This is a genomic window from Serratia sp. CY29653, from assembly GCF_052169255.1.
Taxonomy (GTDB): Bacteria; Pseudomonadota; Gammaproteobacteria; order Enterobacterales; family Enterobacteriaceae; genus Serratia; species Serratia sarumanii.
The window spans coordinates 56014-112092 of the sequence record NZ_JBJNLC010000005.1; the positions used below are offsets into that span (position 1 = coordinate 56014).

52 protein-coding genes, 4 tRNA genes and 1 other RNA gene (2 of these 57 cut by a window edge) are annotated in these 56079 nt (G+C 60.1%); 17 read left to right on the plus strand and 40 right to left on the minus strand.

The window, feature by feature from the left end:
* A protein-coding gene (locus ACJ8HN_RS20025) for a zinc/cadmium/mercury/lead-transporting ATPase (protein ID WP_048321227.1) crosses the window boundary here: on the plus strand, positions 1–650 show its 3' portion. The gene continues 1669 nt to the left of window position 1, outside the view; the window shows 650 of its 2319 coding nt (coding positions 1670–2319); its start codon lies beyond the left edge, outside the window; it ends in the stop codon at positions 648–650.
* A 59-nt stretch (positions 651–709) separates the two neighbouring features.
* Here ACJ8HN_RS20025 and ACJ8HN_RS20030 read toward each other — a convergent pair whose 3' ends face one another.
* The 3 genes from ACJ8HN_RS20030 to tusA all read right to left on the minus strand — a co-directional run bounded on the left by ACJ8HN_RS20030 (position 710) and on the right by tusA (position 1489).
* Complete coding sequence (locus ACJ8HN_RS20030; RefSeq protein WP_033649650.1) at positions 710–985, minus strand: type II toxin-antitoxin system RelE/ParE family toxin; 276 nt, start codon at positions 983–985, stop codon at positions 710–712.
* Positions 985–1182 carry a type II toxin-antitoxin system RelB family antitoxin gene (gene relB, locus ACJ8HN_RS20035; RefSeq protein WP_033649649.1) on the minus strand — a complete coding sequence of 66 codons (198 nt, stop codon included), beginning with the start codon at positions 1180–1182 and terminating at the stop codon, positions 985–987. Before relB ends, ACJ8HN_RS20030 begins: the two co-directional genes overlap by 1 nt.
* Before the next feature lie 61 nt (positions 1183–1243).
* Positions 1244–1489: a sulfurtransferase TusA gene (tusA, locus tag ACJ8HN_RS20040; RefSeq protein ID WP_025304890.1), complete on the minus strand. Its 246-nt coding sequence runs from the start codon at positions 1487–1489 to the stop codon at positions 1244–1246.
* Between the two features lie 220 nt (positions 1490–1709).
* Between tusA and ACJ8HN_RS20045 the strand changes: the two genes are divergently transcribed.
* From ACJ8HN_RS20045 to ACJ8HN_RS20055, 3 genes are all read left to right on the plus strand, one after another.
* On the plus strand, positions 1710–2369 hold the full coding sequence (locus ACJ8HN_RS20045; RefSeq protein ID WP_033636672.1) for a 7-cyano-7-deazaguanine/7-aminomethyl-7-deazaguanine transporter: 660 nt from the start codon (positions 1710–1712) through the stop codon (positions 2367–2369).
* Between the two features lie 41 nt (positions 2370–2410).
* Positions 2411–2845: a GNAT family N-acetyltransferase gene (locus tag ACJ8HN_RS20050; protein ID WP_033649647.1), complete on the plus strand. Its 435-nt coding sequence runs from the start codon at positions 2411–2413 to the stop codon at positions 2843–2845.
* An 80-nt stretch (positions 2846–2925) separates the two neighbouring features.
* On the plus strand, positions 2926–3489 hold the full coding sequence (locus tag ACJ8HN_RS20055; RefSeq protein WP_033636670.1) for a DcrB family lipoprotein: 564 nt from the start codon (positions 2926–2928) through the stop codon (positions 3487–3489).
* 35 nt (positions 3490–3524) lie between these two features.
* On the opposite strand, the gene glpC is transcribed toward ACJ8HN_RS20055, so the two are convergent.
* The 3 genes from glpC to glpA are packed head-to-tail and all read right to left on the minus strand — an operon-like array spanning position 3525 to position 7628.
* Complete coding sequence (gene glpC / locus ACJ8HN_RS20060) at positions 3525–4724, minus strand: anaerobic glycerol-3-phosphate dehydrogenase subunit GlpC (RefSeq protein WP_033636667.1); 1200 nt, start codon at positions 4722–4724, stop codon at positions 3525–3527.
* The gene (gene glpB / locus ACJ8HN_RS20065; protein ID WP_060438276.1) at positions 4721–5989 is read right to left on the minus strand and encodes a glycerol-3-phosphate dehydrogenase subunit GlpB; all 1269 of its coding nucleotides are present in this window, start codon (positions 5987–5989) and stop codon (positions 4721–4723) included. The genes glpC and glpB overlap by 4 nt, the downstream gene beginning before the upstream one ends.
* On the minus strand, positions 5979–7628 hold the full coding sequence (glpA, locus tag ACJ8HN_RS20070; protein WP_060423410.1) for an anaerobic glycerol-3-phosphate dehydrogenase subunit A: 1650 nt from the start codon (positions 7626–7628) through the stop codon (positions 5979–5981). The genes glpB and glpA overlap by 11 nt, the downstream gene beginning before the upstream one ends.
* A 364-nt stretch (positions 7629–7992) precedes the next feature.
* On the opposite strand from glpA, the gene glpT reads away from it, so the two are divergent.
* Both glpT and glpQ read left to right on the plus strand, forming a co-directional pair.
* A complete protein-coding gene (glpT, locus tag ACJ8HN_RS20075; protein WP_033636663.1) occupies positions 7993–9348 on the plus strand; it encodes a glycerol-3-phosphate transporter in 1356 nt (451 codons plus the stop codon).
* Between the two features lie 82 nt (positions 9349–9430).
* Entirely contained in the window at positions 9431–10510 is a 1080-nt protein-coding gene (glpQ, locus tag ACJ8HN_RS20080) for a glycerophosphodiester phosphodiesterase (RefSeq protein WP_019452531.1), read from the plus strand.
* 54 nt (positions 10511–10564) lie between these two features.
* On the opposite strand, the gene yigL is transcribed toward glpQ, so the two are convergent.
* Together yigL and pldB are read right to left on the minus strand one after the other, a co-directional pair.
* A complete protein-coding gene (gene yigL, locus ACJ8HN_RS20085; RefSeq protein ID WP_033636660.1) occupies positions 10565–11362 on the minus strand; it encodes a sugar/pyridoxal phosphate phosphatase YigL in 798 nt (265 codons plus the stop codon).
* Positions 11363–11366: 4 nt separating this feature from the next.
* The gene (gene pldB, locus ACJ8HN_RS20090) at positions 11367–12410 is read right to left on the minus strand and encodes a lysophospholipase L2 (protein WP_103774318.1); all 1044 of its coding nucleotides are present in this window, start codon (positions 12408–12410) and stop codon (positions 11367–11369) included.
* A gap of 147 nt (positions 12411–12557) precedes the next feature.
* Between pldB and rhtB the strand changes: the two genes are divergently transcribed.
* On the plus strand, positions 12558–13178 hold the full coding sequence (gene rhtB / locus ACJ8HN_RS20095; protein ID WP_025304879.1) for a homoserine/homoserine lactone efflux protein: 621 nt from the start codon (positions 12558–12560) through the stop codon (positions 13176–13178).
* Between the two features lie 47 nt (positions 13179–13225).
* Here rhtB and rhtC read toward each other — a convergent pair whose 3' ends face one another.
* From rhtC to pldA, 3 genes are read right to left on the minus strand one after another with little or no spacing between them, the layout of a single operon-like run.
* Positions 13226–13846 (minus strand): threonine export protein RhtC, encoded by a 621-nt coding sequence (gene rhtC, locus ACJ8HN_RS20100; protein ID WP_016929486.1) that lies wholly within the window; start codon positions 13844–13846, stop codon positions 13226–13228.
* 12 nt (positions 13847–13858) lie between these two features.
* The gene (gene recQ, locus ACJ8HN_RS20105) at positions 13859–15691 is read right to left on the minus strand and encodes an ATP-dependent DNA helicase RecQ (protein ID WP_442523857.1); all 1833 of its coding nucleotides are present in this window, start codon (positions 15689–15691) and stop codon (positions 13859–13861) included.
* Positions 15692–15734: 43 nt separating this feature from the next.
* Complete coding sequence (gene pldA, locus ACJ8HN_RS20110) at positions 15735–16613, minus strand: phospholipase A (protein ID WP_039568129.1); 879 nt, start codon at positions 16611–16613, stop codon at positions 15735–15737.
* Positions 16614–16816: 203 nt separating this feature from the next.
* On the opposite strand from pldA, the gene ACJ8HN_RS20115 reads away from it, so the two are divergent.
* Positions 16817–17287, plus strand: coding sequence for a thioesterase family protein (locus ACJ8HN_RS20115; RefSeq protein ID WP_033636656.1), 471 nt, complete (start codon positions 16817–16819; stop codon positions 17285–17287).
* A gap of 65 nt (positions 17288–17352) precedes the next feature.
* Positions 17353–18240 (plus strand): EamA family transporter RarD, encoded by an 888-nt coding sequence (gene rarD / locus ACJ8HN_RS20120; protein WP_033636655.1) that lies wholly within the window; start codon positions 17353–17355, stop codon positions 18238–18240.
* A gap of 16 nt (positions 18241–18256) precedes the next feature.
* Here rarD and corA read toward each other — a convergent pair whose 3' ends face one another.
* Positions 18257–19207, minus strand: a complete 951-nt coding sequence (gene corA / locus ACJ8HN_RS20125) for a magnesium/cobalt transporter CorA (RefSeq protein ID WP_004934262.1) — start codon at positions 19205–19207, stop codon at positions 18257–18259.
* Positions 19208–19652: 445 nt separating this feature from the next.
* Between corA and ACJ8HN_RS20130 the strand changes: the two genes are divergently transcribed.
* Positions 19653–20126 (plus strand): WbuC family cupin fold metalloprotein, encoded by a 474-nt coding sequence (locus ACJ8HN_RS20130; protein WP_033636654.1) that lies wholly within the window; start codon positions 19653–19655, stop codon positions 20124–20126.
* Positions 20127–20172: 46 nt separating this feature from the next.
* Here ACJ8HN_RS20130 and uvrD read toward each other — a convergent pair whose 3' ends face one another.
* The 6 genes from uvrD to lptM form a co-directional block, all read right to left on the minus strand.
* Positions 20173–22335 (minus strand): DNA helicase II, encoded by a 2163-nt coding sequence (uvrD, locus tag ACJ8HN_RS20135; RefSeq protein WP_033649640.1) that lies wholly within the window; start codon positions 22333–22335, stop codon positions 20173–20175.
* A gap of 78 nt (positions 22336–22413) precedes the next feature.
* Positions 22414–23130 carry a 5-amino-6-(5-phospho-D-ribitylamino)uracil phosphatase YigB gene (gene yigB / locus ACJ8HN_RS20140; protein WP_033649639.1) on the minus strand — a complete coding sequence of 239 codons (717 nt, stop codon included), beginning with the start codon at positions 23128–23130 and terminating at the stop codon, positions 22414–22416.
* Positions 23130–24041, minus strand: a complete 912-nt coding sequence (xerC, locus tag ACJ8HN_RS20145; protein ID WP_442523858.1) for a tyrosine recombinase XerC — start codon at positions 24039–24041, stop codon at positions 23130–23132. The genes yigB and xerC overlap by 1 nt, the downstream gene beginning before the upstream one ends.
* Positions 24038–24751, minus strand: a complete 714-nt coding sequence (locus tag ACJ8HN_RS20150; RefSeq protein ID WP_033636652.1) for a DUF484 domain-containing protein — start codon at positions 24749–24751, stop codon at positions 24038–24040. Before ACJ8HN_RS20150 ends, xerC begins: the two co-directional genes overlap by 4 nt.
* Positions 24748–25572 (minus strand): diaminopimelate epimerase, encoded by an 825-nt coding sequence (dapF, locus tag ACJ8HN_RS20155; RefSeq protein ID WP_004934244.1) that lies wholly within the window; start codon positions 25570–25572, stop codon positions 24748–24750. The genes ACJ8HN_RS20150 and dapF overlap by 4 nt, the downstream gene beginning before the upstream one ends.
* A gap of 71 nt (positions 25573–25643) precedes the next feature.
* On the minus strand, positions 25644–25850 hold the full coding sequence (gene lptM / locus ACJ8HN_RS20160) for an LPS translocon maturation chaperone LptM (RefSeq protein ID WP_004934241.1): 207 nt from the start codon (positions 25848–25850) through the stop codon (positions 25644–25646).
* A gap of 78 nt (positions 25851–25928) precedes the next feature.
* Between lptM and cyaY the strand changes: the two genes are divergently transcribed.
* Positions 25929–26249 carry an iron donor protein CyaY gene (cyaY, locus tag ACJ8HN_RS20165; protein ID WP_015376263.1) on the plus strand — a complete coding sequence of 107 codons (321 nt, stop codon included), beginning with the start codon at positions 25929–25931 and terminating at the stop codon, positions 26247–26249.
* Between the two features lie 36 nt (positions 26250–26285).
* On the opposite strand, the gene ACJ8HN_RS20170 is transcribed toward cyaY, so the two are convergent.
* On the minus strand, positions 26286–28838 hold the full coding sequence (locus tag ACJ8HN_RS20170; RefSeq protein ID WP_019452546.1) for a class I adenylate cyclase: 2553 nt from the start codon (positions 28836–28838) through the stop codon (positions 26286–26288).
* Positions 28839–29154: 316 nt separating this feature from the next.
* Between ACJ8HN_RS20170 and hemC the strand changes: the two genes are divergently transcribed.
* From hemC to hemY, 4 genes are read left to right on the plus strand one after another with little or no spacing between them, the layout of a single operon-like run.
* Positions 29155–30096, plus strand: a complete 942-nt coding sequence (hemC, locus tag ACJ8HN_RS20175) for a hydroxymethylbilane synthase (protein WP_004934233.1) — start codon at positions 29155–29157, stop codon at positions 30094–30096.
* Positions 30093–30833 (plus strand): uroporphyrinogen-III synthase, encoded by a 741-nt coding sequence (gene hemD / locus ACJ8HN_RS20180; RefSeq protein WP_060388291.1) that lies wholly within the window; start codon positions 30093–30095, stop codon positions 30831–30833. The genes hemC and hemD overlap by 4 nt, the downstream gene beginning before the upstream one ends.
* Positions 30834–30855: 22 nt before the next feature.
* The gene (gene hemX, locus ACJ8HN_RS20185; RefSeq protein WP_033636648.1) at positions 30856–31980 is read left to right on the plus strand and encodes a uroporphyrinogen-III C-methyltransferase; all 1125 of its coding nucleotides are present in this window, start codon (positions 30856–30858) and stop codon (positions 31978–31980) included.
* Between the two features lie 3 nt (positions 31981–31983).
* A complete protein-coding gene (gene hemY / locus ACJ8HN_RS20190; RefSeq protein WP_033649634.1) occupies positions 31984–33180 on the plus strand; it encodes a protoheme IX biogenesis protein HemY in 1197 nt (398 codons plus the stop codon).
* A gap of 725 nt (positions 33181–33905) precedes the next feature.
* Here hemY and ACJ8HN_RS20195 read toward each other — a convergent pair.
* From ACJ8HN_RS20195 to trxA, 20 genes are all read right to left on the minus strand, one after another.
* Positions 33906–34034: non-coding RNA, RtT sRNA (locus tag ACJ8HN_RS20195), on the minus strand.
* Between the two features lie 32 nt (positions 34035–34066).
* Positions 34067–34143, minus strand: a tRNA-Pro gene (locus ACJ8HN_RS20200).
* A 74-nt stretch (positions 34144–34217) separates the two neighbouring features.
* Positions 34218–34304, minus strand: a tRNA-Leu gene (locus ACJ8HN_RS20205).
* Between the two features lie 41 nt (positions 34305–34345).
* Positions 34346–34421, minus strand: a tRNA-His gene (locus ACJ8HN_RS20210).
* A 59-nt stretch (positions 34422–34480) separates the two neighbouring features.
* Positions 34481–34557, minus strand: a tRNA-Arg gene (locus ACJ8HN_RS20215).
* A gap of 135 nt (positions 34558–34692) precedes the next feature.
* Positions 34693–36096, minus strand: coding sequence for a bifunctional threonine/serine APC transporter ThrP (gene thrP, locus ACJ8HN_RS20220; protein ID WP_060423426.1), 1404 nt, complete (start codon positions 36094–36096; stop codon positions 34693–34695).
* Positions 36097–36461: 365 nt separating this feature from the next.
* The gene (wecG, locus tag ACJ8HN_RS20225; protein WP_049233763.1) at positions 36462–37202 is read right to left on the minus strand and encodes a lipopolysaccharide N-acetylmannosaminouronosyltransferase; all 741 of its coding nucleotides are present in this window, start codon (positions 37200–37202) and stop codon (positions 36462–36464) included.
* A 14-nt stretch (positions 37203–37216) separates the two neighbouring features.
* Positions 37217–38584, minus strand: coding sequence for an ECA oligosaccharide polymerase (gene wzyE / locus ACJ8HN_RS20230; protein WP_442523859.1), 1368 nt, complete (start codon positions 38582–38584; stop codon positions 37217–37219).
* A complete protein-coding gene (locus tag ACJ8HN_RS20235) occupies positions 38581–39666 on the minus strand; it encodes a TDP-N-acetylfucosamine:lipid II N-acetylfucosaminyltransferase (RefSeq protein WP_033649866.1) in 1086 nt (361 codons plus the stop codon). The genes wzyE and ACJ8HN_RS20235 overlap by 4 nt, the downstream gene beginning before the upstream one ends.
* A complete protein-coding gene (gene wzxE / locus ACJ8HN_RS20240) occupies positions 39663–40913 on the minus strand; it encodes a lipid III flippase WzxE (protein WP_033649867.1) in 1251 nt (416 codons plus the stop codon). Before wzxE ends, ACJ8HN_RS20235 begins: the two co-directional genes overlap by 4 nt.
* 1 nt (position 40914) lies before the next feature.
* Positions 40915–42045 (minus strand): dTDP-4-amino-4,6-dideoxygalactose transaminase, encoded by a 1131-nt coding sequence (gene rffA / locus ACJ8HN_RS20245; RefSeq protein WP_033636640.1) that lies wholly within the window; start codon positions 42043–42045, stop codon positions 40915–40917.
* Positions 42032–42763, minus strand: a complete 732-nt coding sequence (rffC, locus tag ACJ8HN_RS20250; protein ID WP_033654007.1) for a dTDP-4-amino-4,6-dideoxy-D-galactose acyltransferase — start codon at positions 42761–42763, stop codon at positions 42032–42034. The genes rffA and rffC overlap by 14 nt, the downstream gene beginning before the upstream one ends.
* Complete coding sequence (gene rfbA, locus ACJ8HN_RS20255; RefSeq protein ID WP_033654006.1) at positions 42741–43622, minus strand: glucose-1-phosphate thymidylyltransferase RfbA; 882 nt, start codon at positions 43620–43622, stop codon at positions 42741–42743. The genes rffC and rfbA overlap by 23 nt, the downstream gene beginning before the upstream one ends.
* A 49-nt stretch (positions 43623–43671) precedes the next feature.
* Positions 43672–44739: a dTDP-glucose 4,6-dehydratase gene (gene rffG / locus ACJ8HN_RS20260; protein WP_060423432.1), complete on the minus strand. Its 1068-nt coding sequence runs from the start codon at positions 44737–44739 to the stop codon at positions 43672–43674.
* Positions 44736–45998 carry a UDP-N-acetyl-D-mannosamine dehydrogenase gene (wecC, locus tag ACJ8HN_RS20265; RefSeq protein WP_033654004.1) on the minus strand — a complete coding sequence of 421 codons (1263 nt, stop codon included), beginning with the start codon at positions 45996–45998 and terminating at the stop codon, positions 44736–44738. The genes rffG and wecC overlap by 4 nt, the downstream gene beginning before the upstream one ends.
* Positions 45995–47125 (minus strand): non-hydrolyzing UDP-N-acetylglucosamine 2-epimerase, encoded by a 1131-nt coding sequence (gene wecB, locus ACJ8HN_RS20270; protein WP_060424185.1) that lies wholly within the window; start codon positions 47123–47125, stop codon positions 45995–45997. The genes wecC and wecB overlap by 4 nt, the downstream gene beginning before the upstream one ends.
* A gap of 84 nt (positions 47126–47209) precedes the next feature.
* The gene (wzzE, locus tag ACJ8HN_RS20275; RefSeq protein WP_033654002.1) at positions 47210–48262 is read right to left on the minus strand and encodes an ECA polysaccharide chain length modulation protein; all 1053 of its coding nucleotides are present in this window, start codon (positions 48260–48262) and stop codon (positions 47210–47212) included.
* Positions 48263–48282: 20 nt separating this feature from the next.
* Positions 48283–49380, minus strand: a complete 1098-nt coding sequence (gene wecA, locus ACJ8HN_RS20280; RefSeq protein WP_154618228.1) for a UDP-N-acetylglucosamine--undecaprenyl-phosphate N-acetylglucosaminephosphotransferase — start codon at positions 49378–49380, stop codon at positions 48283–48285.
* A gap of 296 nt (positions 49381–49676) precedes the next feature.
* Positions 49677–50936: a transcription termination factor Rho gene (gene rho / locus ACJ8HN_RS20285; protein ID WP_004934188.1), complete on the minus strand. Its 1260-nt coding sequence runs from the start codon at positions 50934–50936 to the stop codon at positions 49677–49679.
* Between the two features lie 400 nt (positions 50937–51336).
* Positions 51337–51663 carry a thioredoxin TrxA gene (trxA, locus tag ACJ8HN_RS20290; protein WP_033636629.1) on the minus strand — a complete coding sequence of 109 codons (327 nt, stop codon included), beginning with the start codon at positions 51661–51663 and terminating at the stop codon, positions 51337–51339.
* A 131-nt stretch (positions 51664–51794) separates the two neighbouring features.
* Here trxA and rhlB point away from each other — a divergent pair, with 131 nt between their 5' ends.
* Together rhlB and ppx are read left to right on the plus strand one after the other, a co-directional pair.
* The gene (gene rhlB / locus ACJ8HN_RS20295; protein WP_004934183.1) at positions 51795–53081 is read left to right on the plus strand and encodes an ATP-dependent RNA helicase RhlB; all 1287 of its coding nucleotides are present in this window, start codon (positions 51795–51797) and stop codon (positions 53079–53081) included.
* Positions 53082–53086: 5 nt separating this feature from the next.
* Positions 53087–54583 carry an exopolyphosphatase gene (gene ppx, locus ACJ8HN_RS20300; protein WP_442523860.1) on the plus strand — a complete coding sequence of 499 codons (1497 nt, stop codon included), beginning with the start codon at positions 53087–53089 and terminating at the stop codon, positions 54581–54583.
* 177 nt (positions 54584–54760) lie between these two features.
* Here the strand turns inward: ppx and rep are convergent, their stop codons facing one another.
* Positions 54761–56079, minus strand: partial view of a DNA helicase Rep gene (gene rep / locus ACJ8HN_RS20305; RefSeq protein WP_033654001.1) — the 3' portion only. 706 nt of this gene lie beyond the right edge of the window; the window shows 1319 of its 2025 coding nt (coding positions 707–2025); the start codon falls outside the window, past its right edge — the gene reads right to left on this strand; it ends in the stop codon at positions 54761–54763.

Sequence of the window (56079 nt, forward strand, 5' to 3'; positions counted from 1 at the left end):
AGCTGGCGCCGGGCCTGCTCGCCGTTCAATGGCAGAGCAAGGTAGACAAGCTGGAAAACGCCGGTAAAACGGCGGTGGTGGTGCTGGAAGACGGCGCGCCCATCGGCTTGCTGGCGCTGCGCGACACGCTGCGCAGCGACGCCAAACAGGCGATAGCCGAACTGAACGCGCTGGGTATTCGCGGCGTGATGCTGACCGGCGACAACCCGCGCGCCGCCGCGGCGATCGCCGGCGAGCTGGGCCTCGACTATCGCGCTAGTCTGTTGCCGGAAGATAAGGTCAACGCGGTCACCGAGCTGAGCGAACTGCGTCCGACGGCGATGATCGGCGACGGCATCAACGACGCCCCGGCGATGAAAGCCTCCAGCATCGGCATAGCCATGGGCAGCGGCACCGACGTGGCATTGGAAACCGCCGACGCCGCCCTGACCCACAACCGGCTGCTGGGCGTCGCGGAGATGATCCGCATCTCGCGCGCCACCCACGCCAATATCCGGCAAAACATCACCATCGCGCTGGGATTGAAAGGGGTCTTCCTGATCACCAGCCTGCTGGGGCTGACCGGTTTGTGGCTGGCGGTGCTGGCCGACTCCGGCGCCACCGCGCTGGTCACCGCCAACGCGCTGCGGCTGTTGAAAAAGCGCCAATAACGCGGCGCCAGGCCGGGTTCCTCAATGGGAACCCGGCATTATCGATTGCAGCGGCAATATTAAGGATATTGTCGGCGCGTATGTAAAACCCGCAACGCCCGGATGTGAGTTTCCAGCACCTGGTAAACCAGGAGATAATGGGGATGTAGGGGGATTTCATGCGTGCCGTCCACTCTGCCGCGCCGGAAAATTCGAGGATGTCTGCCGGCGGGAATGACGGCCTCCATGATGAGAACCTTCATTTTTCTGGCCGCCAGAGGGTTATCATTGGCGATGAATCCCACAATCTCCGCCAGATCCTGACGTGCGGCTCGAGTCCATTCGATGTTGAGCATTATGCCTGCTTCGCTTTGATCCTGGCTTCTGCAGCAGCGATAACAGCATCCATTTCAGCCATCACGTCATCATGAGGAATGCCGGGCCGCGGCTCATCCATGGCTTCCTGAACTCTTTCAAGAAACCAGCGCTCATAGCCCTGTGTACGTTCCTCATTTTCCATCTTGGCAACCGTAGGCAGTAGTAAAATACTCATCGTTTGTCCCCTTCGAACGCTCCCCGATCGCAGGGAGCTTATCTCACGAGGCGATTAAAAACTATACACCTTTACGTAACAGATAACGGTATGGCGCCTGCTCGGTCTCCTGCGCCACCAGCGTATGCTCCATAAAGCGGCAGAACCCCGGAATATCGCGGGTGGTGGCCGGATCGTCGGCGATAATCAGCAGCGTTTCGCCGTTGTCCATATGGCGCACGGTTTTGCGCACCATCATCACCGGTTCCGGGCAACGCAGGCCCAGCGCGTCGAGCGTCTGGTCTGCCTGGGCAAATAAGTCAGTCATGCAATTTTTCTCGTTCAAAAACGATCGGCGAACGCTCGCCGCATCTCATTAGCGCCTAGTTTACGCCGGTAGTTTTTCTGCGCAAGATGCGTTAACGTTTGCGTTAAATTTAACCATTGCATTGGTTGCGCAAACGCGTATCATGCCGCCGCGCAGCGTTTTTTGCTGTTTTGACAAGACACACTGGGTTCCCTCACCCCACTGCTAAAAAGGCTACAATATGTATTCGTTTACCGCACAGCAGCGCTTCACGGCGTTGGTCTGGCTTTCGCTGTTTCATATCGCCATCATTACCTCCAGCAACTATCTGGTGCAGCTGCCGATCACCGTTTTCGGCTTCCATACCACCTGGGGCGCCTTTACCTTCCCGTTTATCTTCCTCGCGACCGATCTGACCGTGCGCATCTTCGGCGCGCCGCTGGCGCGGCGGATTATCCTGGCGGTGATGGTGCCGGCGCTGTTCATCTCCTACGTGATCTCCACCGTCACCTATCAGGGAGAATGGCAGGGCTTCGCGGCGCTGGGCAGTTTTAACCTGTTCGTGGCGCGTATCGCCGTCGCCAGCTTTATGGCCTACGTGCTCGGCCAGATCCTCGACGTTCACGTCTTCAATCGCCTGCGCCAACGCAGCGCCTGGTGGGTGGCGCCGGCGGCGGCGATGTTCTTCGGCAATATCAGCGATACGCTGGCGTTCTTCTTCATCGCCTTCTACAAGAGCAGCGATCCCTTCATGGCCAACAACTGGGTGGAGATCGCGCTGGTGGATTACAGCTTCAAGGTGATGATCTGCCTGCTGTTCTTCCTGCCGATGTACGGCGTGTTGCTGAACATGCTGCTCAAACGCATCGCGGCGCGCAGCGGCAGCCTGCAGCCGGGCTGAGCCGTGTTATTCTGGGCGGCCCTATCCTTTGGAGGCCGCCCATGACCCCAATCGTCCGCACCGCCACGCTCGAAGAAATCCACCGCCTTTACCAACGCATCCCCGAATTCGGCGGCCTGCATAGCCTGGCCGATCTGCAGCGGCGCATCGGCGGTGCCTCCGCCAGCCTGTTGATCGCCGAAATCGACGGCCAGCCGGCCGGTTTCAAACTCGGTTATCAACAGCGGGAAACGGTGTTTTACAGCTGGCTGGGCGGCGTGCTGCCGGCATTTCGTCGCCACGGCGTGGCGCAGGCCTTGTTGGCCGAACAGGAGCGCTGGGCGCGGGCGCAGGGCTATCGCCGGCTGACGGTCAAAACCCGTAACCGGTTCCGCGCCATGCTGACGATGCTGCTCGCCCACCACTATCAGATTGTTCAGCTGGAAAAGAAAGGCGAAGTGGCTGATTATCGGCTATTACTGGAGAAAAACTTGTGACAACATCTGCCTTGCATTTCAGCCTGGAATAGGTTGCGATACGACAGTGAATCCCTACCGGAAAGGAAGAAGGAAGCCCGATGCGTAAAGTAGCGAAATTGATGGGTATCAGCCTGCTGGCGCTTGGCCTCGCGGCCTGCGACGGCGACACCAAAGACACCAAGGCAGCGTCTGACGGCGCGGCGGCCAGCGCGCCGGCCGGGCAGCAGGTCAGCCTGCTGGACGGTAAACTGGCGTTCACCCTGCCGGTCGGCATGGCGGATCAGAGCGGCAAGCTGGGCAACCAGGCCAACAACATGCATGTTTACGCAGACAGCACCGGCCAGCGCGCGGTGATCGTGATCCTGGGCGACAAGACCGCCGACAGCCTGGAGACCCTGGCCAAGCGCCTGGAGAATACCCAGCGCGCGCGTGACGCCAACCTGCAGGTGATCACCAACAAAGCGCTCGACGTCAACGGCGTGCCGCTGCGTCAGCTGGACAGCATCATCACCAGCGGCGGCGAAAAAGCCTATTCCTCCGTCCTGATCGGCTCGCTGAACAACAACATGCTGACCATTCAGGTGACGCTGCCGGCGGACAATCAGCAGCAGGCGCAGGCCGAAGCCGAAGGCATCATCTCCACCCTGAAGCTGAAGCAGTAATCCCACAGAGGGCCGGCTTGCCGGCCCTTTCGTTTTTATGCCAGCGCCTGCGCCAGCAGGGTGATCGGATGCTCACAGTGCTTGCTGGTGGACATTTCTATCTGCCATTTGCAGGTCTCGCAGTCGGTCACCACCAGATCCACTCCGCTCTCTTCGATCTGCCGGAACAGCGGCGCGCCGATGCCTTGCGAAGTGGCGTAGTTCTCCGATTTGAACCCGTAGGTGCCGGCGATGCCGCAGCACTGCGAATCCAGCACCACCAGCTCCAGCCCCGGTATCTGCCGCAGCAGCTCCAGCGTGTAGGCGGTCCAGCCCATCTTCTCCATATGGCAAGGCGTGTGATAAGCCACCCGCAGCGGCGTGCGCTTCAGCGGCAGGCTGCGCCCCTGATTGATCAGGCGATAGAGATAGCGCGTCGCCAGCTCCACCCGATCGCGCACCGGAGTGGTGTCCACGTCCAGCAGATGAGGATATTCGTCGCGCAGGGTGAAGGTGCAGCTCGATGAGGTCGCCACCACCGGGATGCCGCGCTCCAGCACCGCTTCATGCAGCGACTCGGCGTTAACCCTGGCCTGCTTTTTGGCCTGCTCGATAAACCCGTTGGCGATCAGCGGCACGCCGCAGCATTTCTCGCGCTTCAGCAGCTGCACGCCGATATCCAGCGCGTTGAATACCCGGATCAAATCCTTGCCCAGCTGCGGATGGTTATAGTTGACGAAGCAGCCGTGGAAAAACGCCACCTGCTCGGCATAGCGCCGCTGAGCCTGCGCCTGTTGCCGGTACCAGCGGCGGAAGGTGCCGAACGAGTATTTCGGCAGTTCGCGACGGTGATCGATCTTCAGCGCCTTGTCCAACAGCTTGCGCACCGGTTTCAGCCCGGTGGCGGCGTTGACGATCGGCGCGAACGGCGTCGACAGCGAGCCCATGATGTCGGTGTGGCTGAGGATGGCGTCGCGCAGCGTCGGCTTGCTCTGGGCGAAGTCGGCACGGGCGCGCTGAATGATATCGCCGATTTTGACGTCGGACGGGCAGGCCACTTCACAACGTTTGCAGTTGGTGCAGTATTTCAGCGCTTCGTCGTACAGCGCCGGATCTTTCAGCCGCAGCCGCTCGCCGTCCGGCCCCGCCTGTTTTGGCCCCGGATAGAGCGGGTTCACTTTGGCGACCGGGCAATAGGTGGTGCAGACGGTGCATTTGATGCAGCTTTCAAAGCTGTGGTCCTGATGCAGGCTCATGCGTTTTCCTCCGCGGCGATCTGCTGCGCGACGTGCAGCGCACCGATCAATGACACGCCTGCGCCGCAGCCTTGCTGCAGCGGATCGTAGCCGCCGGCGACCGCGCCGATGGCGTACAGATTGTCGAACGGCATGCCCTGCTTCATCGCCCGCAGCCTGCCGTCGGTGCGCACGCCAAATTGCAGATAAGGCTGCGGCGCGAACAGCTCGCGCCGGCTCCAGTCGGCGCGATCCGCGCGGCTGTGTACGTCCAGCCCGAAGATCGGCTCGCGCACCCCGTCGAAATCCGCCACCAGCCCGTTGCTGAAGAAGCTGCCGCTGGCCAACACCACCTGCTGCGCCCGCAGCGGAATATCACCGTGGTTGCGGGTATACAGGCCCGTGACGCGGCCGGCTTCGCACTCGGCGCGCAGCACGCTGTCGCCGGGCATGAAAACGCCGCCCAGCTGTTGAAAACGCCGCCGCAGCGCCTGATGCAAGCGCATGCCGGGCACCGAAGGCGGCAGCGTCGGCAGCAGCCGGATCGGCTTGCCGACCGCATCCTGCAGCACCGCCAGCGACGCGTCGTCCTCCAATCCCAAACAGGCCGGCAGGAAGAGCGCGTCGGCTGCCCCCGCCAACCGCCGCAGTTCCTCGGCCAGCGGCGGCAGGCTTTCCATCAAATCCAGCACCCGGGCGATGTTTACCGCGCGGAACTCGCTGGGGTTATTGCGCAATCTGTCCAGCGCCGGCATGTGCAGATAGGCCACCTCCGTCTCTACGCCGAGCTCCCGGCTCAGAGAGTCGGCGGCCATCTGCGGCTGGAAATCGAGGAAGCCTTCGATGCCGATCACCGCAATGCGCCGCCACGGCAGTTGGCCGGTCAGCGGCAGCGTCGGGATCGCCTGCGGGCTGAGCCAGGTGGCGCGACGCGTGCCAAGCGGCGTAATGCGCAGATGGTTGTTGGCGCCCTCGCCCTGCAGGTTCAGCCCGCAGCGCTCCAGCAGCCGCTGCGCGGCGGCGGACAGCGCCGCCACCCGGCCGGGCCCGATCAGGGCATACGGATGCTGCGGCGCCTGCTGCGCCAGCTGCGGTAGCGCCGCCAGCGGCATTTCGACCGGCGTGCCGTCCGGCAATCTCGCCAGCAGGTCGAGCGAGCCGGAGGAGAAGTAGAGCGCGCTCTGGCCGGAACTGACCACCGCACAGCGCTTGCCCTGTTCGGCCACGGCAATGGCGCAGCTCAGGCCCGCCAGGCCGCCGCCAATCACCACTACGTCAAATCGCATCATCCGCCTCCTGCTCCTTGTCGGCCTGGGCTTCAAGCCCGCATAGCCCCTGGTAAACCCAGCTGGTAAATTCACTCTCGCGCAGCGCGTCGCCCCAGGCGATCGGCCGTACGCCTTTCCACCGTTCGTTGAGGAACTGCGACAGCTGCGCGATGGACTGCTGCGGCGTGCTGACGTTAAAGCGCGTCAACAGCCCGGCGGCGCGGCAGGCACAGAGTTCGCCCTGGCAGGTGCCCATGCCGACGCGGGTGCGGCGGCGCAGATCCACCAGGTTATTGACGGTCAGCGAGTTGACCGCATAACGCACTTCCCCGGCGGTCACTGCCTCGCATTCGCACACCAGGCTGGTGTCGAGCCGATCGGCCGCCGGCACCTGGCTGGCGCGATCGCCGTGGCGGTAAATTGCCGAGCCGCGAATGCTGGCGGGCAGAGAAACCACGCTGCGCACCGTCTCCTCCGCCGACTGGCGGGAGCCGGGCAACGCATCCTGCGCGGTGGTGCACGGGCGGTTTACGCCAAGCTTTTCGCACACCTTGTCGGTGGCCCACTCCGCCATCAGGCGGTAGGTCATCAGCTTGCCGCCGGTGATGGTGATAAACCCTTCCAGCCCGTCGCGGGCGGCGTGATCGAGCAGCACGATGCCGCGGCTGACGTTGCGCCCGCTGGGGTCGTCGTCGCTGGCCACCAGCGGCCGTACCCCGGCGTAGGCGCGCAGAATGCGGGTCTGCGCCAGGGTGGGCGCCAACAGCGCCCCCTCGCGGATCAGAATATCCACTTCCTGCGGAGTCACCAGCATGTTGTCAATTTGGTCGTAGTCGATATGGGTCGAGGTAGTACCGATCAGCGAGATGGTGTCGCCCGGCACCAGGATGTCGGCGTCTGCCGGTTTGCGGCAGCGGTTGATCACCATGTTGTTGATGCGGTGGCCGAGGATCAACAGCGCCCCCTTGGCCGGGAACATGCGGATGCGCAAATCGGCGTATTCGGCGATCTGCTGGCCCCAGATGCCGGCGGCGTTGACCACCACCGGCGCATGCAGCGCATAGCGCCGCTGATTCTGATGGTCGTAAACGCGCACGCCCGTCACCCGATCGCCGCTGCGCAACAATCCCACCACCTGGTGGTAGGTCAGGATCTGCGCGCCGTGCTCGCGCGCGTCCAACATGTTGGCGGCGGTCAGCCGGAAGGGATCGACGGTGCCGTCCGGCACGCGCACCGCGCCGATCAGCGCCGGGTTAGCCGCCGGTTCCAGCCGCAGCGCCAGCTGCGGGTCGATCGCTTCGGCGTTGATGTCGGCCTGGCGACAGGCGGCGATAAACTGTTGCTGATAGTCCAGCGAGTCCTGCGGCAGGGTGATGAACAGCCCATCGGTGCGCTCGATGCAGTGGTGGGCGATGCGTTTCAGGATGCGGTTTTCTTCGATGCACTCGCGCGCCGACTCGCCGTCGGTCACCGCATAGCGCGCGCCGCTGTGCAGCAAACCGTGGTTGCGGCCGGTGGCGCCGGTAGCGATGTCGTGGCGCTCCAGCAAAATGCAGCGCAAGCCGCGCCGCGCGCAGTCGCGGGCGATGCCTGCGCCGGTGGCGCCGCCGCCGATGATGATCACATCCGTTTCGCCGCCGTCAAAATAGCTGCTCATGTCGCTCCCTCAGGATCGGTAGTTATGAGCCTATTGAGCCACGGTTATAAGGGTCTTTGTTTGATAAGGAACAAGAACGAACATCAAACGAAATAAAAATGTCCACAAAAAACCATCAATGTGATCATAATCACGATTTTTGGACGTTTTTCTATTTCATAACGTTAACGAATCGCTCAAAATCCGCCGTGGTTTCATAAAAGTGTAACAATTGCGCCATTCGTCACAGCGACACCAGGCGTATTTGACGACAATGGCGCTCGTTATGGAACACAAAAACACCACATTCGATATCCGCTCAATCATCAAATGAACGTAAAAGGTCATATTGATGTGATAACAGATAAAGCCATCGGAGGCGCTCATGTTGAGTATTTTTAAGCCGGCCGCACACATCGCCCGTGTGCCGAGCGATAAGGTAGACCCGCTCTACCGTAAGCTGCGCTGGCAAATTTTCCTGGGGATCTTCTTCGGTTACGCCGCTTACTATCTGGTGCGTAAGAACTTCACCCTGGCCATGCCTTACCTGATCGAACAAGGCTTCAGCCGCGGTGACCTCGGCTTCGCGCTGTCGGGCATTTCCATCGCCTACGGCTTCTCCAAATTCATCATGGGTTCGGTCTCCGACCGTTCCAACCCGCGAGTGTTCCTGCCTGCCGGCCTGATCCTGGCGGCGGCGGTGATGTTGTTCATGGGCTTCGTGCCGTGGGCCACCTCCAGCATCGCCATCATGTTCGTCCTGCTGTTCCTGTGCGGCTGGTTCCAGGGCATGGGTTGGCCGCCGTGCGGCCGCACCATGGTGCACTGGTGGTCGCAGAAAGAACGCGGCGGCATCGTCTCCATCTGGAACTGCGCCCACAACGTGGGTGGCGGCCTGCCGCCGCTGCTGTTCCTGCTGGGCATGGCCTGGTTCAACGACTGGCACGCTGCGCTTTACATGCCGGCCTTCGGCGCCATCCTGGTGGCCCTGATCGCCTTCGGCCTGATGCGCGACACCCCGCAATCCTGCGGCCTGCCGCCGATTGAAGAGTACAAAAACGACTATCCGGACGACTACAGCGAAAAAGACGAAGAAGAGCTGACCGCCAAACAGATCTTCATGCAGTACATCCTGCCGAACAAGCTGCTGTGGTACATCGCGGTCGCCAACGTGTTCGTCTATCTGCTGCGTTACGGCATTCTGGACTGGTCGCCGACCTACCTGAAAGAAGTGAAGCACTTCGCGCTGGACAAGTCTTCCTGGGCTTACTTCCTGTATGAATACGCCGGTATCCCGGGCACCCTGCTGTGCGGCTGGATGTCGGACAAAGTGTTCAAAGGCAACCGCGGCGCCACCGGCGTGTTCTTCATGACGCTGGTGACCATCGCCACCGTGGTGTTCTGGATGAACCCGCCGGGCAACCCGACCGTGGACATGATCTGTATGCTGGTCATCGGCTTCCTGATCTACGGCCCGGTAATGCTGATCGGCCTGCACGCGCTGGAGCTGGCGCCGAAGAAAGCCGCCGGCACCGCCGCAGGCTTCACCGGCCTGTTCGGCTACCTGGGCGGCTCGGTTGCGGCCAGCGCCATCGTCGGCTACACCGTAGACTTCTTCGGTTGGGACGGCGGCTTCATGGTGATGATCGGCGGCGGCGTGCTGGCGGTTATCCTGCTGCTGCTGACCATGCTGAACGAAAAGAAACACCACGCGGAAATCGCTGCCGGCAAGCGCGGCTAACCGTCACACGACTTTTGCATGATTTAAAGGCCGCCCTGCGGCCTTTTTACTACCCTGCCCCCAACAACAAGGAGAAAACGGAATGCGGACTCAAGTCAAAGCCCTGCTGACAGGGATCATTCTCGCTACCTCAATGGTCAGCGCCGCGCAGGCGGCGGACAAAGTGGTGATCGCCCACCGCGGCGCCAGCGGCTACCTGCCGGAACACACTCTGCCGGCGAAGGCGATGGCCTACGCGCAGGGCGCCGATTACCTCGAACAAGATCTGGTGATGACCAAAGACAACGAGCTGGTGGTGCTGCACGACCATTACCTCGATCGCGTCACCGACGTCGCCGAACGCTTCCCGGACCGCGCGCGCAAGGACGGCCGTTATTACGCCATCGACTTTACGCTGGCGGAGATCAAATCGCTGAAGTTCACCGAAGGCTTTGAAATCGAAAACGGCAAGAAGGTGCAGGGCTACCCTGGCCGCTTCCCGATGGGCAAATCCGACTTCCGCGTACACACCTTCCAGGAAGAGATCGAGTTCGTGCAGGGTCTGAACCATTCGACCGGCAAGAACATCGGCATCTACCCTGAAATCAAGGCGCCGTGGTTCCACAAACAGGAAGGCAAGGACATCTCCAGCAAAGTGCTGGCGGTGCTCAAGCAATACGGCTACACCGGCAAAAACGACAACGTCTACCTGCAGTGCTTCGACGCCAACGAGCTCAAACGCATCAAGAACGAGCTGGAGCCGAAGCTGGGCATGGATCTGAAGCTGGTGCAGCTGATCGCCTATAACGACTGGCAGGAAACCTACGAGCAGAAAGCCGACGGCAAGTGGGTGGAGTACGATTACGACTGGATGTTCAAGCCGGGCGCGATGAAGAAAATCGCTCAATATGCCGACGGCATCGGGCCGGACTACCACATGCTGGTGGTGGCGGATAAATCCAAGCCGGGCCACATCGTGCTGACCGACATGGTGAAAGAAGCGCACGCCAGCAAGCTGGCGGTGCATCCGTTCACCATCCGCGCCGATGCGCTGCCGAAGTACGTGACCGACGTGAACCAGCTGTATGACGTGATTTACAACCAGGCCGGCGTCGACGGCGTGTTCACCGACTTCCCGGACAAGGGCGTGCAGTTCCTGCAGAAGCAGGGCCAGCACAAGTAATGCCAAGGGCGCCGCAAGGCGCCCTTGTTATTTCCGAGAAACGCCCGGGTTATGTCAGAGGAACATCTTGCGCAGGTAGTGCGGCACCGCGTTATCGACGTTGGAGCCGATCACTTCCAGCTCCGGCAACATATCCTTCAAGCGCTGATGCGCGTCACGCATGATGCAGCCCTTGCCGGCCATCGACAGCATCTCCAGATCGTTCATGCCGTCGCCGAAGGCGATGCACTCTTGCAGCGTATAGCCGATGATCTTGGCCACTTCTTCCAGCGCATGCCCTTTCGACACGCCGCCCGCCATCACTTCCAGGCAGGTCGGGAACGAGAAGCTGACGTTGACCCGATCGCCCCAGCGCGCGTTGATGGCGTCTTCCACCTGCAGCAGCCGCTCGTGATCTTCACAGGTGAAGTAAACCTTGCAGACGCCGTCGGTTTCCAGCAGGCCCGGTTCGAACAGCTGGTATTTGAACACCGACTCCTGGAAGAATTCTTCCTGCTCCGGGCTTTCGCGGTTGGTAAACCAATCGTCGTTGCGGTAGACGTTGGTGGTGATCTCCGGATCGTCGTGCAGCATGCCGTACAGATCGCGGGCGATATCCTCGTCCAGGTTGTGGCTGAAAATCAGCTCGCCGGCGGTGTTGTGCACCCGCGCGCCGTTGGAGGTGATCATAAAGGCGCTGATCTCCAGGCTGTCGCGGATCTGCGCCACGTCGATATGGTGGCGGCCGGTGGCGAATACGAAATGCACGCCGCGCTGGGTCAGCAACTTCAGCGTTTCTTTGGCGTACGGCGACAGGGTATGGTCGGGAGACAGCAGCGTGCCATCTAAATCGGAAGCGACGACGTGATACATAGCGTTATGTTCTAACCTCTGATGGAGTTGTCGGCGGCAGCGCGCCGCCTAAGTGTTGAGCAAAGAAGCGCAGGATTGCGTTCAGTGCTTCGGCGCGCATCGCGTCCCGCTCGAACAGGATCTCATGGCGTGCGCCGTTGATAACCCACGGAAGCCCCCCTTCGCAAGGGCGCCCCGCGTCTGACAGAGCCTGACAAAAAGCCTGGTGCGAACGGTTGTCGACGACTCGTTCTTCACCGGCTTGCAAAAGCAACAGCGGCGTTGTGATCGCCCCGGCCCGAGCGATAATCTGCCGGCCGGCGCGGATGCTCTCCCGCACCCAATGGTAGGTCGGCCCGCCCACCTGCAGCTCGGGGTAATCGGCGTAATAGCGCAGGCTGCGCCGGTAGCGTTCGCGGCTGTGGGTCAACACGTTGACCACATACGGCAGCGGCCGCCACTGGCCGGTGCCCACCGCGTAATAGTCGCGGATCGCCGGGTGGGCCTCCGCCCAGTCGAGAATGCGTTCGGCCAGCCAATCCGGCATCGGCAACTGGATGCCGAACATCGGCGCGCAAAACGCCGCCGCGTCGAACGCCTGCGGCCGGCGCTGCAGGAACTGCGCCAGGATCGCGCCGCCCATCGAATGCGCCAGCGCGAAGCGCTGCCGATAACCGCGCGATTCGACCTCGCGCTGCCAAAGCTGCTCGAAATCGTCCACGTAGTCGGCGAAGTTTACCACATGACCGCGGTGCGTATCCGCCAGTAAACGGCCGGAGCGCCCCTGGCCGCGATGATCGACGATCACCACGTCGTAACCGCAGTGGAACAGATCGTAGGCCACCTCGGGGTATTTCACGTAGCTTTCGATGCGGCCGGGGCTGACCACCACCACCCGCTGATGCCGCGCGGAACTGAAACGCACAAAGCGGATCGGCACGCCGTCCACGCCGCTGAACTCGCCCTCTTCCCGCAGCCGCCAGAAGTCCAACAGCGGCCCGGTGGCGAAGGCAGCGAACTGCGTTTCACGCGTTAACCAGTCATCGGAGCTGAGAGTGAACGAGGTCATCGAGAGCGTTTTCCCTGTGGGGCCGGCGGAAAATGTGACCGCTGGCACAAGAAATCATACTAGCGTATTGTGATTCAATTCTTACAAAAAACGGCGCCGCCTCGGCGCATTGTGGCACAAAACGACACTTTCAGGGAGCCGAGAACCATGACCTTGGACTGGTGGTTAACCTATCTGCTGACCACGCTTATCCTCAGCCTGTCCCCCGGCTCAGGCGCCATCAACACCATGAGCACCGGCATCAGCCACGGCTATCGCGGCGCCGCCGCGTCGATCGCCGGGCTGCAGGTCGGGCTGAGCGCGCACATCGTGCTGGTAGGCATCGGCCTCGGTGCGCTGATATCGCAATCGCTGCTGGCGTTCGAGCTGCTGAAATGGCTGGGCGCCGCCTACCTGGTGTGGCTCGGCATCCAGCAATGGCGCGCCGCCGGGGCGCTGGATCTGCATGCGCTGGCGGGCAGCATGCCGCGCCGCCGTCTGTTCCGCCGCGCGGTGCTGGTCAACCTGACCAACCCGAAAAGCATCGTGTTCCTCGCCGCGCTGTTCCCGCAGTTCATTTTGCCCAATCAGCCGCAGGCCGAGCAGTATCTGGTGCTCGGCGTCACCACCGTGGTGGTGGATATTCTGGTGATGATCGGTTACGCCACCCTGGCGACGCGCATCGCCGGCTGGCTGAGAACGCCGCGCCAAATGCAGCTGCTCAACCGGGTATTCGGTTCGCTGTTCATTCTGGTGGCGGGGCTGCTGGCGACCGCCCGCAAGGCCTGAAAAAAAGGCCGGGCATCGCTGCTCGGCCTTGGGCATGTCACTGCCGGTCAGCGGGTAAAGATCAGGTGTAACCCGAAGCCGGTGAACAGCACGCCCGCCACCCCGTCGATCCACTTGGCCAACCGCTGGTAGCCGCGGCGCATCGCCGGCAGCGCGAACACCACCGCCACCAGGCTGAACCAGACGAAGGTCTCGGCGACGATCAGCAGGAACAGCCCCCAGCGCGCCCCGGCGCCGACGCTGTCGCCGACGAACAGCGAGAACACGCTGCCGAAATAGATCACCGCTTTCGGGTTGGACAGATTGGTCAGGAAACCGCGAATAAAGCTGCGCCCGGCCTTCGGCAACGCCACCTGGGCCTCCGCCGCCGGCTGCGCTTGCTGCGCCCGCGCGGAACGCAGCAATTGCCACCCCATCCAGCACAGGTAAATGCCGCCGCCGACCATGATTATCTGATGCAGCCAGGCCATCTTCTGCAGGATCAGATGCAGCCCCATCAACGCCACGCCGGCCCATACCACGATGCCGAGAGAAATGCCGACCACCCCCATCATCGCCTCGCGGCGCGAGCGGCTGGCAGCGGTTTGCGACACGAAAAAGAAGTCCGGCCCCGGGCTCATCAGCGCAATCAGATGCACCAGCGCCACGGTGAGAAACAGCATCAGCATGATTTATTGCCCTCAGTCTTCATCATTGTCGAGATGGTCGCGGATCATCGCCATAAAGGGCGCGCCGAAACGTTCCAGTTTACGTTGGCCAACGCCGTTGACGCTCAGCAGATCGCCGGCCTTGATCGGCATCTGTTCGGCCATTTCCAGCAGCGTGGCGTCGTTGAACACCACATACGGCGGAATGTTCTCTTCATCGGCGATCGATTTGCGCAGTTTTCGCAGCTTGGCGAACAGCTTGCGATCGTAATTGCCGCCGTAGGATTTTTGGTTGGCGCTGCCGCGCGACTTCAGGCTCTGGATACGCGGCACCGCCAGCTGCAGCGCCACTTCGCCGCGCAATACCGGACGCGCCGCCTCGGTCAATTGCAGCGCCGAGTGCATGGCGATGTTCTGGGTGATAAAGCCCAGGTGGATCAGCTGGCGCAGCACGCTGGTCCAGTGTTCGGTGGTCTGATCGCGGCCGATGCCGTACACCGGCAGTTTATCGTGGCCGTATTCGCGAATGCGCTGGTTGTTGGAACCGCGCAGCATTTCCACGATGTACCCCAGGCCGAAGCGCTGGCCGACGCGGTACACGCAGGACAGCGCCTTGCGCGCGTCCTCCAGCCCATCGTAGCGCTTGGGCGGATCGAGGCAGATATCGCAGTTGCCGCAGTTCTCGTGCTTGCCTTCGCCGAAGTAGTTGAGCAGCACCAGGCGGCGGCAGGTTTGCGCCTCGGCGAACGCGCCCATGGCGTTCAGCTTGTGGCGCTCGATGTCCAACTGCTGCCCGGCGGGTTTTTCCTCCAGACAGCGGCGCAACCAGGCCATGTCGGCCGGATCGTACAGCAGGATGGCTTCGGCCGGCAGGCCGTCGCGCCCGGCGCGGCCGGTCTCCTGATAATAGGATTCGATATTGCGCGGGATGTCGAAATGCACCACGAAGCGCACGTTGGGTTTGTTGATGCCCATGCCGAAGGCGACGGTGGCCACCACCACCTGCAGATCGTCGCGCTGGAACGCTTCCTGCACCTGCGCGCGGCGATCGTTGTCCAGCCCGGCGTGGTAGGCGCCGACGCTCAGCCCGCGGCTTTGCAGACGCGCGGCGGTGTCTTCCACCTTGGCGCGGCTGTTGCAATAGATAATGCCGCTCTTGCCGCGCTGATCCTGCACGAAGCGCCACAGCTGATCGAGCGGCTTGAATTTTTCCACCAGCGTGTAGCGGATGTTCGGCCGGTCGAAGCTGCTGACCTGCACCAGCGGATCCTGCAGCGACAGCAGGCGCACGATATCGCCGCGGGTGGACTCGTCGGCGGTGGCGGTCAGCGCGATCACCGGCATCGACGGGAAGCGCTGTTTCAGCTGACCCAGCGCGCGATATTCCGGCCGGAAGTCATGGCCCCACTGCGAAATACAGTGCGCCTCATCCACCGCCAGCATCGCCGGCGGGCAGTGGTCGAGCAGGTTGAGGAAGCTTTCCATCATCAGCCGTTCCGGCGCGATGTACAGCATCTTGATGGTGCCGTTGCGGCAGCCGGCCATGACGTCCAACTGCTCCTCGCGGGTTTGCGTCGAGTTGTAGCAGGCGGCGGAAACGCCGTAGGCCAACAGTTGGTCGACCTGGTCCTTCATCAGCGAGATCAGCGGGGAAACCACCAGGGTCAGGCCGTCCATCACCAGCGCCGGGATTTGGTAACACAGCGACTTGCCGCCGCCGGTCGGCATCACCACCAGGCAATCCTGCCCGCCGATCGCGGCGTTGATAATCGTTTGTTGGCCCGGACGGAATTGCTGGTAGCCGAAGGTATCGCGCAATACCTGCTCGGCCAGCAACTCTCTGTTAATCACTGCTGCGGTTGACACACACTTCCCCATTTTTTCATCGGTACACACCCACCGGGTATGATTACATAATATCGTTCAGCATGACACCAACGCCCACCCGTGTCTGCCGGAAGTTGTAGTCGATCAGCGATTCGCCGTAGCCGCTGAACACCTGGGTATAGAATCGCACGTTGCGGGTGATCGGGTAGCTCCAGCCCAGTTCCGCGCCGCCGTAGCCGCTGTTCCAGTTGTAGTGGCTGTCGACGCTGAACACGCTGTCGCCCCAGGCGTAACCGACCTTCAGCCGGTAGTATCCCATGTATTTGGTGATGTCCGGGTTGTCGTCGTTGCTCGAGCTCTCCGAGAAACGGAACCAGGGCTTGAGATCCACCTGCCAGTTGCCGTTTTGCGCCATCAGCCGCGCATAGCCGCGATTCCAGCTGCGCGACGTCGGGTCCGAGCGGCCGTTGGATTGATGGTTAACGCCGATTTCAACATCGCGCAGCGTCCAACCGGCAAAGCGGTAATCGGTCGCCCACCCCACGAACAGCTGCGGCTCGTAGTTGGTCTCGCGGAACGGTGAAGACTCGCCGCGGTTGGACAATTGCCACCAGGAGCGCTGAGTATAAGACGCGCCGAGCACCGAGTTGTCGCCGGCAATGCCCCGCCACAGCGGAAACGCCAGGCTAAGCTGGTATTTCACCTCGTCCTTGCGCGCCTTGTCGGCCCAGTTGTATGTCTTGATGGCCTCTTGGTTGATATCGCTGGTGTCGGTGTATAGCAGATAATTGGGATCGTAAGGGTACAGCGTGAACGGATTATCGTGCTCCTGCAGCAGGTTGGCGATAATGCTGCCGCGCACCGCCGGCTTATCGTGAATCTGCTGCTCTTTGGCTTCCGCAGCCAATGCCAGCGCCGGCATCAGCAGCGTGGCGGAAACGATCCCTGACAAAATGCGCATAACCTCTCCTCACTCCAACGAAAAAGGGCAATCCCGGAAAAAATCAGGCCATTTTACACACAAAGGAGGCTTTACCGCAGCGCAGGCCGGTTTTATTGGAATAGTCTGGAAAGCAACAAAGGTTAAGCATAAAATCAACATTCCATTAACCTGGACTGACCAGTTAGCTCCCTTAAAACGCAAAAGAAAAACGGAAACCCGCTATGTCGACCACACCACTGACCCTGGAAGCCGCCCGCCGCAAGATCGGCGAAATCTTTGTCTACCACATGCCGTTCAACCGCGAGCTTGGCCTGGAGCTGCGCCGCTTCGACGATGATTACGTCGAGCTGAGCTTCACCAACCAGCGCAAGCTGGTGGGCAACGCCGCACAGGAAATTCTGCACGGCGGCGTGATCGCCGCGGTGCTCGACGTCGCCGCCGGGCTGGCCTGCGCCGGCGGGGTGCTGACGCGCATGGAGCCGCTGATCGAAGAAGAGATCGCCGCCAAACTGTCGCGCATGGGCACCATCGATCTGCGCGTCGACTACCTGCGCCCCGGCCGCGGCGAACACTTCGTCGCCTCCGCCAGCGTGCTGCGCAGCGGCAATAAGGTCGCCGTCGCGCGCGTAGAACTGCATAACCACGACGGCCTGCATATCGCGACCGCGACCGCCACCTATCTGGTCGGCTGATGATTGTGTGCGGTGGGCGTCTTCAGTACACTCACCGCATCTTACGTTCCCCACCGAGTGACGTCATGGACGCAAAGCAAACGCGTCAGGGCATTTTCTTCGCCCTGGCCGCCTATTTTATGTGGGGCATCGCCCCGGCCTATTTCAAACTGATTCAGCAAGTATCCGCGGACGAGATCCTCACCCACCGGATCATCTGGTCGTTTTTCTTCATGCTGGCGCTGATCACGCTGGGCCGCAACTGGCCGAAAGTGCGCGCCGCCTGCCAAAATCGCAAACGGCTGCTGCTGCTGGCGGTCACCGCGCTGTTGATCGGCGGCAACTGGCTGCTGTTCATCTGGGCGGTGAACAACCACCATATGCTGGAAGCCAGCCTGGGCTACTTCATCAACCCGCTGGTTAACGTGCTGTTGGGGATGCTGTTTCTCGGCGAGCGCTTTCGCCGCATGCAGTGGGTGGCGGTGGCGCTGGCGTTCACCGGGGTGCTGGTGCAGCTCTGGCAGTTCGGTTCGTTGCCGATCATCGGTCTAGGGCTGGCGTTCAGCTTCGCCTTCTACGGCCTGCTGCGCAAGAAAATCGCCATCGACGCCCAGACCGGCATGCTGATCGAAACGCTGTGGCTGCTGCCGGTGGCGGCGGCCTATCTGTTCCTGTTCGCCGACAGCCCCACCAGCCACCTGAGCGCCAACCCGTGGTCGCTGAACCTGCTGCTGGTCGCCGCCGGCATCGTCACCACCGTGCCGCTGCTGTGCTTCACCGCGGCGGCCACCCGGCTGCGCCTGTCGACGCTCGGTTTCTTCCAGTATCTCGGCCCGACGCTGATGTTCCTGCTGGCGATCACCTTCTACGGCGAAACCGTCGGCCAGGACAAACTGGTGACCTTCGGCTTTATCTGGGCGGCGCTGATCCTGTTCACCCTCGACGCGCTCTACACCCAGCGCAAGCTGCGCTGAGCCCGGCGCCGCCGGGTTACAGCCAGTTCTTGCGCTTGAAGTACAGGTAAGGAGCCAGACCGGCCAGGATCATCAAGGTGATGGCGCCCGGGTAGCCGAACGACCATTTCAGCTCCGGCATGAATTCGAAGTTCATGCCGTAGCTGGAGGCCACCAGCGTCGGCGGCAGGAACACCACCGACACCACCGAGAAGATCTTGATGATGCGGTTCTGTTCGATGTTGATGAAGCCCATCGCCGCCTGCATCAGGAAGTTCACCTTCTGGAACAGCGATTCGTTGTGCGGCAGCAGGGATTCGATGTCGCGCAGCACTTCACGCGCCTGCTCCAGCTGGCCGGTCGGCAAACGCGCCTTGCGCACCAGGAAGTTGAGCGCGCGCTGGGTATCCATCAGACACAAACGCACCTTCCAGCCGATATCTTCCAGCTCCGCCAGCGTCGATAGCGCGGCGTCGTATTCATCGCCCTGATGCCCTTCCATGATCACCCGGCTGAGCTGTTCCAGATCGCTGTAGATGTTCTCTATCTCGTCCGCCAGCTGTTCAATCTTGGTTTCGAACAGATCCAGCAGCAGTTCGTAGGCGTTGCCTTCGAGCATGGTCTGGTTGCGGGCGCGCATGCGGTACAGGCGAAACGCCGGCAGTTCACGCTCGCGCAGGGTATACAGGCGGCCGTCGCGGATGGTGAACGCCACCGTGGAGTTGCCGGCGTGATCTTCCGCATCTTCAAAGTAGAAGAAGGAGTGGATATGCAGACCGTCTTCATCTTCGAAGAAACGGGCGGAGGCTTCGATGTCGTCCAGTTCGGGACGCGTCGCCAGGCTTTGTCCCAGCTCATTCTGCACGCGCTCACGCTCGCCCTCTTCCGGCTCGACCAGATCAACCCACAGCGATGACGTGAGATCATCCGAGTCGTCCAGCTCCAGACGGGACAAGCGGCGGTTATCTAATTTAAAAGCGCTCAGCATGTGCCAAAACTCCGTGAAGGTAACGGGTGCGGACAACGCGTTGAAGCACAGAAACAGAGGGGATGCGTATCACCGATTTGTTTCAGACCATGAAGAGATCTGACTCATAGCGACGCTTTGCGGGGTCGCCGACAACCACGAAGGCTATCAGCAAAAACGGAGAGCCTTAGAAGTTATACCTGCGGCGCAGGTCAGTGAGCCAGTATCTACTGGGTGTGTCCAAGGCGTCTGTCCTCAATGATAATAGTGCGCGCATGTTACGCCGAGAAGAAAAAGCCTGTCAACACGTTAGGCGGGATAATTGCGCAACAAATCATCACGATGTTCAATGGCAAAAATGGCGCCTAAACCGTACTGAAAAAGTCGCGGCGATCGCTTACCGCCACCAAGAATGTTGCTAAGATGACATCACCCTAATGGTACGACAAGCATGCGGATTTAAACGATGAAACAGATTACCGCCCATGAACTGACCGCGATGAGCGAACAGGCCGCCAGCGTGCCCCGCCTGCGCGCGCACCGCACCTTACACGAAGAGTTGAGCGACCCGGTGCAACGCCTGGCGATCGCCATGGAACCCGGCACCTATATCCGCCCGCACCGTCACCCGCAAACCTGGGAACTGCTGACGCCGCTGCGCGGCCGTTTTGTCGTGCTGCAGTTCAACGATGACGGCGTCGTGACGCAGCGCACCCTGCTCGGCGAAGAAACCAAAGTGCTGGAGATGCCGGCATTTACCTGGCATGCGGTGTTGTCGGTCGATGCCGGCGGCGTGGTGTTCGAAGTAAAGCAGGGCCCGTATCAGGCGTTGACCGAAGAGGACTGCATGCCGTGGGCACCGCAGGAAGGCGGTGAAGGCACCGAAGCGGTGATGCGCTGGTATGCCACCGCGCAGGTCGGCGATCGCTACCCTCACTGATCCTGAACGATTGCAGGGGCTGCCCCCTGCAACGCGCCCCTCTCTTTTATACCGTTTCCAGGCGAGCGTAGGCCGCCACCAGCCACTTGATGCCCTCGCCCGGGAAGGCGATCTGCAGCCGGCTGTGCTCGCCGCTGCCCTCCAGATTGACGATGGTGCCTTCGCCAAACTTGGGATGGCGCACGCGCTGGCCCAGCTTGTAGCCGGTATCGTTCTCGCTGATCGGCGTGCCCATGCGGCGGTGATTGACCGGGCGCGATACGCTGGCGCGCAGGCGCACTTCTTCCACGCACTCTTCCGGCAGTTCGCCGATAAAGCGCGACGGCCGGTGGTAAACCTCTTTGCCATACAGACGGCGCGTTTCGGCATAGGTCAGCGTCAGCTTCTGCATGGCGCGCGTTACGCCCACATAGGCCAGGCGGCGCTCCTCCTCCAGACGGCCGCCTTCATCCAGCGACATCTGGCTCGGGAACATGCCCTCTTCCATCCCGACGATAAACACCAGCGGGAACTCCAGCCCCTTGGCCGAGTGCAGGGTCATCAGCTGCACCGCGTCCTGATAGGCGTCGGCCTGGCCTTCGCCCGCTTCCAGCGCCGCATGCGACAGGAACGCCTGCAGCGGCATCAGATCCTGATCTTCGTCCTGATAGCTGAACTGGCGCGTCGCCGTCACCAATTCCTCAAGGTTTTCGATGCGCGCCTGCCCCTTTTCGCCTTTCTCCTGCTCATACATGATGAACAGCCCGGAATCGCGGATCACCCGGTCGGTCTGCACGTGCAGCGGCATGTCGGCGGTTTCGTGCGCCAGCGACTCCACCAGTTCGATAAAGCGCTGCAGCGCCGACGCAGCGCGGCCGGCCAACACCTTGTCCTGCATCAGCTCACGCGTCGCCTGCCACAGCGTCAGCTGGCGATCGCGCGCCGCCTGGCGCACCACGTCGAGGGTGCGATCGCCGATGCCGCGCGTCGGGGTGTTGACCACGCGCTCGAAGGCTGCGTCGTCGTTGCGGTTGGAAATGAGGCGCAGGTAGGCCAGCGCATCCTTGATTTCCTGGCGTTCGAAGAAGCGCTGGCCGCCGTAGATGCGGTACGGCATCGCCGTCTGCAGCAGCGCCTCTTCCAGCACGCGCGACTGGGCGTTGCTGCGGTACAGGATGGCGCAGTCGTTCAGCGCGCCGCCGTTGTCCTGCCAGGTCTTGATGCGGTTGACCACGAAGCGCGCTTCGTCGAGTTCGTTGAAGGCGCAGTAGATGGAGATCGGTTCGCCTTCGCCGCCTTCGGTCCACAGGTTTTTGCCCATGCGCCCGTCGTTGTTGGCGATCAGGGTGTTGGCCGCTTTCAGGATGTTGCTGGTGGAACGGTAGTTCTGCTCCAGGCGGATGGTTTCCGCGCCGGGGAAATCTTTCAGGAAGCGCTGGATGTTTTCCACCTGCGCGCCGCGCCAGCCGTAGATCGACTGGTCATCGTCGCCGACGATCATCACGTTGCTGTTGCCGCCCGCCAGCAAACGGATCCAGGCGTACTGGATGCTGTTGGTATCCTGGAATTCGTCCACCAGCACGTTGGTGAAACGTTCGCGGTAGTGGTTGAGGATATGCGGCTTGTTCAGCCACAGCTCGTGCGCGCGCAGCAGCAGCTCGGCGAAATCCACCAGCCCCGCGCGATCGCAGGCTTCCTGATAGGCCTGGTAGATGCGCAGCCAGGTGGCCTCTACCGGGTTGTTGTAGGTCTCGACGTGCTGCGGGCGCAGACCCTCGTCTTTCTTGCCGTTGATGTACCACATCGCCTGACGCGGCGGCCACTGCTTCTCGTCGACGTTCAGCGCCTTGATGATGCGCTTGAGCAGCCGCAGCTGGTCGTCGCTGTCGAGGATCTGGAAATCCTGCGGCAGGTTGGCTTCCAGGTGGTGGGCGCGCAACAGACGATGCGCCAGGCCGTGGAAGGTACCGATCCACATGCCGCCCTGGCTGGTGCCGATCAGATGTTCGATACGGTGGCGCATTTCCGCCGCCGCCTTGTTGGTGAAGGTCACCGCCATGATCGAATACGGCGAGCAGTTCTCCACCGACAGCAGCCAGGCGATGCGATGCACCAGCACCCGCGTCTTGCCGCTGCCCGCTCCGGCCAGAACCAACAGGTTGCTGCGCGGCGCCGCCACGGCTTCACGTTGTTTTTCATTCAGGCTGTCGAGCAGATCGGAGACGTCCATAGGCACCACTAATGGTTAAGGGAAAACCCGCCGCTGACGGGTTTTTCACTGGAAATTTATACAGAGTTCTGGCAGGGATTATAACAATGCTGTCAGCGATGCCAACTGCGAAATCTCAATATGCGGCAGCAGGCGGCTGTCGGCGGCCTGCATCAGGCAGCGTTGCCGATCGTTGATCCAACAGGCCTGCAGCCCCGCGCGCAGCGCGCCGGCGACGTCGGTGGTCAGATCGTCGCCCACGTGCAGGATCTGCTCGGGCGCCACGCCCAGCCGCTCGACGGCCAGGTGATACATGTCCTGATACGGCTTGGCGCGCCCGTCCGGCCCGGAGCGCAACACGAACTGGAAATAACCGTCCAGGCCGCACTGCGCCGGATCGGCGTTGCCGTTGGTGATCGCCACCAGCGGGTAGCGCGCGGCCAGCGCCTTCAGCGTGGCGTGGGTCGCTTGCGGCACCTCGATGCGGCTGCGCCACAGCGCGAAGTTTTGCATGGCCGCATCGGCCCCGATCGCCGCGTCGGCATCGCGCAGCCCCTGCCGGCTCAGCGCCAGATGAATGGCGCGCCAGCGCCACTGGGTGACGTCGTGGTAGATCTCCGGATCCTGCTCGCGCAGCTCCTGGCGCAGGCGGTGGAAATCCGCCGACTGGAAGCTGTTCAGACCGGGGTGGTAGCTCTGCAGGAAGGCCACCGACTGTTGTTCGGTTTGCCGGATCACCGGGCGATTGTCATACAGCGTGTCGTCCAGATCGAAAGTCAGCGCCGCCAGCGGGCGCAGCGGGCGATAAAAATGCATCAGGATTTCCCCCGTTTGGCGCGCGGATGCGCGGCATCGTACACGTTCGCCAGATGTTGAAAGTCGAGGTGGGTATAAATTTGCGTGGTGGTCAGGTTGGCGTGGCCGAGCAGCTCCTGCACCGCGCGCAGATCGCCGCTGGACTCCAGCATGTGAGTGGCGAAGGAATGGCGCAGCTTGTGCGGGTGAATATGGCTGTTGACGCCCTGTTTCACGCCCCATTCGGCGAAGCGCTTTTGCACGTTGCGCGTCGAGATGCGCCGCCCCTGATTGGACAGGAACATCGCGTCATCGTCCGGTCCGAACAGATCGCGCATCGCCAGCCAGTGTTCCAGCCAGGTGACGGCGGTGCGCCCGATCGGCAATTTGCGCTCTTTACTGCCTTTCCCCATCACCCACACCTCGCCGGCCGCCATATCGACATGGCGGCAATCCAGCCCCACCAGTTCGGAGAGGCGCAGACCGGCGCCGTACATCACCTCCAGCATGGCGCGATCGCGCACCGCCAGCGGATCGTTGAGATCGATCTCCAGCAGCTGGTTCATTTCATCGACGTCGATGTTTTTCGGCAGATGGCGGCCGCTGCGCGGCGTGCGGATGCCTTTGGCGGGGTTGGCGTGCAATACGCCCTGGCTGACCAGCCAGTCGAGGAAACTGCGCAATGAAGAAAGCCGCAGCGCCAGGCTGGCGGACAGCAGGCCGGCGCGTTTGCTGCGCGCCGCCAGCATGCGCACCCGGGCGGCGTCCAGCGCCGCCCAGTCGGTGACGCCGATCTCCTGCGCCAGGCGCATCAGCGCCGCCAGCTGGCGCGAATAGCTAAGCTGCGTCAGCGGGCTGAGTTGCCGTTCTACCTTGAGATAACGCAGAAAAGCGTCCACCGGCTGCTGCAGGCTGGGCGCAATCGGCGTCATGCACGTTCGACCCAGCGTTCCAGCAGCGCCGGCAGCATGCGCGCCAGTTGATTGAGCATCACCGTGCCCATGCCCTGCTGATAGTGTTGCGTATCGCGGCTGCTGAAGATCACCATGCCCAGTTCGCCGTCGTCGCCCAGCATCGACAGCGCCACCGAGCCAATCTGGCCAATCTGTTTGGCCTGCGGCAACAGCAGCAGCAGTTCGGGGCCGTTCAGGCCGCCGAGGTAATGTTGTTCGCTGCCCAGCCGCTGAATGCGAAACGGCTCGAACGCCGAACGCGTCAGCGCCAGATGGGTGAAATCGGAAGGCGCGCCGATCTTCCAGCGCTCGGCGAACAGGCGCACCGTGGCGCCGGCCAAACCAAAACCGCGCGCCCAGCGCTGCAGCCGGTTGAGCATGTCCTGCAGGCTGTCGGCGGTGGCCAGATCGGCCTGCAGGTGCAACAACCGGGCGAACAGCCCTTCGTTGGCGCTGGCCTGCTCCATCAGCAGCGTGATCTCTTCTTCCAGCCGCTCGATGTGATTGCGCTGGCGGGCCAGATGCCATTCCACCAGCGAAACGGTGCCGCGCACCGGGTGCGGCACGCGCATCTGCTCAACCTGGCGCGCGTTGCGAATAAAGAAATCCGGGTTCTGCAGCAGGTACTGCATCACGGTGTCGTCATCCAGCGCCAGGCCGGCGACGCTCTGTTCTTCTACGCTTTTCATAGATGAATAAATCCGTCATAGACATGGGTTGCCGGGCCGGTCATAAACAGCGGGTTGCCCGGCCCTTTCCAGCGAATATGCAGGCTGCCGCCCGGCAGTTCTACATGCACCTCTTCTGACAGCAATTCCTGTTGGATCCCCACCGCCACCGCCGCACAGGCGCCGCTGCCGCAGGCCTGCGTTTCGCCGGCGCCGCGCTCGTAAACGCGCAGCTTGATATGATCGCGGCTGACCACCTGCATAAAACCGATGTTGGCCCGTTCCGGGAAGCGCTCATGCCCTTCCAGCACCGGCCCGAGCAGCTCCACCTTGGCGGTTTTTACATCGTCCACCTGCAAAACACAATGCGGGTTGCCCATCGACACCACGCCGCACAGCACGGTGTGTTCCGCCGCGCGCATGATGTAGGTCTTTTCCGCCTTGGCGGCGCGGAACGGCACCGCCTGCGGATCGAAATTAGGCTCGCCCATGTTGACGCACACCAGATCGTCGTCGGTGACGCTGAGCACCATGCGCCCGGTTTGGGTGCTGACGCGGATGTCGCGTTTGTTGGTCAGCCCTTTCAGCCGCACAAAGCGCGCGAAGCAGCGCGCGCCGTTGCCGCACTGCGCCACTTCGCTGCCGTCGGCGTTGAAAATTCGGTAGTGAAAATCCAGCTCGGGATCGTAAGGCGGTTCTACCACCAGCATCTGGTCAAAGCCGACGCCCAGGTGCCGATCGGCCAGCCGGCGGATCAGCTCAGGTGAAAAATAGACATTCTGTGTAACGGCATCGACCACCATAAAGTCGTTGCCCAGACCGTGCATTTTGGAGAACTGCATATCATACTCCGCTATCTGGACGCGCTATCCGTCTTGATTTTACGGCGGCGCTCGCCACCGTAAACAGGGTGTTACTGGTCGACCATCGACGGTTTTTGCTGAGAGCCAGACTGCTCCTGCTGGTTCTTTTGCACCTGATCGCCCGTTTGCACCGGCGGCTTGGCCGGTTTTTGGCTGGCGGGGTCGGCAGGCGGGAAGTAAAGCGGGCCTTTCAGACCACAGCCGGCGAGGCCGGTAACCAGAACGGCCATCAGCGCATAGCGTAGTTGTTTTTTCATTTGCATTAATGCCTGTAATTCATGCGTCCAAGGTCTCTATAATCGCAGGTGGATCATGAAAAGCAATAGGAATTGAATATGAACGACAGCGAGTTTCACCAGTTGGCCGACCAGCTGATGCTGAATATTGAAGAGACACTGGACGATTTTGACGGCGATGCGGATATCGATTACGAAACCAATGGTGGCGTAATGACGCTGAGCTTCGAAAACGGCACCAAAATCGTCATCAACCGCCAGGAGCCGCTGCACCAGGTGTGGCTCGCCACCAAGGCCGGCGGTTACCACTTCAACTACCGCGACGGCGTTTGGCTATGCGATCGCAGCGGGCAGCCGTTTTACCAGCTGCTCAGCGAAGCGGCCAGCGCGCAGGCCGGCGAGGAATTGCGTTTTTCCTGAGGCTAAGCAGGGCTCGGCAACCGAGCCCTTGCGGCGTCAATGCAGCTGGAACTGCTGTTTCAGCGGCTGCGCGGCGCCATCGGCCACCGTCACGCACAGGCTGGACAGCACGTTGCTGCGGAACGGGATCACCTGCGTGCGCCCGTCGAGCTGCACGATCTGATAGAACTGCGGCAGGTTGAAGTTGATGAAGCTGGAGCCGTAGGTGAAGCGATCGTGCGAGGATGAATAGAAGCGGCTGACGTCGCGCACCAGCTCCTCTTTACTGCCCTCGCAGTGGTGGTACACCTCCACCCGATTCGACTCGTCCAGAATATAGATATTGAAGCCCTTGTCATCTGAGGTGTCTTCGAAGAAGAACTGGATGATCCCCTCGCTGGCGAAGCCGTCCACCACCGGCGGCAAATGCACCTGATCGGTTTCCACCTTGATAGACAGGCCGTGCAGCTTGTTGTTGGAGATGGCGCCGTAAAACTCCACCGCGTTCTCCAGCTTTTGCACCGATACGCTCAGGCGCTCGAAGAACAGCCCCCAGGTCTGCCCGGCGACGCGCACCGCCTTGAAGCGGCCGGGCTCCAGGCGGGTGCTGGACAGGCGCAGCTCGATGCACTCCGACACCAGCTGCTGGATACGGGTGCGGATCAGGCCGCGCAGGTGCTGGCTGTAGCAGAACACTTCCACCGACTCCGGCGGCGCGGCGTCCTGGTGCATTTTGCCGAGAATGGTTTTCAGCGCTTCCAGCACCGACTGCTCGCCGCTGAAATGCAGGGTGCGCACTTCATTCCAGGAGTTGCGGTACAGCAGATCGATGCTGCCTACCAGGCACTGCTGCTGCTGGCCGAAGCTGAACACGTCCAGCTTGCGGAAATCGAAATGCACCACCTGATTGCGGAAGGCGGCGGTCGGATCGTTTTCCAGGTTGACGATGATCGCCAGATGGCGAATTTCGCACGGGCTGTACAGCGCTTTCGGCGTCGGCGCCGGCAGGCGCAGCGGGAAGTGATGGGAAACGTCGGCCACCAGCTCCTGCAGCTTGGCGGTGTCGCACAGGTTGCCGCTCTTGATGTGCAGGCGGGTCTGCGGCGTCAGCAGGCCGTTGAAATAGGCCCAGGCCACCAGCTTGTTCAGGTAGCGGTTATATTCCAGCGGCTGATGGCTGACGATCGAATCCATAGCCGGCGCCTGATTATACAGGTACCAGCCGGTGCGGTTGGCGCGGCCAACCGGCACGTGAATAAAGGTTAAGTCGTTTTCCGACAGGTCCGGCGAAATCTGCGGATTCACCAGCGTCACCTTGCCGGGCAGCGCTTCGAACGCCGCGTACAGTTTGCGGGTCAGCACGCCGATATCCTGCGGGCTGGCGCTGACGCTGAGGTTGTTGCGGCGGGCGAAACGGATCAGGTTGCGGTAGCTCTGCATCATCGCGTCGAGCAGCTCGTTATGCGCTTCGCGCACCCGTTCGATTTTCCAGTTGGCGCGGTTGTCCAGCATCGCCAGACGCTCTTCGCTCCAGCCCCATTCACTGACCAGCTGGCTGAGGATCTCGCGCCGCCAGCCGACGCAGGCCTTGGCCAGCGACAGCTTTTCACACACTTTCAGGTAGAAACAGCGGCGGGCCAGATCGAGGCGGGTGGTGTCGTTGATGTCGGTCAGGTAGCGGGTGACGCGCTCGAGCATCATGCAGTAGGCGTCGAGCCCGAAGCTGACGATCTCGCCCTGATGCAGGCGATGTTTGATGTCCGTCGCCAGCAATTGGGTATTGGGATATTCCCAGGAATAGGCTTCCAGCAGCAGGGTCTTCAGCACCGCCTTGTAAGGCGAATCGATGCTCTTGTACAGCTGCCACAGGCTGGCGCCGAAGTACTCTTCCGCCGACAGCGAACTCAGGCCGCCGAGATCCAGCCACTCGTTCGGCGTCAGCGCGCCCTGCGCGTACAGCGACAGCACGTATTCATCGTAGTGCGCTTCTTCTTCGCCCGGCACCATGTTCCACAGGATGCGCTTGCCGGCCAGGCGCACCGCGGTGCGGTAGAATTCGTCGAGCAACAGGATATGCTGCGTCGAGCCGCAGTCTTCGCCGCCCAGGCTGCCGCTTTCATTATGGCGGAAGCGGTTTTCGTCGATCAGGAAGAAGCTGACTTCCACCCCCATCGAGGCGGCCCACTTCTCAAGCAGGCTGCATTTTTGCTGCAGGCGGGTGCGTTCTTCGTTGTCCAGCCAGGACTGGTGGCAGACCCAGATGTCGAGATCCGAGCTGCAGCTTTGGCCGATAGACGAGGTACTGCCCATCGAATAGACGCCGGTGATCGGCAGCTCGCCGCTGGCCGGTTTGTCAAACGGGCTGCCCCATTTGTCTTCTAAATCGTTCAGGTAATCTTGTTGAGTTTCATCAGGCGTGTAGAGGCAAATGCCGTGGGGAACGTTACCGTTCAGGTAACCCGGCATCAGCGGGTGATGGTGGTGCAGTAAGGTGGGCAGCAGACTGTATACCCGTTGAAACGCGGGCTTCATAGCCGCCAGGGCGCGATCGACGCGTAGCTGATTGATCGCATCCAGTCTCTGCTTCAATGTCTCGATGTAGAGGTACAAGACGTCTCGCCTGATTATCCCGGTGTTTAGAAAAAAACCCGTATTCCATAAGCGCCGTTAGTGTAAGAAGAATATTTGGCGACTTATTGCTGGAAACGTGATCAATTTAACACCTTGCTGATTGACCGTAAAGGAGGTAACGCTTCACAATTATTGTAGCGCTTCCCTAAACGATTTACCCGCAGTGTTAACTGCCCCAAAGCACATCACACGTCCCTTTGATTCCGTTGTCCTTTTTCCGCCTCCGGCTTCTTGCACTGACAGTATTGGCTCTCAGTGGTAGGATGGATGGCGAAATATAAAAACGGTAACAAGCATGTTAGACAAAATTATTCGAATTGCCACCCGACAAAGCCCGCTTGCACTCTGGCAAGCACATTATGTGCAGCAACGTCTGATGGCCTGCCATCCCGGCCTGCAGGTCGAGTTGGTGCCGATGGTGACGCGCGGCGACGTTATTCTGGATACGCCGCTGGCGAAAGTCGGCGGTAAGGGCCTGTTTGTTAAAGAACTCGAGCTGGCGCTGCTGGAAGGCCGCGCCGACATCGCCGTGCACTCGATGAAAGACGTGCCGGTCGATTTCCCCGCCGGCCTGGGTTTGACCACCATTTGCGAACGCGAAGATCCGCGCGACGCTTTTGTTTCCAACCGTTTCGCCTCGCTCGATCAACTGCCGCAGGGCAGCGTGGTCGGCACTTCCAGCCTGCGCCGCCAGTGCCAGCTGCGTGAACGCCGCCCGGATCTGATCGTGCGCGACCTGCGCGGCAACGTCGGCACTCGCCTGGCCAAGCTGGACAACGGCGACTATGACGCAATTATTCTGGCGGTGGCCGGCCTGAAACGCCTGGGGCTGGAGCAACGCATCCGCAGCCCGCTGAGCGCCGAAGAGTGCCTGCCGGCGGTCGGCCAAGGTGCGGTCGGCATTGAATGCCGTCTCGACGACAGCGTCACCCGCGCGCTGCTGGCGCCGCTGAACCATGCGGCCACCGAAACCCGCGTGCGCGCCGAACGGGCGATGAACACCCGTCTGGAAGGCGGCTGCCAGGTGCCGATCGGCAGCTATGCCGAACTGGATGGCGACAGCCTGTGGCTGCGTGCCTTGGTCGGCGCGCCGGACGGTAGCCAGATGGTGCGCGGCGAGCGCCGCGGCCCGGCCGCCGAGGCCGAACGGATGGGCGTTGAGCTGGCGGAAGAGCTGCTGGCGCGCGGCGCGCGCGAGATCCTGCGCGAAGTTTATCAGGGAAATCCGCCGGCATGACGATCCTGGTAACCCGCCCATCGCCTTCGGGAGAGCAGTTAGTGAGCCGGCTGCGCGCACTCGGCCGGGTTGCCTATCATGCACCGCTGATCGACTTCGCCCCCGGTGGCGATCTGCCGCAGCTGCCGCAGGCGTTGCAGCAGTTGAACGCCGGCGATCTGGTATTCGTGCTGTCGCAGCATTCGGTGAACTATGCCGATTCGGTCATCGGCCGCGCCGGGCTGAGCTGGCCCGCGCACCTGAATTATTACGCCATCGGCCGCACCACCGGGCTGGCGCTGCACCGCATCAGCAGTTTGCCGGTGGAATACCCGCGGGAACGCGAGATCAGCGAAACGCTGCTGCTGCTGCCGGCGCTGCAAAAGCTGGCGGGCAAACGCGCGCTGATTTTGCGCGGCAACGGCGGCCGCGAGTTGCTGGGCACGACGCTGAGCGAGCGCGGCGCCGACGTCAGCTATTATGAATGCTATCAACGCAGCCCGGTGCACTACGACGGCAGCGAGCAGAGCGCCCACTGGCAGCGCGCCGGTGTGGATACGCTGGTGGTGACCAGCGGTGAAATGTTACAACAGCTCTATACTTTAGTTCCTGATTACTATCGTTCTTCATGGCTGCTGCGTTGCCGCCTGGTAGTAGTGAGCGAACGCCTGGCTACCCTCGCCCGGGATTTGGGCTGGCGTACGATTCGGGTAGCTGACAACGCCGATAATGACGCGCTGATCCGCGCGCTACAATAATCTGACTATGGGATGTGCCACTATGACGGAACAAAATACCCCATCCGCCCCGGTTGAAGAGCCAACCACCGCGGTTGAGAGCTCCCAGCAGCCAGCCGCTGCCAGCCGCAAAGGCAAGAACACCGGCCCGGTGCTCGGCGCGATCGCTATCGTGCTGGTCATCGCCCTCGGCGCGGGCGGCTATTACCACACGCACCAGCAGGCGCAACAGCTGATCGCCGCCAATCAGGCGCTGCAGCAACAGCTTGAAGGCGTGAAGCAGAGCCAGCAGCAGGAAAGAAATGCGCTGGAAGGCCTGTTGCAGCAGCAGGGTAAAACCCTGGACGCCGCCGATCGCGAGCAGGCTAACCTCGCGCGCCAACTGAGCGAGCTGCAGGAAAAAGTGGCGACCATCTCCGGCAGCGACGCCAAAACCTGGCTGCTGGCGCAGGCCGATTTCCTGGTGAAAATGGCCGGCCGCAAGCTGTGGAGCGATCAGGACGTGACCAGCGCCGCCGCGCTGCTGAAAAGCGCCGACGCCAGCCTGGCGGACATGAACGATCCTAGCCTGCTCGACGTGCGCCGCGCCATTACCGAAGACATCGGCACGCTTGCTACGCTGACCCAGGTCGATTACGACGGCATCATCCTCAAGGTCAATCAGCTGTCCAATCAGGTGGATAACCTGCGCTTGGCGGACAACGACACCGACGAAGCGCCGATGGATCAAAACAGCAGCGAGCTCTCCGGTTCGATCGCCGAGTGGCGGCAGAACCTGGCCAAGAGCTGGCGCAATTTCATGGCCGACTTCATTACCATCCGCCGCCGCGACGCCAGCGCCGAACCGCTGCTGGCGCCGAACCAGGACATCTACCTGCGCGAAAACATCCGTTCGCGCCTGCTGGTGGCCGCGCAGGCCATCCCGCGCCACCAGAACGAGACCTACAAGCAATCGCTGGAAACCGTCTCCACCTGGGTGCGCGCCTATTTCGACACCACCGATCCGGCGACCAAGGCCTTCCTGGAAGAGCTGGACAGCCTGAGCCAACAGTCGATCTCGATGGACGTGCCGGATCAGCTGAAAAGCCAGCCGCTGCTGGAAAAAGTGATGCAGACCCGGGTGCGCAACCTGATGACCCAGTCCCCTGCCGCTCACCAGGAGGGTTAAGCCATGTTACGCGTGCTATTTCTGTTCCTGGTGGTGATCGCCAGCGTGGTGCTCGGGCCGATGTTGGCCGGGCATCAAGGCTATGTGCTGATCCAGACCGACAACTACAATATCGAAACCAGCGTCACCGGCCTGGCGATCATGCTGGTGCTGCTGTTCGTGGTGCTGCTGGCGATCGAGTGGATCCTGCGCCGTCTCTTCCGCACCGGCGCCCGCACGCGCGGTTGGTTTATCGGCCGCAAGCGTACTCGCGCGCGCCAGCAAACCAAAGCCGCGCTGATCAAGCTGGCGGAAGGCGACTACAAGCAGGTCGAGAAGCTGATGACGCGCAACGCCGATCATGCCGAACAGCCGGTGGTGAACTACCTGCTGGCCGCCGAGGCCGCACAGCAACGCGGCGATGACTTCCGCACCAACCAATATCTGGAGCGCGCTGCCGAAGCGGCCGACACCGATCAGCTGCCGGTGGATATCACCCGGGTTCGCATCCAGCTGGCACAGGGCGAGAACCACGCCGCGCGCCACGGCGTCGATCGCCTGCTGAACCAGGCGCCGCGTCATCCGGAAGTATTGCGCCTGGCGGAACAAGCCTATCTGCGCACCGGCGCCTATGCGTCGCTGCTGGAAGTGCTGCCGTCGATGCGTAAAATCGAACTCCACAGCGAAGAGCAACTGCAGGCATTGCAGCAGCAGGCTTATATCGGGCTGATGAATCAGGCGATGGCGGACGAAGGCAGCGAAGGCCTGAAGCGCTGGTGGAAAGATCAGAGCCGCAAGACGCGTCACGAAGTGCCGCTGCAAATCGCGATGGTGGAACACCTGATCGAATGCAACGACCACGAACTGGCGCAGGAGATCGTGCTCGACAGCCTGAAGCGCCAATACGACGAGCGCCTGGTGCTGCTGCTGCCGCGGCTGAAGTCCGGCAACCCCGAGCAGTTGGAGAAAGCGCTGCGCCAGCAGATGAAGCAGCACGGCGCGACGCCGCTGCTGAACAGCACGCTGGGGCAGCTGCTGATGAAACACGGCGAGTGGCAGCAGGCGGCCGACGTCTTCCGCGAAGCGCTGAAACAGCGCCCGGATGCCTACGACTACGCCTGGTTGGCCGATACGCTGGAAAAACTGCATCGTTCGGATGAAGCGGCGCAGATGCGGCGCGAAGGACTGATGTTGACGCTGAAACAGAACGGCGGCGAATAGCGCCCTGCACGATTGAAGAACAGCGCGGCTCTTGATGCCGCGCTTTTTTTTGCCAGTTAACATCCTGAGGCGCAAAAAAAAACACTTGCCGTAGGGCAAGTGTATAAAGAAGCAATCAGGTCTAGGACAACAGGGGCGGTGCCTCACTCAACGTTTTGCCCTGAGCGTGATGACGGGTTAGTCATCGTTCTCGTGGGCGATAGGCACCCTAAATCGGCTCTGCGTCATTCCCAGGGTTTATGAGGCCTAAGGCGAACATAAGAGGTGGAATGAGCATCTACGCTATAGATATTGCACTTGGCGTGCCAACTTTAAGGCTAAGGCCATTCCCAATAAAAAACGGGTCTCAATGCATTGAAATATATTAATTTTTAATTTAACCCTGTCTTTCCTGTTATATGCCACTCTCTGGCATTCCATGCCAGCAGCCGTAATAAGAATGTCGCCTCAAAACGACGACTTAAGCCAAAGCCCATTTTATCTTTTTAAATCAATCAATTATTTGTCTCAACCTGACGACAGCGCTGGATGGCTCTGTCGCTGAAAACCAACACGCTTGCCGACAGAGACAAAGTGCCCATCCTTAGATACGCAAAAAGCCCGCGCATTGCTGCACGGGCCTACCTTCGTCTCGCTTCGCGAGGCTCGAACCTCCTGCGGAGGTGCTCATCCTCATAAACTACAGACGAAAAAAAACCTGCTTTAAAAAGCAGGTTTTTCGAATGTGGTCGGCGAGAGAGGATTACGCGCATCTTTGATGCGCGCCCTGCGGGCCGTTGCTAAAGCAACGTTGTCTCGCTTCGCGAGGCTCGAACCTCCTGCGGAGGTACTCATCCTCATAAACTGCAGGCGTAAAAAAACCGACTTGCGTCGGTTTTTTCGAATGTGGTCGGCGAGAGAGGATTCGAACCTCCGACCCACTGGTCCCAAACCAGTTGCGCTACCAAGCTGCGCTACTCGCCGATTTGTGTTGCTCATACTACCCGATTTATCAGACCATTGTCCATATAAATCTTATATTTATCAGATATTTTGCGTGGTGCGAAGAGAGGGACTTGAACCCTCACGTCCGTAAGAACACTAACACCTGAAGCTAGCGCGTCTACCAATTCCGCCACCTTCGCACTGTCACAAAATACTGCTAAATCGTCACTTCGTCAGGAAGTGGGGTGGCTAATGGGACTCGAACCCACGACAACTGGAATCACAATCCAGGGCTCTACCAACTGAGCTATAGCCACCATTACTACTTCTTACTCACGCGGTAATATACCACCGCAGCTCCTGCGCACAAACTTAATGGCGCGCCCGACAGGATTCGAACCTGAGACCTCTGCCTCCGGAGGGCAGCGCTCTATCCAGCTGAGCTACGGGCGCGTAGCGCCGTTGCGGGAGGGGATACTACGGATTTACGCCAATCCTGTCTAGTGCTTTTTCGCAGAAATGTTGCGTTTGATTACGCTTTGCTCACTCCCGCGCACAAAAGCGCACTCCGTAGCCCCTTTTCGCCGTTTATTGGCGCGTTTCTACCCGATTTTCAACCGGATGATGTTTCTTGTGCATGCCGAAAGCGAAGTAGCATAGGCTGACGCCGGCTAAGAAAATCGCCCCGACCAGCAGGGAAATGCGCGTATCCGGGTTGATTCCCATGCCGACCAGCACGCAAACCAGAAAAGCGATGGTCAGATAGTTCACATACGGGAACATGATCGACTTAAAGCTGTGGTTTTTGATCGCTTCCTTATGGGCGCGGCGGAAATAGAGTTGGCTTATCAGCACCACGAACCACGGCACCATGCCCGGCAGCACGCTCGCGCTGTAGACATAAACGAACACCTGCTCCGGATTCGGGATGATGTAGTTCAGCGCGGAGCCCACCAACAGGCAGCCGATGGTGACGGCGATGCAGTTCACCGGCACGCCGCTGGCGGAAAGCTTGGTGAGCGCCGCCGGCAGTTGGCGGTTCTTGGCCAGGGCGTACAGCATGCGGCCGCCGCTGTACATGCCGCTGTTGCAACCGGAGAGCGCGGCGGTCAACACCACGAAGTTGATGATGCCGGCGGCGGCAACGATGCCGATCTTGGCGAAGGTCAGCACGAACGGGCTGCCGGTGGTGCCGATGCCGTTCCACGGGAAGATGGTGACAATGACGAAGATCGCACCGACATAGAAGATCAGGATGCGCCACAGGATATTGTTGATCGCGCGTTTCAGCGTCACCTGCGGGTTCTTGGCTTCCCCGGCGGTGATGCCCACCAGTTCAACCCCCTGATAGGACGCCACCACGATGCACAGCGCAAACAGGAAGCCTTTCCAGCCGCCGGCAAAGAAACCGCCGTGCGCCGTCAAATTGGCGAAACCGATAGGTTCACCGCCGTTGCCGAAGCCGAAAAGGATCACCCCCAGCCCCACCAGAATCATCACGATGATGGTGGTGACCTTGATCATGGCAAACCAGAACTCCAGCTCACCGTACAGGCGCACCGCCGCCAGGTTGGCCAACGCGACCATCGCTACGGCGATCAGCGCCGGCACCCACTGCGGTATTTCCGGGAACCAGAACTGCACATATACCCCGATGGCGGTGATTTCAGAAATGCCGACGGCAATCCACATAAACCAGTAGCCCCAGGCGGTCAGATAACCGAAGTAGGGATTCATGTACTTATGCGCGTAAACGGCAAACGACCCGGCGACCGGCTCGAGGAACAACATTTCCCCCATCGAACGCATAATGAAGAACACGAACAGCCCGGCGATGATGTAAGCCAGTAGCACCGACGGCCCCGCCCATTTCAGCGTACTGGCCGAGCCCATAAACAGGCCGACACCGATGGTGCCCCCCAGAGCGATAAGCTCGATATGCCGGGCCTCAAGGCCCCGGTGTAGCCCTTGCGGTTTCTCTTTGTGTGCCATAAATCCTCAATAATTTTTCTCGGGTCGTGTTTGCCTGCCGGCCGCTGCCGGTCGTTATTGTCATTATTAAAAGAATAAATCATCCCCTGCCGATCGGATTGGCATCAACGGGTTGTCGGAGCGAAGTGACCGTGAGAAGGACATCGTTCAGCGCTGTCGCATCAAGCTTCAGCGGCCAGGGATAATTTCCGGGCGGTATCGTTTCGCATTTCGCCGCTATAAGCAAACCGCAATTTAAAACTTTATGGAATAAATGCGACGACGTTTAGGGCCGAGGGTTATAGATATGCGGGAGAAACGCGCAAAAGCAGATTATTGGTACAGCAGACCGGAGCGGAACAGCACTTTCCGCCCCGGATGAGGGGTTACATCTTGCCGCTGTAGTAGTAGCCGACAAACTTCAACAGCTTCAACTGCCGGCCGATGCGGCTGGGTTGGCTGAGCAGGCGGTAGAGCCATTCCAGACCGAGGTTCTGCCACACCTTGGGCGCACGCTTCACATGGCCGGTAAAGACGTCGTAGGTGCCGCCCACGCCCATATACAGCGCCTGCGGATGCACCTTGCGGCAGTCGCGCATCAGAATCTCCTGCTTCGGCGATCCCATCGCCACCGTCACGATCGCGGCGCCGCTGGCACGAATACGCTCGAACAGCACCTCGCGCTGATCCGGTTTGAAGTAGCCGTCCTGGCTGCCCACCAGGTTGACATTCCACTGGCTGCGCAGCTTTTGCTCGGTTTCCGCCAAAACCTCCGGCTTGCCGCCGACCAGGAAGACCGGCGTGCCTTCACGGCCGGCGCGTTGCATCAAGGCTTCCCACAGATCGGCGCCCGCAACGCGCGAAACGTCCGCCGCCGGGTATTTGCGGCGAATCGAGCGCACCATGCTGATGCCGTCTGCGTACTTGTACTCCGCCTCATCCAGCAACGCATGCAGCGCCTGGTCCTCTTCCGCCTTCAGGATCTTTTCCGCGTTCATGGCCACCAGCGTGCCCTGTTTTACCCGGCCGCCGTCGAACAAAAAGTCCATGCAGTGCGCCATATCGCGAAAGCCCCACAGGCTGAAACCGCGCAGCTCATACTGCGGCACCGAAATCTTTGCTTCCATCGTTCTCATTACCCTTACAAAAGACCGTTGGCCCGAGGCGGCGACGCCAGCGCGCGGGTGCGCGTCACTCTGGCCTTGATCAGCCCGGCGGTATCGAACAGCCAATACAGCAACTTCGCCAGCACCAGACAGGCACCGAAAATAATGCAGAAGAACACCACGCGCGACACGAATGAATCCACCCCTTCCCGCGCCAACACGATCATGTTGAACACCGCGCCGAAGCAGAACCCCTGCAGAATGGCCGCCTTATAGCGGTTCGGCTCGGTTTTGCCCAGCTCATACAGCCAGTCGAACCACTTGATGATCATGCCCACCAGAATCGCGCCGAGCGGGATAAACAGCGCGCCGCCCATCACCACCAGCGAACCGATCAGCGTCGGCGAAATCGCCAGCCCGGAGTGGTTGTTCAGCACTTCCCAGGTGAAGTAGTTGGCCGAGTTCAGCACCACGTCCGGCCGGCCGGGCCAGAGCCAGGTAGGGATAAAGACGTAGAAATCACGCATGATCGGCGCCAGGCCCTGGAAATCGATCTTGTCGTAATTTTGCAACAGCAGCGCCAGGTTTTCCCACGGCGAGAAGGTATCGCGGGTCAGGTAGAGGAAGGTATAAAACGCCTCCGCGCCGCTGACGTCCAGGCTGTAGCGCTTCAACGCCAGCCAGAACATGCCGACCACGCCGAATATGCCCGCCGCCGCCAGCATCCACAGCGTGATCCAGCCGCGTACGATGCCGATAAACAGGAACAGCGCGAAGGCGATGATGATGTTGGCGCGGGTGCCGCCGACGATCACGTAGGTCAGAATGCCGAACGCCACCGTCGCCACCAGGAACAAGAACCAGGCGCGCAGATCCTGCCGCAGGAAATAGACCACCAGCATCGCCGGAATGAAGAAGTAAAAGAACCGCTTGAGCGCCACGCCGGACACGTCGCTGGAGAAAATCTGGCTGTAGGAATTGAGCTTGAACAGCAGGAAGCCGTTCTGCATGAAGAAGATCCCAACGGTACCGATCGCCACCAGCGCCAGCAGCACCCAGGTCATATGGGTTTCCACCCGGTTCATGGTAAACAGCGCAGCGCGCGGCTGTGTGCGGCGTTTGCGCAGCCGAGTCTTGTAGGTAACGTAATAGATGGCGTAAAACGCCGTCGCCGACAGCAGGGCGTACAGCAGAAACTCCACCGGCACCACCTCGACGTCAAACTGGAACACCAGCAGGCAGGTCAAAGGAAAACCGAAATAAAACGTCAGCAAATACAGCAGCGAGAAGAAGACGTTGAAGTTAAAGCGCACGCGCCGAAACTCCTGATAGGTCAGCGTCAGGATAAACGTCAGGCTGACCAGATAGACGACGAACAGGCCGCCGAATTGCGCCAACGTCATGAGTGCTCTCCCGCCGCCAACGCCAGGGCTTGCTGCCAACCGTCGACATAGTTCGGATTGAAGAAGGCGATCGCCTGTTTATCCACCGCCGCCAGCTGACGCTGCGCTTCACGCACCACCGCCTCGTCCAGCGAATCGCCGTAGAACAGCACCGGCAGATGCTGTTCCGCCAAATCCTGCCAGAACGGGTTTTGCCGGCTGAGCACGAAAGGCACGCCGAACTGAATCAGCAGGCACAGGGTGCCAATCCCCTGCTGGCGATTGAAAATGAAATAGCCGAGATCGCAGGCGCGTAAAATATTGAGATAATCCTCAAACGCCACCTGCTGCGTGAGCAGCTGCAGGTTTTTCTCGCCGAACAGCGGCAACCCGGCGGCGCGCACCTGCTCGATGTAGGCGTCGTTATTGGCCGGATAGCCCATCGGCAGGATCACGCGCACGTCGGCGCCGAACTGCTGATGAATCGCCTGCAGCGCTTCGATATGCCGATTGCTGCGATCGCCGGAGTTACCGACCAGAATCGTCATCGGCCCGGCCAGGTTTTTCTCGACGTGAACGTCGGTCAGCGCCGGATCCATGCGGGTCGGGAAGTACAGCAGCGAGGCCGGCACCCGCGCATGGCGCTGCTGGTAGTGGATCACGTCGCCGCGGGTAGCAAACACGTTCCCTACTCGCCCCTGCGCAATGCGGCGCAGCAGATAGAACAGCCGGAATTTCCAGCTGGTGGCGTCTTCATACAGATCGGCGCCCCAAATATGCCAACTGACCTGACGCGCCTTGATCTTGCCGCTCAGCAGCGCCAGCCACAGCCCCGGATTGAACTGGCCGTGCAGGAAGAAGCGCGCATCGCGATCGGCCTGAGCGCGCGCGATGACCGCCGCCGCCAGGCTTTTCTTGTCTGCGTAGGGCTCAATGTTCAGGGCGGGGAAATCACCCAGTGCCGCCACATCCTTGGCCGCCACCATAAAATGCCGCGTCTGCTCAGCCGGCAAACGCGGCGCCAGCACGTCGTTGAAGAAGCGCAGCACCGTCTGGTTATGATGCGGGATATCGGATCCCAGAACGTGAATCAGTGTGGTCATACTCGTCTACGATAGATAAGAAATACGCAGCTACAGAGCGCGAAATACACGATGTAGGTTGCCATATAGGCCTGAGCCGCCCCCAGCGCGCCGTGCAGCGGGATCAGCCAGTGCGAGAACAGCGTCAGCAGCAGAAACTGGCTGACTTCCGTCAGGATATAGAAGCGCAGCGACGCTTTGGCGATCACCAGATAGCCGAACACATAAGCCCCGACTTTCAGCACGTCGCCCACCAGCTGCCAGGCAAACAGATCGCGCATGGCGACGAATTTATCCGAGAACAGCAGCCAGATGGCGAAATCACGCAGCAGCCACACCGTAAAGCTCGCCGCCGCTACCGCCGGCAGCACGAATTTCAACGAGCGCACGATCTCCCGCGAGATGGCGCCCTTGTCCGTCAGCCGCGACAGCGTCGGCAGCAGATAGACGGTAAACGAGGCGGTGATGAACTGCAGATAGGCATCGGAAATGCTGCTGACGCCCTGCCAGATCCCCACTTCATCCCAACCGTAATGCGCGGCCAACAGGTTACGCATCATCACATAGGCCACCGGCAGCGTCACCGAAGTGATCAGCGCCATGACGGTGAACTTGCCGAGGTTGCCGGCCACGAGTTTGTCCCAGCGCGGCGCCAGGTAGCGCAACGGCAGCGTTTTGCGCCGCCACAGCATCAGCCCGGCCGGCAGCACCACCAACGCCGGCACCAGCGCCAGCCCCGCCAACGCGCCTTCATAACCGCCCAGCTTGAAGCACAGGTAATAAGCCACCACGCCGAGCAGGCTGCCGCCGATCACCGCCAGCGCATTGCCCATCGCGTCGCGATAGCCTTTCAGCACCGCCATAAACAGGTTGGCGTAGGCGATGCCCATCTGAATGAAAGCGACGGCGCGCACCACATCGACGTAATCGGCATGCCCGAACAGCCCGATGCTGATCGGTTCGGCGGCGAACAGAAACACCAGCGCCAGCAAGGTCGAAAAGCCCAGCACGATGCTCGACGCGGTGCCCACCGCCAGACGCAGACGCTGCGGATCCTGGTGGTACTCCGCCACGTATTTGGTGATACCGTTAAAAATGCCCGCGCCGGACAGCACGCCCAGCACGGTAATCAACTGGCGGAAATTACCCGCCTGCCCCACCCCGCTGGGGCCAAACGCCACCGCCAGCAGTTTCACCACCAACAGCCCCACGCCGATTTTGATTAGCGTGGAGCCGGCGGTCCATATCGATGCTTTTGCCAACGACATATCAGGCAAAGAAACTCAGGATGGTATTGATTACCGTACGCTGATTGACATCAGACATATTGTAGAATAGCGGCAAGCGCACCAGGCGCGCGCTTTCCTGCGTGGTGTAACGATCTTCGCCGGCAAAGCGGCCAAAGCGTTCGCCGGCCGGGCAATCATGCAGCGGGATATAGTGGAACACCGCCATGATTTCGGCTTCCTTCAGGTAGTCGATAAAGGCCGTGCGCTCTTCGATATCGCGCAGCTTGATATAGAACATGTGCGCGTTATGCACGCAGTCGGCCGGGATTACCGGCAGTTCGATGCGGCCTGAGCGGGCCAACGGCAGGAAGCTGTCGTAGTACTTCTGCCACAGAGCCAAACGGCGCTGGTTGATGCGCTCCGCCACTTCCAGCTGGCCCCACAGGTAGGCGGCCTGCAGGTCGGACATCAGATAGCTGGAACCGATGTCGCGCCAGGTATATTTGTCTACCTGGCCACGGAAGAACTGGCTGCGGTTGGTGCCTTTTTCGCGGATGACTTCCGCCCGATCAATCAGGGCCGGATCGTTCACCAGCGTCGCGCCGCCTTCGCCGCCGGCGGTGTAGTTTTTGGTTTCATGGAAGCTGAAGCAGCCGATATGGCCAATGGTGCCCAATGCCTTGCCTTTGTAGGTCGACATCACGCCCTGCGCGGCATCTTCCACCACGAACAGGTTATATTTCTTCGCCAGCGCCATGATGGTATCCATCTCGCAGGCCACGCCGGCATAGTGCACCGGCACAATCGCGCGGGTTTTATCGGTAATCGCCGCTTCGATTTTGGTTTCGTCGATGTTCATGGTGTCTGGACGCAGGTCGACGAACACCACTTTGGCGCCGCGCAGCACAAAGGCGTTGGCGGTGGAAACGAAGGTAAAGCTTGGCATGATCACTTCGTCACCCGGCTGGATATCCAGCAGAATGGCGGCCATTTCCAACGACGCGGTGCAGGAAGGCGTCAACAACACTTTCGCGCTGCCGAAACGCTGTTCCATCCACTGCTGGCAGCGGCGGGTGAAACCGCCGTCGCCGCACAATTTGCCGCTGCCCATGGCAGCCTGCATATATTCCAGTTCAGTGCCAACAACCGGTGGAGCGTTAAATGGAATCATGTCTACCTCTGTATAACCAGTACGCGGTGCTTTCAATCACGGCACCCTGTCGTTGATAGAGTCGTAATGCGGCGATATTGCCCACCTGGGTCGCAACCCGCAGGCGCTGCATCCCCTGCTGCCGACATTCGGCGATCGCCGCCGTCATCAGCCTGGCGCCCACGCCCCGGCCGGATGCGCCGGGGAACGCCGCCAACAGGCCAATGCGCATTTCCTGGCCGCCAATGTCACGCAGGCTGACAAAGCCTTCGGGTTGCCCCTGGCTATCCAGCACCAGCAAGCATTGATGATCAAAGGTGCCCTGCACCGCTTTTTCGATCCAGGCCGCATAGAATCGCCCGCTATCGGCGCGATCGTACCACGGGGCGCGAAATCGGCTGGCAGCGAACACCTCACCGGCGGCAGCGCGCAATGACGGGATGTCCTCGGGAACGGCCTGACGCCCCGCAACCGCCGAAGCGGCATCGGCCGTCGCGCTTTCAGGCGCAACGTTCACCACCAGATCCACTTCCCCTTCGACCAGCCGGAATCCCAGCGTCGACAGCGCATCGGCCCATCCCAGGCGATAAGCGGGAATTTTGGCCTGCACCAACGCATAGGCATCCAAATCAGCCTCGGCTACGGGTGCCGCCGAGCTATCGAAATGTAATTTGGCGCTCTCTAATTGGAAGAAGTCGCTCTCCCAAACCAGCGGCTCAATACTGGCGTGGACGCGCATGCAGTAAATCCAGTAAATATTTGCCGTAACCGGTTTTGGCCAGCGTCTGAGCCGCGCGTTTTACGCCCTCATCATCCAGCCAGCCATTGCGCCAGGCGATCTCCTCGAGACAGGCGATTTTAAAGCCCTGGCGTTTTTCTACCGTCTGCACGAAGCTGCTGGCTTCCAGCAGACTGTCGTGCGTGCCGGTATCCAACCAGGCGAAACCACGCCCCAACAGCTCGACGTTCAGCTCTCCGCGTTCCAGATACATCTGGTTAATGCTGGTGATTTCCAGCTCGCCGCGCTCCGAAGGCTTCACCTGTTTGGCAAACTCCACCACCTGGCTATCGTAGAAGTACAGGCCGGTCACCGCCCAGTTAGACTTCGGTTTAACCGGTTTTTCTTCGATCGACAGCGCGCGGAAGTGGTCGTCAAACTCCACCACGCCAAAGCGCTCGGGATCCATCACCTGATAGCCAAACACGGTCGCGCCGGTGGAACGAGCCGCAACGCTTTTCAGCTTGGGACTGAACCCCTGCCCAAAGTAAATATTGTCACCCAATACCAGGCAGCTCGGCTCACCGGCCAAAAATTCTTCACCGATCAAAAATGCCTGAGCCAGGCCATCGGGACTTGGCTGTTCGGCATAGCTGAGAGTGATGCCAAACGCTTCTCCGCTGCCTAACAAACGCTTGAATGAAGGCAAATCTTCCGGCGTGGAGATAATCAGAATGTCGTTGATCCCCGCCAGCATCAGCACCGACAAGGGGTAATAGATCATCGGCTTGTCGTAGATCGGCAGCAGTTGCTTGGACACGCCGCGCGTGATCGGATGCAGACGCGTACCGGAACCGCCGGCCAGAATAATACCTTTCATACTTGCTCCCAAATCCACAGCGCCTGCTAAAGACAGCACTGTGCTACATTCACTCGGACAGCCCCAAACGCTCGCCGGCATAAGAACCGTCTTGCACCCGGCGCCACCAGGTTTCGTTGTTCAGGTACCAAACCACGGTTTTGCGAAGGCCGCTTTCGAAGGTTTCCTGCGGCCGCCAGCCCAACTCACGATCGATTTTGCCGGCGTCGATGGCGTAACGCATATCGTGACCCGGGCGATCCTTCACGTAAGTGATCAGATCGTGGTAGTTTGCCACGCCCTGTGGCTTGTTCGGCGCCAGTTCTTCCAGCAGATCGCAAATGGTCTGCACCACTTCGATATTCTTGCGCTCGTTATGGCCGCCGATATTGTAAGTTTCGCCTACCACACCTTCGGTCACGACCTCATAGAGCGCGCGCGCGTGATCTTCGACATACAGCCAGTCACGCACCTGCGCGCCGTTGCCGTATACCGGCAGCGGTTTGCCGGCTACCGCATTCAGGATCACCAACGGGATCAGCTTCTCCGGGAAGTGATAAGGGCCGTAGTTGTTCGAGCAGTTGGTCACGAGGATCGGCAAACCGTAGGTGCGCAACCAGGCGCGCACCAGATGATCGCTCGACGCCTTGGAGGCGGAATACGGACTGCTCGGCGCATACGGCGTGGTTTCGGTGAATAGATCGTCGGTGCCATGCAGGTCGCCGTACACTTCGTCGGTGGAGATATGATGGAAACGGAAAGCCTGCTTCTTCTCTGCAGCCAACGGCTGCCAGTAATGGCGCGCCGCTTCCAGCATGGTGTAAGTGCCCACCACGTTGGTCTCGATAAAGGCCGCCGGGCCGTCGATAGAGCGATCGACGTGGCTTTCCGCCGCCAGGTGCATCACCACGTCCGGCTGATACTGGGCAAATACCCGATCCAGCTCGGCACGATCGCAGATGTCAACCTGCTCGAAAGCATAGCGCTCGCTCTCGGCCACCACCGCCAGCGACTCGAGGTTACCGGCATAGGTCAGCTTATCCACCACCACCACGCTATCGCCGGTGGCCTCGATGATGTGCCGCACAACCGCGGAGCCAATGAAACCGGCACCACCGGTAACTAAAATACGTTTCAACGCCAGACTCCCTTAGTATCCACCACCCAGCTTTGCTTGATCTCTTCCGGCCGGATAGCCTTGAACTGCTGGTGATCGACCAACATCACGATCACATCGGCCTGCTGCAACGCCTCGGCAATCGTTTTCAACGCCACATGCCCCACCAGACATGCCGGCAGGTGTTCGACGTTAGGTTCCACGACCAGTGTTTCCCCCGAATGCCAATCCGCAATCAAATGGGCAACTTCCACCGCCGGGCTTTCACGCAAATCGTCGATATTCGGTTTAAAGGCCAGGCCGAAGCAGGCAATTCTCAACTCGGACGCACGCTTGTTAGTCGCGGCCAGACAGTCAGCTACCGCCGTTTTCACGCGGTCGACCACCCACAGCGGTTTGCCGTCGTTCACCAGGCGTGCGGTGTGGATCAGACGCGCCTGCTGCGGATTCTGTGCCACGATAAACCACGGATCGACGGCAATGCAGTGACCGCCGACGCCCGGACCCGGCTGCAGAATATTCACCCGCGGATGACGGTTCGCCAGGCGGATCAGTTCCCAGACGTTGATTCCCTGCTCGGCGCAAATCAGTGACAGTTCATTGGCAAAGGCGATGTTCACGTCGCGGAAGCTGTTTTCCGTCAGCTTGCACATCTCGGCAGTACGCGCATTAGTCAGCACGCATTCGCCCTCGAGGAAAATCTTGTACAGCGCGCTGGCTCGTTCCGAGCACTTCGGCGTCATGCCGCCGATCACGCGGTCATTTTTAATCAGCTCCACCATCACCTGCCCCGGCAGCACGCGCTCCGGACAGTAGGCGATATTCACGTCCGCCGCTTCGCCCGCTTGCTGCGGGAAGCTGAGATCGCTGCGCGTTTCAGCCAACCATTCCGCCATCTGTTCGGTGGCGCCCACCGGCGAGGTGGACTCCAGGATCACCAGATCGCCTTTTTTCAGCACCGGCGCCAGCGATTTCGCCGCCGCTTCGACATAGGCCAGATCCGGCTCGTGATCGCCCTTGAACGGCGTAGGCACCGCGATCAGAAACGCATCGGCCGCTAGCGGTTTGGTCACCGCCCGCAGGAAACCGCCGTCGACGGCGCCCTTGACCACTTTATCCAGATCCGGCTCGACGATGTGGATCGCACCACGGTTAATGGTATCTACCGCATGTTGGTTAACATCAACACCTACAACTTTTTTCTTGCGAGAGGCGAACGCCGCCGCCGTCGGCAAGCCGATATACCCCAGACCAATGACAGAAATAGTGTCAAAGCTCATAGTGTCACCTGATGATTCTTTAAAGCTTCAAGGATACGCTGGCAGGCATGTCCGTCACCATATGGGTTATGCGCCCGACTCATGGTTTGATATTCGCTTTCGTCCATCAACAACTGAGTTACCGCATCAACAATTTTGGCCACATCGGTACCCACCAGGCGCACCGTGCCTGCATCCACCGCCTCCGGACGCTCGGTGGTGTCGCGCATCACCAGCACCGGTTTACCTAACGACGGTGCCTCTTCCTGAATGCCGCCGGAATCGGTCAGGATCAGATGCGCTTGAGTCATGAGATAAATAAACGGCAAATAATCCTGCGGTTCGATCAGCATGATGTTATCGATGCCTTTCAAAATGCGATTCACCGGCTCGCTGACGTTCGGATTGAGATGCACCGGATACACCACCTGTACTTCCGGGTGATTGCGGGCAATCTCCGCCAGCGCGCTGCAAATTCGCTCAAAGCCGCCGCCGAAGCTTTCCCGGCGGTGACCGGTGACCAGGATCAGCTTCTTGTTGGCATCGAGGAACGGATAACGCTGCGCCAGGCCAGCCCGCAGCGCGGCATCGCTAATTACCCGATCGCGCACCCAAAACAGCGCGTCGATTACCGTATTGCCGGTCACGAAAATCTGATTATCCGGCAGTGTTTCTCTCAGCAGGTTTTGACGTGAATTCTCGGTCGGCGCGAAGTGGAATTTCGCCAAATGCCCCGTCAGAGTTCGGTTGGCCTCTTCCGGCCAAGGGGAATACAAATCGCCAGTACGCAATCCGGCCTCAACATGCCCGACGGGGATGCGTTGATAGAATGCAGCCAGACTGGTCGCCAGCGTAGTGGTGGTATCGCCGTGCACCAGCACCACGTCCGGTTTGAAGTCTTCCAGCACTCCTTTCAGCCCTTCCAGGATACGACAGGTGATTTCCGTTAGCCCCTGGCCGGGTTTCATGATGTTCAGGTCGTAATCCGGCGTAATCTCAAACAACCGCAATACCTGATCCAACATCTCACGATGCTGCGCCGTTACACAGACCCTTGCGTCAAAGGCCTCATCCTGAGCCAAAGCATGTACCAGCGGCGCCATTTTAATGGCTTCAGGTCTGGTGCCGAAAACAGTCAACACTTTCACAGAGAATCTCTTTTTGGTCAGTTAAGCGCAGGCGGACCTGCGAACCGAGCGCACTAAGCGCCCATCGGTAAGTTAAATCTAAGGTTAATTCGATGGCCGACGCGCCAAGGCAACGCCCGCGCCAACCAAAGCGCCCATCGCGCCCCACAGAATCAGCCAGAATACCCGGCGCGGGCTGTCGCGTTTTACCGGCTCTTCCGGCGTGCGCAAATAACGATAGGTCTGGAACTTCTCATCCAACGTCGGGCCAACGTTCAGCGTCGCCAGCATCGCGCGGTTCTGATCGTAATCCAGGTCATAGGTCGGGCCGGAGGCCTGCAGGCCTTCCAGACGCGCCTGCAGCATTGGCCGGCCCAGCAGGAACAGATCCGAATCCGGCAGTTGCTCGGCCGGGGTATCGGTCTGCGCGCGGCTGATCCCCTGGCTTTCGGCGATTTTCAGCGCCTGCTGCGTGGTGTTCAGCTCGCGCTTGTAAACCGACTCCGCCACCGCTTCCTGACGCTTGACCTGCGCCTTCATTGAGGTAGTGCGAGCGGCCCACGCCCCCTGGATCTCTTCGTTCAGGTGCAGGGCAGCGCGGTGGCTGGCGAAGGCCACGTATTGACGCAGCAGGCGGTTGGCGTCCGCGGCAGTTTCCGCCGTCAGCTTCACGCCGTCGTTCGGCACTTTCTTGTCGTCGCGCGGCGTGAACAGGATGTTGTTGATCAGCTCGTCGAGCAGCGCCGCATCCGCGCGGGCATCCCCTTCCTGACGTTGCTTGTAGTAATCGCTCTGCAGCCAGAAATCGCGACGCGTATCGTAAGCCGCCAGCTGCATGATGAACTCATTGTAGGCTTCGTCCGCGATGCTCGGCTGATCGCCGGCCGTCGCCGGCAGCGTGCGCACATCCAGATTGCGCAGGAACTGCTGCTGGGAGTAGTAACCGCCCAGCGCATTCACCGTGGGTTTGTCGGTGATTGCGGTCGCGCTCCATTCTTGCTTAACCAGATAAGAGACGATCAGCGCGACCGCCGCGAACAGCACCGCAATGCCGATAATCCACGGTTTGCCGCGCCACAGGGTGCAGCACAGGCCGCGGATATCGAGTTCGTTATCCACCGCCGGGGTATGCTTGTCAGACGTTGTTTCTGGATTCATCACAGCCAAAAAGCCTCTGGTTAAGATACTTGCTTGTTATCGCTCGAACGCCGCAGGCGACGCTTGATACGCTTAATGTACCGCGCAACCCGCCAGGCGCGCTTGATGCAGTAACCGTACAGGAAGAAAGCAAGCAAGAATAATGCCAACATAACCCACTCAGGGATAAAAGTCAGGCGTTCGCCGATCACGCCAACCGCCGCCAGCAATGCGGCCGCCAGGGTAATCAACACGAAAGCCTGCCGCGGCGTAAAGCCGGCGCGCATGATCAGGTGGTGAATATGTTGACGATCGGGAGAGAAGGGGCTCATCCCCTTGCGTAAACGACGATACATGATTGCTATCATGTCCATCAGCGGAATAGCGATGATCCACAGTGCGGTCACCGGATTAATCGAGTGTGCCTTGCCCTGCGAGCTTTGCAGCAGCAGCCAAATGGCGGTAAAGCCGATCAGGGTACTGCCGGCGTCCCCCATGAACACCTTGTAACGGCGGCCGAGAATGCCGAGGTTGAGCAAAATATAGGGAACGATGGTAGCGATCATCGCAAAGCACCAGAACGCCATCTCATGGTGGCCGCTCAGGTACAGCAACAGACCCAGCGCACCGAAGGAGACGCACGACAGCCCACCCAGCAGGCCATCAATGCCGTCGACCATGTTGAAGGCGTTGATCGCCGCCCATACCGCGAACAGCGTCACCAGATAGCCGAACGGCCCCAGCAACATCTCCCAATCACCCAGTACATGGCCGAAGCTGCGCAGATACAGACCGGCGAACGCCATCATGGCGATGCCGACCAACGCCTGCACCAGGGCGCGGATTTTAACGCTGATGTCGAAACGATCGTCGAGCGCGCCCACAAACACCAGAATGCCGGCGCAGGTCAGATAAAGCTTGGCGTGCGCGATAGGTTGTTCGGAAATCCAAAACGCGAAGCACAATCCGGCATAAACGGAAATACCGCCGACCAGTGGAATCAGCCCCTGATGGCGTTTGCGATAATTGGGTTTATCTACCAGACCAATACGTTTTGCCGCCTTGCGGGCAACAAAGAGAAAAGCCAAAGAAAACAGGAAAACAAATAGAATTTCAGTACTCATAGTGAGTAAGTTCACAGTTAACAGATCTCTGTAGAAGATAAGGCAGCTTACCACGGGCAATAGCTTGTGCCATCGACCCCCGCCACCTTTCGGTCATTTCCTATGACAACGGTGATTCATGCCTATTTTCTTCGCATCGGCTGACAAAACGACAGCAGCAAAGCCGATCGGCACCGAGCCGACCGACAAACAAGATGAATTCTCAATAAGTCGAGGAAACAACTTACTTTTCCATTACTGCTACTTATCGTATCCGCCAAAAGCGAAAAACGCCACGACTAGGCGTGGCGTTCAGCGAATTTTTTAACGAATTATGAGCGTTTCATCATATCGAAGAATTCATCGTTGGTTTTAGTCATCGCCAACTTATTAATGAGGAACTCCATCGCGTCAATCTCACCCATCGGGTGAATGATTTTGCGCAGGATCCACATTTTTTGCAGCTCTTCGGAAGTGGTGAGCAGCTCTTCTTTACGGGTACCGGAGCGGTTGTAATCGATCGCAGGGAATACGCGCTTCTCGGCGATTTTACGCGCCAGGTGCAATTCCATGTTGCCGGTACCTTTGAATTCTTCGTAGATCACTTCGTCCATCTTCGAACCGGTATCAACCAGCGCGGTCGCGATGATGGTCAGGCTGCCGCCCTCTTCCACGTTACGTGCCGCACCGAAGAAACGCTTCGGACGATGCAGGGCGTTGGCGTCCACACCACCGGTCAGCACCTTGCCGGAAGCCGGTACCACGGTATTGTAGGCACGCGCCAGACGGGTGATGGAGTCGAGCAGAATGATCACGTCTTTCTTGTGCTCAACCAGGCGCTTGGCCTTCTCGATCACCATTTCGGCCACTTGCACGTGGCGCGAAGCCGGCTCGTCGAAGGTCGATGCGATCACTTCGCCTTTCACCAGACGCTGCATCTCGGTCACTTCTTCCGGACGTTCGTCGATCAGCAGCACCATCAGCACGCAGTCTGGGTGGTTGTAGGCGATGCTCTGCGCAATGTTCTGCAGCAGCATGGTTTTACCGGCTTTCGGCGGCGCCACGATCAGGCCGCGCTGGCCACGGCCAATCGGTGCCGCCAGATCCAGTACGCGCGCCGTCAGGTCTTCGGTCGAGCCATTGCCGCGTTCCATCCGCAGACGGGAATTGGCGTGCAGCGGCGTCAAGTTCTCGAACAGGATCTTGCTGCGGGCGTTTTCCGGCTTGTCGTAGTTGACTTCGTTGACTTTCAACAGGGCAAAATAGCGCTCGCCTTCTTTTGGCGGACGAATCTTACCGGAAATGGTGTCACCTGTGCGGAGGTTGAAGCGGCGGATTTGGCTAGGGGATACGTAGATGTCGTCGGGACCGGCGAGGTAGGAACTGTCTCCAGAGCGGAGAAAACCGAATCCATCCTGCAATATCTCGAGCACGCCGTCGCCGAAGATATCTTCTCCGCTTTTCGCATGTTGCTTCAGAATGGAGAAGATAATGTCCTGCTTGCGCATGCGGGCAAGGTTTTCCAGCCCCATATTTTCGCCGAGAGTAATCAGCTCAGAAACCGGCGTATTCTTTAATTCGGTAAGATTCATAGTGGTGGGTTCTTAAACTCGGGGTATGTCTCGAACTTGTATCGTGAATGGTATGGCAGCGAGATGCGTGCCTGTTTACTGGACGTTCGATCACCGGGCGCAGAGCCGTCGCGGTAAGAAATGGCTTACATCGGGCGCACGCATTGACGGTTGAAGATCGAAGGTACCTTAAAAATGATTTTTGCAAAACCGTTTGATTGCCAAAACACGGGCTGAGTTCAGTTTACTTTCAACGCCAGTGATTCGACACAGAGTATAGCTTTAGATTCAAACTCTTTAGATTTAAAACTTCGGGCAAGTTCTATATGCAGTGTGGTTAAACTTAACACGCTTCTTGGCAGGCGTCTAGCGGTGAATTGAACATCACCGCCAGGCGCCTGATACTGGGCTTCCCGCCCGATTACAGATTCGCGTTCAGGAAATCTTTGAGCTGACCTTTGGACAACGCGCCAACCTTGGTCGCGGCCACTTCACCGTTCTTGAACAGCAACAGCGTAGGGATGCCACGGATACCGTACTTGGGCGCGGTAGCCGGGTTCTGATCGATATTCAGCTTGGTGATGGTCAGTTTGCCTTCGAACTCTTCGGCAATCTCATCCAGAATCGGAGCAATCATCTTGCACGGCCCACACCATTCAGCCCAGAAATCGACCAGGATCGGCCCTTCCGCTTTCAGCACGTCAGCGTCGAAGCTGCTGTCAGTCAGGTGAATAATTTTATCGCTCATGTTCTACTCCACAGGATTATGTCTACCTTGTTGGTGTAGCATTAACCAACTCAAGGTGATTTTATTGCACCGCGTTTATTTCAACGGATGTGCTTTCGTAAAGCAATAGTTAGCTGATATTCTATCACACTATGAGCAAAACACACTTGACTGAACAGAAGTTTTCCGACTTCGCCCTGCACCCGTTAGTCCTTGAAGCCCTTGAGAAAAAAGGGTTTCACAATTGCACGCCCATCCAGGCGTTAGCATTGCCGCTCACGCTCTCTGGGCGTGACGTTGCAGGTCAGGCGCAAACCGGTACCGGAAAGACGCTGGCGTTTTTGGCGTCTACTTTTCACTATTTGCTGACTCACCCGGCGAAACAGGATCGCCAGACCAATCAGCCGCGCGCCTTGATCATGGCGCCTACGCGTGAACTGGCGGTGCAAATCCACTCCGACGCAGAAGCGCTCTCCCAGAGCACCGGCCTGAAACTGGGCCTGGCCTACGGCGGCGACGGCTACGACAAACAGCTGAAAGTGCTGGAAAGCGGCGTGGACATTCTGATTGGCACCACCGGCCGTTTAATCGATTACACCAAGCAAAACTATGTCGATCTCGGCGCGATGCAGGTTGTCGTGCTGGATGAAGCCGATCGCATGTACGATCTCGGCTTTATCAAAGACATCCGTTGGCTGTTCCGCCGCATGCCTGCGGCCGATCAACGCCTGAACATGCTGTTCTCCGCCACCCTGTCCTATCGCGTACGCGAGCTGGCCTTCGAGCAGATGAACAACGCCGAATATGTTGAAGTGGAACCGGAACAGAAAACCGGCCACCGCATTAAAGAAGAGCTGTTCTACCCGTCCAACGAAGAAAAAATGCGTCTGCTGCAGACGCTGATCGAAGAAGAGTGGCCGGATCGCGCCATCATCTTCGCCAACACCAAGCACCGCTGCGAAGACATCTGGGGCCATCTGGCCGCCGATGGTCACCGCGTGGGCCTGCTGACCGGTGACGTGGCGCAGAAAAAACGCCTGCGCATCCTTGACGACTTCACTAAAGGCAACCTCGACATCCTGGTCGCCACCGACGTCGCCGCGCGCGGTCTGCACATTCCTGCCGTCACCCACGTCTTCAACTACGATCTGCCTGACGATTGCGAAGACTACGTGCACCGCATCGGCCGTACCGGCCGCGCAGGCGCCAGCGGCCACTCCATCAGCCTGGCGTGTGAAGAGTACGCGCTCAACCTGCCGGCGATCGAGACCTATATCGACCACAGCATTCCGGTAAGCAAGTACAATAGCGATGCGCTGCTGACCGATCTGCCGGCGCCGAAACGCCTGTCGCGCCCGCGCGGCGGCAACGGCCCACGTCGCAACTCCGCGCCTCGTCGCGGCGGCGCGCCGCGCAACAACCGTAAACGCTCGAGCTGATCGCCATGCTCAGCTCCAGCACGCTTTATGCTGCCATCGATCTCGGCTCCAACAGCTTCCACATGTTGGTGGTGCGCGAGGTGGCCGGCAGCATTCAGACCCTGGCGCGGATCAAGCGCAAGGTGCGCCTGGCGGCCGGGCTGGATCAGAACAATCACCTGTCGCATGAGGCCATGCAACGCGGCTGGCAGTGCCTGCGGCTGTTCTCCGAACGCCTGCAGGACATTCCGCGCGAGCAGATCCGCGTCGTCGCCACCGCCACGCTGCGCCTGGCGTCCAACGCCGATGAGTTCCTGCAGGCCGCCGAGCAAATCCTCGGCTGCCCGGTACAGGTGATCAGCGGCGAAGAAGAAGCACGGCTGATTTATCACGGTGTCGCGCACACCACCGGCGGGCCGGATCGGCGGCTGGTCGTCGACATCGGCGGCGGCAGCACCGAACTGGTCACCGGCACCGGCGCACAGGCATCACAGCTGTATAGCCTGTCGATGGGCTGCGTCACCTGGCTGGAGCGCTACTTCAGCGATCGCAACCTCGGGCAAGAAAACTTCGAGCGCGCCGAACAGGCCGCGCGCGAAATGGTGCGGCCGATCGCACCGCAGCTGCGCCAGCAAGGTTGGCAGATCTGCGTCGGCGCTTCCGGCACCGTACAGGCGCTGCAGGAGATCATGGTGGCGCAAGGCATGGATGAGCGCATCACCCTGCCCAAGCTGCGCCAGCTGAAACAGCGCGCCATTCAGTGCGGCAAGCTGGAAGAGCTGGAGATCGAAGGGTTGACGCTGGAGCGCGCGCTGGTGTTCCCGAGCGGCCTGTCCATTCTGTTGGCCATCTTCCAGGAACTGGGCATCGAAAGCATGATGCTTGCCGGCGGGGCGCTGCGTGAAGGCCTGGTTTACGGCATGCTGCATCTGCCGGTGGAGCAGGATATTCGCATCCGCACCATCCGCAACCTGCAGCGCCGCTACCTGATCGACACCGAGCAGGCCGAACGCGTCAGCCAACTCGCCTCCAACTTCTCGCAGCAGGTCGCCAACGAGTGGCAGCTGGATGCGCGATGTCGCGAGCTGTTGCACAGCGCCAGTCTGATCCACGAACTCGGCCTCAGCGTCGATTTCAAGCAGGCGCCGCAACACGCCGCCTACCTGATCCGCCACCTGGACTTACCCGGCTTTACCCCGGCGCAGAAAAAACTGCTGGCCACCCTGCTGCAAAACCAGAGCAACCCCCTCGACCTGTCGCTGTTGAACCAGCAAAACGCCCTGCCGCCGCGCACTGCGCAGCGTCTGTGCCGCATTTTGCGCCTGGCGATCATCTTCGCCAGCCGCCGCCGCGATGACACGCTGCCGGCGGTGCGGTTGCGCGCCAATCAGGACGATGAACTGACGGTGATCTTGCCGCCGGGTTGGCTGGAACAGCATCCGCTGCGCGCCGAGGCGCTGGAGCAGGAAAGCCACTGGCAGAGCTACGTCCACTGGACGCTGCGGTTGGAAGAACAGCGTTGAAATGACCAGGGCGCGATTCACGCCTGAGGTTAATGGCAAACCTGATGACATTGCCAGGTTTACAGAAGACAGCATATAAAAAATAAGGAAAATCAATTCATTGATTTTCGACTGATAACCACAAAGGAGGAAAAACCACGCTTTTTCCTCCTTTGTCAGTCATCTAGCCCTGTCTTTTTAATTCCCGCCTTTGGCCTTGGCCAGCTGGGCGCGGATATTGGCCAGATGGCTCTGCCCTTTCTGCATCCGCTCCTGCGGGCTCACCACTTTGCGCTCGGTTTCCCATGCCAAATCGTCCTGCGGCAGCTCCAGCAGGAAGCGGCTCGGCTCCGGCCGCACCAGCTCGCCGTACTGACGGCGCTCGCGGCACAGGGTGAAGATCAGCTCTTTTTGCGCGCGGGTGATCCCCACATAGGCCAGACGCCGCTCTTCATCGACATTGTCTTCATCGATGCTGCTCTGGTGCGGCAGCAGGCCCTCTTCCATGCCCACCAGGAACACGTAGGGGAACTCCAGCCCCTTGGAGGCGTGCAGCGTCATCAGCTGTACCTGATCCAGCTCTTCTTCGCTTTCACCGCGTTCCATCATGTCGCGCAGGGTGAAGCGCGTCACCACCTGGGTCAGCGTCATCGGCTCGTCCAGATCGCTGCCTTCCAGCATCTCCGTCATCCAGCCGAACAGCGTATTGACGTTCTTCATTCGCATTTCGGCGGCCTTCGGGCTGGTCGAGGTTTCAAACAGCCAGCTCTCATAATCCACGCCGCGGATCAGATCGCGCACCGCCGCCACCGGCTCACGCTCCGCCTGCTGGGCGATGCCGCCCAGCCAGTGGGTGAAACGCTGCAACGATTCCAGCCCGCGTCCGGTCAAGTGCTGGCTCAGCCCCAGATCGAAACTGGCGTGGAATAAACTCTTGTTGCGCTGGTTGGCCCACTCGCCGAGCTTCTGCAGCGTCGCCGGGCCGATCTCGCGCTTGGGGGTATTGACGATGCGCAGGAAGGCGCTGTCGTCCTCCGGGTTGGTCAGCACGCGCAGGTAGGCCAGCAGATCCTTGATCTCGGGGCGCGAGAAGAATGAGGTGCCGCCGGAAATCTTGTACGGAATGCGGTTCTGCATCAGCATCTTTTCAAACACCCGCGACTGGTGGTTGCCGCGGTACAGGATCGCATAGTCGCCGTAGTTGGTCTTTTTCACGAAGTGGTGGGCGATCAACTCCCCCACCACCCGCTCGGCTTCGTGATCCTCGTTGTTGGCGGTCACCACCTTCAGCTCTTCGCCATACCCCAGCTCGGAAAACAGCCGCTTTTCAAACACGTGCGGGTTATTGGCGATCAGAATGTTGGCCGCCTTCAGAATACGCTCGCTGGAACGATAGTTTTGCTCCAGCTTGATCACCTGCAGCGCCGGGAAATCTTCCTTCAGCAGCACCAGGTTCTGCGGCCGCGCGCCGCGCCAGGAGTAGATCGACTGGTCGTCGTCACCCACCACGGTAAAGC

Excerpts from the sequence above, each read along its gene's own strand:
- ACJ8HN_RS20115 (WP_033636656.1), top strand. The coding sequence starts at position 16,817 with ATGTCGACCACACCACTGACCCTGGAAGCCGCCCGCCGCAAGATCGGC.
- ppx (WP_442523860.1), top strand. The coding sequence starts at position 53,087 with ATGCTCAGCTCCAGCACGCTTTATGCTGCCATCGATCTCGGCTCCAAC.
- wecC (WP_033654004.1), bottom strand. The coding sequence starts at position 45,998 with ATGAGCTTTGACACTATTTCTGTCATTGGTCTGGGGTATATCGGCTTG.
- ACJ8HN_RS20235 (WP_033649866.1), bottom strand. The coding sequence starts at position 39,666 with ATGACCACACTGATTCACGTTCTGGGATCCGATATCCCGCATCATAAC.
- wecG (WP_049233763.1), bottom strand. The coding sequence starts at position 37,202 with ATGGAAGCAAAGATTTCGGTGCCGCAGTATGAGCTGCGCGGTTTCAGC.
- rhtC (WP_016929486.1), bottom strand. The coding sequence starts at position 13,846 with ATGCTGATGCTGTTTCTCACCGTGGCGCTGGTGCATCTGATTGCGCTG.
- rffC (WP_033654007.1), bottom strand. The coding sequence starts at position 42,763 with ATGCGCGTCCACGCCAGTATTGAGCCGCTGGTTTGGGAGAGCGACTTC.
- rho (WP_004934188.1), bottom strand. The coding sequence starts at position 50,936 with ATGAATCTTACCGAATTAAAGAATACGCCGGTTTCTGAGCTGATTACT.
- rhtB (WP_025304879.1), top strand. The coding sequence starts at position 12,558 with ATGACCTTGGACTGGTGGTTAACCTATCTGCTGACCACGCTTATCCTC.
- ACJ8HN_RS20050 (WP_033649647.1), top strand. The coding sequence starts at position 2,411 with ATGACCCCAATCGTCCGCACCGCCACGCTCGAAGAAATCCACCGCCTT.
- wzyE (WP_442523859.1), bottom strand. The coding sequence starts at position 38,584 with ATGACGTTGGCGCAATTCGGCGGCCTGTTCGTCGTCTATCTGGTCAGC.
- rarD (WP_033636655.1), top strand. The coding sequence starts at position 17,353 with ATGGACGCAAAGCAAACGCGTCAGGGCATTTTCTTCGCCCTGGCCGCC.
- corA (WP_004934262.1), bottom strand. The coding sequence starts at position 19,207 with ATGCTGAGCGCTTTTAAATTAGATAACCGCCGCTTGTCCCGTCTGGAG.
- yigL (WP_033636660.1), bottom strand. The coding sequence starts at position 11,362 with ATGTATCACGTCGTCGCTTCCGATTTAGATGGCACGCTGCTGTCTCCC.
- hemX (WP_033636648.1), top strand. The coding sequence starts at position 30,856 with ATGACGGAACAAAATACCCCATCCGCCCCGGTTGAAGAGCCAACCACC.
- hemD (WP_060388291.1), top strand. The coding sequence starts at position 30,093 with ATGACGATCCTGGTAACCCGCCCATCGCCTTCGGGAGAGCAGTTAGTG.
- lptM (WP_004934241.1), bottom strand. The coding sequence starts at position 25,850 with ATGAAAAAACAACTACGCTATGCGCTGATGGCCGTTCTGGTTACCGGC.
- glpA (WP_060423410.1), bottom strand. The coding sequence starts at position 7,628 with ATGAGCAGCTATTTTGACGGCGGCGAAACGGATGTGATCATCATCGGC.
- ACJ8HN_RS20130 (WP_033636654.1), top strand. The coding sequence starts at position 19,653 with ATGAAACAGATTACCGCCCATGAACTGACCGCGATGAGCGAACAGGCC.
- thrP (WP_060423426.1), bottom strand. The coding sequence starts at position 36,096 with ATGGCACACAAAGAGAAACCGCAAGGGCTACACCGGGGCCTTGAGGCC.
- glpC (WP_033636667.1), bottom strand. The coding sequence starts at position 4,724 with ATGAGCCTGCATCAGGACCACAGCTTTGAAAGCTGCATCAAATGCACC.
- glpQ (WP_019452531.1), top strand. The coding sequence starts at position 9,431 with ATGCGGACTCAAGTCAAAGCCCTGCTGACAGGGATCATTCTCGCTACC.
- pldB (WP_103774318.1), bottom strand. The coding sequence starts at position 12,410 with ATGACCTCGTTCACTCTCAGCTCCGATGACTGGTTAACGCGTGAAACG.
- uvrD (WP_033649640.1), bottom strand. The coding sequence starts at position 22,335 with ATGGACGTCTCCGATCTGCTCGACAGCCTGAATGAAAAACAACGTGAA.
- wzzE (WP_033654002.1), bottom strand. The coding sequence starts at position 48,262 with ATGAATCCAGAAACAACGTCTGACAAGCATACCCCGGCGGTGGATAAC.
- rffA (WP_033636640.1), bottom strand. The coding sequence starts at position 42,045 with ATGATTCCATTTAACGCTCCACCGGTTGTTGGCACTGAACTGGAATAT.
- rfbA (WP_033654006.1), bottom strand. The coding sequence starts at position 43,622 with ATGAAAGGTATTATTCTGGCCGGCGGTTCCGGTACGCGTCTGCATCCG.
- hemY (WP_033649634.1), top strand. The coding sequence starts at position 31,984 with ATGTTACGCGTGCTATTTCTGTTCCTGGTGGTGATCGCCAGCGTGGTG.
- relB (WP_033649649.1), bottom strand. The coding sequence starts at position 1,182 with ATGAGTATTTTACTACTGCCTACGGTTGCCAAGATGGAAAATGAGGAA.
- ACJ8HN_RS20030 (WP_033649650.1), bottom strand. The coding sequence starts at position 985 with ATGCTCAACATCGAATGGACTCGAGCCGCACGTCAGGATCTGGCGGAG.
- trxA (WP_033636629.1), bottom strand. The coding sequence starts at position 51,663 with ATGAGCGATAAAATTATTCACCTGACTGACAGCAGCTTCGACGCTGAC.
- rhlB (WP_004934183.1), top strand. The coding sequence starts at position 51,795 with ATGAGCAAAACACACTTGACTGAACAGAAGTTTTCCGACTTCGCCCTG.
- xerC (WP_442523858.1), bottom strand. The coding sequence starts at position 24,041 with ATGACGCCGATTGCGCCCAGCCTGCAGCAGCCGGTGGACGCTTTTCTG.
- ACJ8HN_RS20045 (WP_033636672.1), top strand. The coding sequence starts at position 1,710 with ATGTATTCGTTTACCGCACAGCAGCGCTTCACGGCGTTGGTCTGGCTT.
- tusA (WP_025304890.1), bottom strand. The coding sequence starts at position 1,489 with ATGACTGACTTATTTGCCCAGGCAGACCAGACGCTCGACGCGCTGGGC.
- hemC (WP_004934233.1), top strand. The coding sequence starts at position 29,155 with ATGTTAGACAAAATTATTCGAATTGCCACCCGACAAAGCCCGCTTGCA.
- glpT (WP_033636663.1), top strand. The coding sequence starts at position 7,993 with ATGTTGAGTATTTTTAAGCCGGCCGCACACATCGCCCGTGTGCCGAGC.
- pldA (WP_039568129.1), bottom strand. The coding sequence starts at position 16,613 with ATGCGCATTTTGTCAGGGATCGTTTCCGCCACGCTGCTGATGCCGGCG.
- wzxE (WP_033649867.1), bottom strand. The coding sequence starts at position 40,913 with ATGTCGTTGGCAAAAGCATCGATATGGACCGCCGGCTCCACGCTAATC.
- cyaY (WP_015376263.1), top strand. The coding sequence starts at position 25,929 with ATGAACGACAGCGAGTTTCACCAGTTGGCCGACCAGCTGATGCTGAAT.
- ACJ8HN_RS20055 (WP_033636670.1), top strand. The coding sequence starts at position 2,926 with ATGCGTAAAGTAGCGAAATTGATGGGTATCAGCCTGCTGGCGCTTGGC.
- glpB (WP_060438276.1), bottom strand. The coding sequence starts at position 5,989 with ATGCGATTTGACGTAGTGGTGATTGGCGGCGGCCTGGCGGGCCTGAGC.
- yigB (WP_033649639.1), bottom strand. The coding sequence starts at position 23,130 with ATGCATTTTTATCGCCCGCTGCGCCCGCTGGCGGCGCTGACTTTCGAT.
- ACJ8HN_RS20150 (WP_033636652.1), bottom strand. The coding sequence starts at position 24,751 with ATGAAAAGCGTAGAAGAACAGAGCGTCGCCGGCCTGGCGCTGGATGAC.
- dapF (WP_004934244.1), bottom strand. The coding sequence starts at position 25,572 with ATGCAGTTCTCCAAAATGCACGGTCTGGGCAACGACTTTATGGTGGTC.